The organism is Ruegeria sp. G12 (assembly GCF_056533565.1).
Map to the genome: position 1 here is coordinate 55,260 of NZ_JBQFOO010000005.1, position 54,880 is coordinate 110,139.

The 54,880-nt window shown below is 61.9% G+C and carries 59 protein-coding genes (2 of these 59 only partly in view); 34 read left to right on the forward strand and 25 right to left on the reverse strand.

Features of this window, described 5'->3' with window-relative positions; all coding sequences use genetic code 11:
- Both ACR0JN_RS12725 and ACR0JN_RS12730 read right to left on the reverse strand, forming a co-directional pair.
- Positions 1-64 carry the 5' portion of an aromatic ring-hydroxylating oxygenase subunit alpha gene (locus ACR0JN_RS12725; RefSeq protein ID WP_480886046.1) on the reverse strand. It extends 1,028 nt beyond the left edge of the window, so only the first 64 of its 1,092 coding nucleotides appear in the window; the start codon lies at positions 62-64; the stop codon falls past the left edge of the window.
- Complete coding sequence (locus tag ACR0JN_RS12730) at positions 61-948, reverse strand: MurR/RpiR family transcriptional regulator (RefSeq protein WP_480886047.1); 888 nt, start codon at positions 946-948, stop codon at positions 61-63. The genes ACR0JN_RS12725 and ACR0JN_RS12730 overlap by 4 nt, the downstream gene beginning before the upstream one ends.
- 68 nt (positions 949-1,016) lie before the next feature.
- Between ACR0JN_RS12730 and ACR0JN_RS12735 the strand changes: the two genes are divergently transcribed.
- The 7 genes from ACR0JN_RS12735 to ACR0JN_RS12765 all read left to right on the forward strand — a co-directional run bounded on the left by ACR0JN_RS12735 (position 1,017) and on the right by ACR0JN_RS12765 (position 9,825).
- Positions 1,017-3,470 (forward strand): FAD-dependent oxidoreductase, encoded by a 2,454-nt coding sequence (locus tag ACR0JN_RS12735; protein ID WP_480886049.1) that lies wholly within the window; start codon positions 1,017-1,019, stop codon positions 3,468-3,470.
- Positions 3,470-4,552: an alcohol dehydrogenase family protein gene (locus ACR0JN_RS12740; protein WP_480886051.1), complete on the forward strand. Its 1,083-nt coding sequence runs from the start codon at positions 3,470-3,472 to the stop codon at positions 4,550-4,552. The genes ACR0JN_RS12735 and ACR0JN_RS12740 overlap by 1 nt, the downstream gene beginning before the upstream one ends.
- Positions 4,549-5,124, forward strand: a complete 576-nt coding sequence (locus ACR0JN_RS12745; protein ID WP_480886053.1) for a dimethylsulfonioproprionate lyase family protein — start codon at positions 4,549-4,551, stop codon at positions 5,122-5,124. Before ACR0JN_RS12740 ends, ACR0JN_RS12745 begins: the two co-directional genes overlap by 4 nt.
- Positions 5,121-6,227, forward strand: a complete 1,107-nt coding sequence (locus ACR0JN_RS12750; protein WP_480817754.1) for a mandelate racemase/muconate lactonizing enzyme family protein — start codon at positions 5,121-5,123, stop codon at positions 6,225-6,227. The genes ACR0JN_RS12745 and ACR0JN_RS12750 overlap by 4 nt, the downstream gene beginning before the upstream one ends.
- On the forward strand, positions 6,224-7,339 hold the full coding sequence (locus ACR0JN_RS12755; protein WP_480817753.1) for a mandelate racemase/muconate lactonizing enzyme family protein: 1,116 nt from the start codon (positions 6,224-6,226) through the stop codon (positions 7,337-7,339). The genes ACR0JN_RS12750 and ACR0JN_RS12755 overlap by 4 nt, the downstream gene beginning before the upstream one ends.
- Before the next feature lie 109 nt (positions 7,340-7,448).
- Entirely contained in the window at positions 7,449-8,552 is a 1,104-nt protein-coding gene (locus tag ACR0JN_RS12760; protein WP_480817752.1) for a mandelate racemase/muconate lactonizing enzyme family protein, read from the forward strand.
- 1 nt (position 8,553) lies between these two features.
- Complete coding sequence (locus ACR0JN_RS12765) at positions 8,554-9,825, forward strand: aspartate aminotransferase family protein (RefSeq protein WP_480886055.1); 1,272 nt, start codon at positions 8,554-8,556, stop codon at positions 9,823-9,825.
- Between the two features lie 223 nt (positions 9,826-10,048).
- On the opposite strand, the gene hemC is transcribed toward ACR0JN_RS12765, so the two are convergent.
- A complete protein-coding gene (gene hemC, locus ACR0JN_RS12770) occupies positions 10,049-11,008 on the reverse strand; it encodes a hydroxymethylbilane synthase (RefSeq protein WP_480886057.1) in 960 nt (319 codons plus the stop codon).
- Positions 11,009-11,114: 106 nt separating this feature from the next.
- Between hemC and hemE the strand changes: the two genes are divergently transcribed.
- On the forward strand, positions 11,115-12,149 hold the full coding sequence (hemE, locus tag ACR0JN_RS12775; protein WP_480886059.1) for a uroporphyrinogen decarboxylase: 1,035 nt from the start codon (positions 11,115-11,117) through the stop codon (positions 12,147-12,149).
- Positions 12,150-12,230: 81 nt separating this feature from the next.
- On the opposite strand, the gene ACR0JN_RS12780 is transcribed toward hemE, so the two are convergent.
- Positions 12,231-13,319 carry a CaiB/BaiF CoA transferase family protein gene (locus tag ACR0JN_RS12780; protein ID WP_480886060.1) on the reverse strand — a complete coding sequence of 363 codons (1,089 nt, stop codon included), beginning with the start codon at positions 13,317-13,319 and terminating at the stop codon, positions 12,231-12,233.
- Positions 13,320-13,517: 198 nt separating this feature from the next.
- Between ACR0JN_RS12780 and ACR0JN_RS12785 the strand changes: the two genes are divergently transcribed.
- The 7 genes from ACR0JN_RS12785 (at position 13,518) to uvrC (ending at position 20,214) form a co-directional block, all read left to right on the forward strand.
- Positions 13,518-14,447, forward strand: coding sequence for an ABC transporter ATP-binding protein (locus ACR0JN_RS12785; protein ID WP_480886062.1), 930 nt, complete (start codon positions 13,518-13,520; stop codon positions 14,445-14,447).
- Positions 14,444-15,205, forward strand: coding sequence for an ABC transporter permease (locus ACR0JN_RS12790; protein ID WP_480886064.1), 762 nt, complete (start codon positions 14,444-14,446; stop codon positions 15,203-15,205). The genes ACR0JN_RS12785 and ACR0JN_RS12790 overlap by 4 nt, the downstream gene beginning before the upstream one ends.
- A gap of 114 nt (positions 15,206-15,319) precedes the next feature.
- Positions 15,320-16,117 (forward strand): S49 family peptidase, encoded by a 798-nt coding sequence (locus ACR0JN_RS12795; RefSeq protein WP_480886066.1) that lies wholly within the window; start codon positions 15,320-15,322, stop codon positions 16,115-16,117.
- 1 nt (position 16,118) lies between these two features.
- Entirely contained in the window at positions 16,119-16,289 is a 171-nt protein-coding gene (locus ACR0JN_RS12800; protein ID WP_480886067.1) for a hypothetical protein, read from the forward strand.
- Entirely contained in the window at positions 16,286-17,248 is a 963-nt protein-coding gene (locus tag ACR0JN_RS12805) for a calcium/sodium antiporter (protein WP_480886069.1), read from the forward strand. The genes ACR0JN_RS12800 and ACR0JN_RS12805 overlap by 4 nt, the downstream gene beginning before the upstream one ends.
- 21 nt (positions 17,249-17,269) lie before the next feature.
- Positions 17,270-18,049, forward strand: a complete 780-nt coding sequence (locus ACR0JN_RS12810; protein WP_480817742.1) for an SDR family oxidoreductase — start codon at positions 17,270-17,272, stop codon at positions 18,047-18,049.
- Positions 18,050-18,339: 290 nt separating this feature from the next.
- Positions 18,340-20,214: an excinuclease ABC subunit UvrC gene (gene uvrC / locus ACR0JN_RS12815; protein ID WP_480886070.1), complete on the forward strand. Its 1,875-nt coding sequence runs from the start codon at positions 18,340-18,342 to the stop codon at positions 20,212-20,214.
- Here the strand turns inward: uvrC and ACR0JN_RS12820 are convergent.
- Positions 20,211-21,095 (reverse strand): DMT family transporter, encoded by an 885-nt coding sequence (locus tag ACR0JN_RS12820; RefSeq protein ID WP_480886071.1) that lies wholly within the window; start codon positions 21,093-21,095, stop codon positions 20,211-20,213. The two genes, uvrC and ACR0JN_RS12820, sit on opposite strands and share 4 nt — an antisense overlap.
- Before the next feature lie 147 nt (positions 21,096-21,242).
- Between ACR0JN_RS12820 and pgsA the strand changes: the two genes are divergently transcribed.
- Genes pgsA through ACR0JN_RS12835 form a run of 3 tightly spaced genes read left to right on the forward strand, consistent with a single transcriptional unit; the run spans position 21,243 to position 22,605 of the window.
- Entirely contained in the window at positions 21,243-21,911 is a 669-nt protein-coding gene (gene pgsA, locus ACR0JN_RS12825) for a CDP-diacylglycerol--glycerol-3-phosphate 3-phosphatidyltransferase (RefSeq protein WP_480817739.1), read from the forward strand.
- Positions 21,912-21,914: 3 nt separating this feature from the next.
- Positions 21,915-22,160, forward strand: a complete 246-nt coding sequence (moaD, locus tag ACR0JN_RS12830; RefSeq protein ID WP_480886073.1) for a molybdopterin converting factor subunit 1 — start codon at positions 21,915-21,917, stop codon at positions 22,158-22,160.
- Position 22,161: 1 nt separating this feature from the next.
- Positions 22,162-22,605, forward strand: a complete 444-nt coding sequence (locus ACR0JN_RS12835) for a molybdenum cofactor biosynthesis protein MoaE (RefSeq protein ID WP_480886075.1) — start codon at positions 22,162-22,164, stop codon at positions 22,603-22,605.
- A gap of 6 nt (positions 22,606-22,611) precedes the next feature.
- On the opposite strand, the gene ACR0JN_RS12840 is transcribed toward ACR0JN_RS12835, so the two are convergent.
- The 4 genes from ACR0JN_RS12840 to ubiA form a co-directional block, all read right to left on the reverse strand.
- Positions 22,612-23,445, reverse strand: coding sequence for an isocitrate lyase/PEP mutase family protein (locus ACR0JN_RS12840; RefSeq protein ID WP_480886077.1), 834 nt, complete (start codon positions 23,443-23,445; stop codon positions 22,612-22,614).
- 91 nt (positions 23,446-23,536) lie between these two features.
- On the reverse strand, positions 23,537-23,857 hold the full coding sequence (locus tag ACR0JN_RS12845; RefSeq protein ID WP_170674840.1) for a hypothetical protein: 321 nt from the start codon (positions 23,855-23,857) through the stop codon (positions 23,537-23,539).
- Between the two features lies 1 nt (position 23,858).
- Positions 23,859-25,772 (reverse strand): OmpA family protein, encoded by a 1,914-nt coding sequence (locus tag ACR0JN_RS12850; protein ID WP_480886079.1) that lies wholly within the window; start codon positions 25,770-25,772, stop codon positions 23,859-23,861.
- 64 nt (positions 25,773-25,836) lie between these two features.
- The gene (gene ubiA / locus ACR0JN_RS12855; protein ID WP_480886081.1) at positions 25,837-26,799 is read right to left on the reverse strand and encodes a 4-hydroxybenzoate octaprenyltransferase; all 963 of its coding nucleotides are present in this window, start codon (positions 26,797-26,799) and stop codon (positions 25,837-25,839) included.
- Positions 26,800-26,811: 12 nt separating this feature from the next.
- Between ubiA and ACR0JN_RS12860 the strand changes: the two genes are divergently transcribed.
- The 10 genes from ACR0JN_RS12860 to ACR0JN_RS12905 all read left to right on the forward strand — a co-directional run bounded on the left by ACR0JN_RS12860 (position 26,812) and on the right by ACR0JN_RS12905 (position 37,150).
- Positions 26,812-27,537, forward strand: a complete 726-nt coding sequence (locus ACR0JN_RS12860; RefSeq protein WP_480886083.1) for a 16S rRNA (uracil(1498)-N(3))-methyltransferase — start codon at positions 26,812-26,814, stop codon at positions 27,535-27,537.
- The gene (locus ACR0JN_RS12865) at positions 27,534-28,382 is read left to right on the forward strand and encodes a GNAT family N-acetyltransferase (protein ID WP_480886085.1); all 849 of its coding nucleotides are present in this window, start codon (positions 27,534-27,536) and stop codon (positions 28,380-28,382) included. Before ACR0JN_RS12860 ends, ACR0JN_RS12865 begins: the two co-directional genes overlap by 4 nt.
- Positions 28,379-28,906 carry a hypothetical protein gene (locus tag ACR0JN_RS12870; protein WP_480886087.1) on the forward strand — a complete coding sequence of 176 codons (528 nt, stop codon included), beginning with the start codon at positions 28,379-28,381 and terminating at the stop codon, positions 28,904-28,906. The genes ACR0JN_RS12865 and ACR0JN_RS12870 overlap by 4 nt, the downstream gene beginning before the upstream one ends.
- Positions 28,907-28,970: 64 nt before the next feature.
- Positions 28,971-30,341, forward strand: coding sequence for a glutamate--cysteine ligase (locus ACR0JN_RS12875; RefSeq protein ID WP_480886089.1), 1,371 nt, complete (start codon positions 28,971-28,973; stop codon positions 30,339-30,341).
- Positions 30,342-30,444: 103 nt separating this feature from the next.
- Entirely contained in the window at positions 30,445-31,512 is a 1,068-nt protein-coding gene (locus ACR0JN_RS12880; RefSeq protein WP_480886091.1) for a Hint domain-containing protein, read from the forward strand.
- An 85-nt stretch (positions 31,513-31,597) separates the two neighbouring features.
- A complete protein-coding gene (gene pheS, locus ACR0JN_RS12885) occupies positions 31,598-32,671 on the forward strand; it encodes a phenylalanine--tRNA ligase subunit alpha (RefSeq protein WP_480817728.1) in 1,074 nt (357 codons plus the stop codon).
- Positions 32,668-33,294, forward strand: a complete 627-nt coding sequence (locus ACR0JN_RS12890) for a hypothetical protein (RefSeq protein ID WP_480817727.1) — start codon at positions 32,668-32,670, stop codon at positions 33,292-33,294. Before pheS ends, ACR0JN_RS12890 begins: the two co-directional genes overlap by 4 nt.
- Before the next feature lie 58 nt (positions 33,295-33,352).
- Positions 33,353-34,147 carry a CE1 family esterase gene (locus ACR0JN_RS12895; protein WP_480886093.1) on the forward strand — a complete coding sequence of 265 codons (795 nt, stop codon included), beginning with the start codon at positions 33,353-33,355 and terminating at the stop codon, positions 34,145-34,147.
- Between the two features lie 78 nt (positions 34,148-34,225).
- A complete protein-coding gene (gene pheT, locus ACR0JN_RS12900) occupies positions 34,226-36,622 on the forward strand; it encodes a phenylalanine--tRNA ligase subunit beta (RefSeq protein WP_480886094.1) in 2,397 nt (798 codons plus the stop codon).
- Between the two features lie 81 nt (positions 36,623-36,703).
- Positions 36,704-37,150 carry a YtoQ family protein gene (locus ACR0JN_RS12905; protein ID WP_480817724.1) on the forward strand — a complete coding sequence of 149 codons (447 nt, stop codon included), beginning with the start codon at positions 36,704-36,706 and terminating at the stop codon, positions 37,148-37,150.
- 42 nt (positions 37,151-37,192) lie between these two features.
- Here ACR0JN_RS12905 and ACR0JN_RS12910 read toward each other — a convergent pair whose 3' ends face one another.
- The gene (locus ACR0JN_RS12910) at positions 37,193-37,891 is read right to left on the reverse strand and encodes a glutathione S-transferase family protein (RefSeq protein WP_480886096.1); all 699 of its coding nucleotides are present in this window, start codon (positions 37,889-37,891) and stop codon (positions 37,193-37,195) included.
- A gap of 211 nt (positions 37,892-38,102) precedes the next feature.
- On the opposite strand from ACR0JN_RS12910, the gene ACR0JN_RS12915 reads away from it, so the two are divergent.
- Positions 38,103-38,915, forward strand: coding sequence for a mechanosensitive ion channel family protein (locus tag ACR0JN_RS12915; RefSeq protein WP_480886098.1), 813 nt, complete (start codon positions 38,103-38,105; stop codon positions 38,913-38,915).
- 102 nt (positions 38,916-39,017) lie between these two features.
- On the opposite strand, the gene ald is transcribed toward ACR0JN_RS12915, so the two are convergent.
- Positions 39,018-40,136 carry an alanine dehydrogenase gene (gene ald, locus ACR0JN_RS12920; protein ID WP_480886100.1) on the reverse strand — a complete coding sequence of 373 codons (1,119 nt, stop codon included), beginning with the start codon at positions 40,134-40,136 and terminating at the stop codon, positions 39,018-39,020.
- A gap of 135 nt (positions 40,137-40,271) precedes the next feature.
- On the opposite strand from ald, the gene ACR0JN_RS12925 reads away from it, so the two are divergent.
- A complete protein-coding gene (locus ACR0JN_RS12925) occupies positions 40,272-40,730 on the forward strand; it encodes an Lrp/AsnC family transcriptional regulator (RefSeq protein ID WP_480817721.1) in 459 nt (152 codons plus the stop codon).
- Positions 40,731-40,733: 3 nt separating this feature from the next.
- Here ACR0JN_RS12925 and ACR0JN_RS12930 read toward each other — a convergent pair whose 3' ends face one another.
- Entirely contained in the window at positions 40,734-41,573 is an 840-nt protein-coding gene (locus ACR0JN_RS12930) for a CPBP family intramembrane glutamic endopeptidase (RefSeq protein WP_480886102.1), read from the reverse strand.
- 296 nt (positions 41,574-41,869) lie between these two features.
- Between ACR0JN_RS12930 and ppk2 the strand changes: the two genes are divergently transcribed.
- Entirely contained in the window at positions 41,870-42,787 is a 918-nt protein-coding gene (gene ppk2 / locus ACR0JN_RS12935; protein WP_480817719.1) for a polyphosphate kinase 2, read from the forward strand.
- Between the two features lie 46 nt (positions 42,788-42,833).
- Here ppk2 and ACR0JN_RS12940 read toward each other — a convergent pair whose 3' ends face one another.
- Positions 42,834-43,970 carry a CAP domain-containing protein gene (locus ACR0JN_RS12940; protein WP_480886103.1) on the reverse strand — a complete coding sequence of 379 codons (1,137 nt, stop codon included), beginning with the start codon at positions 43,968-43,970 and terminating at the stop codon, positions 42,834-42,836.
- 296 nt (positions 43,971-44,266) lie between these two features.
- Entirely contained in the window at positions 44,267-44,473 is a 207-nt protein-coding gene (rpsU, locus tag ACR0JN_RS12945; RefSeq protein WP_005614280.1) for a 30S ribosomal protein S21, read from the reverse strand.
- Between the two features lie 111 nt (positions 44,474-44,584).
- Here rpsU and ACR0JN_RS12950 point away from each other — a divergent pair, with 111 nt between their 5' ends.
- Both ACR0JN_RS12950 and ACR0JN_RS12955 read left to right on the forward strand, forming a co-directional pair.
- On the forward strand, positions 44,585-45,277 hold the full coding sequence (locus ACR0JN_RS12950) for a COQ9 family protein (protein WP_480886105.1): 693 nt from the start codon (positions 44,585-44,587) through the stop codon (positions 45,275-45,277).
- Positions 45,278-45,332: 55 nt separating this feature from the next.
- Entirely contained in the window at positions 45,333-46,322 is a 990-nt protein-coding gene (locus ACR0JN_RS12955; RefSeq protein ID WP_480886107.1) for an NAD(P)H-quinone oxidoreductase, read from the forward strand.
- A 9-nt stretch (positions 46,323-46,331) separates the two neighbouring features.
- Here the strand turns inward: ACR0JN_RS12955 and ACR0JN_RS12960 are convergent, their stop codons facing one another.
- Positions 46,332-47,189 carry a DUF2189 domain-containing protein gene (locus ACR0JN_RS12960; protein WP_480886109.1) on the reverse strand — a complete coding sequence of 286 codons (858 nt, stop codon included), beginning with the start codon at positions 47,187-47,189 and terminating at the stop codon, positions 46,332-46,334.
- A 193-nt stretch (positions 47,190-47,382) separates the two neighbouring features.
- Here ACR0JN_RS12960 and ACR0JN_RS12965 point away from each other — a divergent pair, with 193 nt between their 5' ends.
- The gene (locus ACR0JN_RS12965; protein WP_480886111.1) at positions 47,383-48,366 is read left to right on the forward strand and encodes a quinone oxidoreductase family protein; all 984 of its coding nucleotides are present in this window, start codon (positions 47,383-47,385) and stop codon (positions 48,364-48,366) included.
- A gap of 51 nt (positions 48,367-48,417) precedes the next feature.
- Here ACR0JN_RS12965 and ACR0JN_RS12970 read toward each other — a convergent pair whose 3' ends face one another.
- The 10 genes from ACR0JN_RS12970 to ACR0JN_RS13015 all read right to left on the reverse strand — a co-directional run.
- On the reverse strand, positions 48,418-48,951 hold the full coding sequence (locus ACR0JN_RS12970; protein WP_480886112.1) for an outer membrane protein: 534 nt from the start codon (positions 48,949-48,951) through the stop codon (positions 48,418-48,420).
- 267 nt (positions 48,952-49,218) lie between these two features.
- Positions 49,219-49,695, reverse strand: coding sequence for a YHS domain-containing (seleno)protein (locus ACR0JN_RS12975; protein ID WP_480817712.1), 477 nt, complete (start codon positions 49,693-49,695; stop codon positions 49,219-49,221).
- Between the two features lie 191 nt (positions 49,696-49,886).
- Positions 49,887-50,111, reverse strand: coding sequence for a hypothetical protein (locus ACR0JN_RS12980; RefSeq protein ID WP_480886113.1), 225 nt, complete (start codon positions 50,109-50,111; stop codon positions 49,887-49,889).
- Positions 50,112-50,152: 41 nt separating this feature from the next.
- Positions 50,153-50,758: a glycerol-3-phosphate 1-O-acyltransferase PlsY gene (gene plsY, locus ACR0JN_RS12985; protein ID WP_480886115.1), complete on the reverse strand. Its 606-nt coding sequence runs from the start codon at positions 50,756-50,758 to the stop codon at positions 50,153-50,155.
- Entirely contained in the window at positions 50,758-52,038 is a 1,281-nt protein-coding gene (pyrC, locus tag ACR0JN_RS12990) for a dihydroorotase (protein ID WP_480886117.1), read from the reverse strand. The genes plsY and pyrC overlap by 1 nt, the downstream gene beginning before the upstream one ends.
- On the reverse strand, positions 52,035-52,487 hold the full coding sequence (locus ACR0JN_RS12995) for a hypothetical protein (RefSeq protein ID WP_480886118.1): 453 nt from the start codon (positions 52,485-52,487) through the stop codon (positions 52,035-52,037). The genes pyrC and ACR0JN_RS12995 overlap by 4 nt, the downstream gene beginning before the upstream one ends.
- Positions 52,484-52,870, reverse strand: coding sequence for a hypothetical protein (locus ACR0JN_RS13000; protein WP_480886120.1), 387 nt, complete (start codon positions 52,868-52,870; stop codon positions 52,484-52,486). The genes ACR0JN_RS12995 and ACR0JN_RS13000 overlap by 4 nt, the downstream gene beginning before the upstream one ends.
- A complete protein-coding gene (locus tag ACR0JN_RS13005) occupies positions 52,855-53,373 on the reverse strand; it encodes a hypothetical protein (protein ID WP_480886121.1) in 519 nt (172 codons plus the stop codon). Before ACR0JN_RS13005 ends, ACR0JN_RS13000 begins: the two co-directional genes overlap by 16 nt.
- A complete protein-coding gene (locus ACR0JN_RS13010) occupies positions 53,370-54,305 on the reverse strand; it encodes an aspartate carbamoyltransferase catalytic subunit (protein ID WP_480817705.1) in 936 nt (311 codons plus the stop codon). Before ACR0JN_RS13010 ends, ACR0JN_RS13005 begins: the two co-directional genes overlap by 4 nt.
- 74 nt (positions 54,306-54,379) lie before the next feature.
- Positions 54,380-54,880: the 3' portion of a scavenger receptor class F, member 2 gene (locus ACR0JN_RS13015; RefSeq protein ID WP_480886123.1), read on the reverse strand. 132 nt of this gene lie beyond the right edge of the window; 501 of the gene's 633 nt are visible here — the last part of the coding sequence; its start codon lies beyond the right edge, outside the window; its stop codon occupies positions 54,380-54,382.

Consider the following 54,880-nt stretch of genomic DNA (forward strand, 5'->3'; position numbering starts at 1 on the left):
GCGCGAATATTGCCGGGTCGGTATAATAGCGCGCGTCCAAGGAGTGCGTCAGCGGTGCGTTCATTCGGGCTCCTCCGCGTAGAGGCCAAGTTGGTGTCTGCGTTGGTGAAACCGCTCCACCCGCTCGACGATCTCATCGCTGGACACGGCAATCACGAAGGACAGCAGCGTTTCCAGCAAGGCGATAGTCGAGACGGAGGAGGGGAAGAATTGCGGCGTATCGGCGGCCACGACAAAGCCGTGCTGCGCGTTCAGGATGACCGGGCTGGCCGGGCTGTCGGACAGGCCAATCACGGTCAGTCCCTGAAGGCGGGCCAGCTTGATCGCGTCAATCACCTCGGTCCGGTAGGGGTGGCAGGTGATGGCGATCAGTACGTCCTGTTCATCGGCCCAGGCCAGATCATCCACCGGGGTTGAGCCGGGGCGGGGAATGGCGTGGAACTGCTTCATCCCCGTTGAGGCCAGATAGGTGAAGTTGCGCGCGTTCGCGTTGTTGACGCCAACGCCCAGCGTGAAGATCTGGCGGCAGTTCCAGATATCCTCTGCCGCTGTTTTCAGACTGGCGGCGTCAATCCCGGCGAAGGTATCCTCGATATTGCGGATCGCGGCGCCGACCATATCGGCATAGAGCCCGCCCAACTCCCCGGACTTGCCGATGTCTTGCAGCCACCGGGCGCGGTCCGGGAAGGACACGCCGCCGCGCCGAATCGCATCACGGAAGGGCGCGCGGAAATCCTCATACCCTTCGAACCCTACTTGGCGGGCCATGCGAACGAAGGTGTTGGGCTTGACCTTCGCGGCCTCGGCAATCTCGCGTACGGTCGAAACCCCAACATCCGTTGGGTTTTCCAGCACATAACGCGCGGCTTTCTGGGCCTCGGGCGTCAGGGCCTCCCATTCGGCGCTCAGGCGGTCGAGAACGATTGATGATACATTTGTGTCATTCATGATTGACGATGGTACAAATGTGGAATTAGCCTGTCGAGCAGAAAAGCGACTCGGGAAGAGGAAATGTCATGTCCGAGAAGAAATTGCCCACCCATGCGCGCGTGGTCATCGTCGGAGGCGGCGTCATGGGGGTCGGTCTGGCCTATCATCTGGCGCATGAAGGCTGGGGCGACGATACCGTCCTGCTGGAAAAGGCCGAGTTAACCAGCGGCAGCACCTGGCACGCGGCGGGGCAGATCACTCATTCGACATCAAGCTTTGGGCTGGGCAAATGTGTGGACTACAACATCGGTCTCTATTCCGGTGCGTTGGAGGCTGAAACGGGGCAGCCGGTGACATGGCACGGCTGCGGATCGTTCCGTCTGGCCTATACCGAGGATGAGATGGACTGGCTGCGCCACACCCTGTCGGTGGGTCGGTCGCTGGGGTTCAACATCGAGCTGGTCGGGCCCGAGAAGGTCGCCGAACTGCACCCGTTCTACAATCTAGACGGCGTGTTGGGCGCGCTGCACACGCCGGATGACGGCCATGTGGACCCGACCAACGTGACCATGGCGATGGCTGCGGGTGCGCGGCAGAAGGGCGTGCGTATCTTCCGCAACTGCCGCGCCACCAACATCACGCAGGCCGACAATGGCGAATGGATGGTCGAGACCGAGATGGGCACCATCACCTGTGAGCATGTGGTGAACGCGGGTGGCACCTATGCGCGCCAGATGGGCGAGTGGTCAGGGCTGCAACTGCCGATGACTTCGATGACGCACCATTATTTCGTGACCGAGCCGGTGCCTGAATTCCAGAATCTGGACACCGAACTGCCGGTGATCCGCGATGACCGCAAGGTCTCAGGCTATATCCGGATGGAGCAGCAGCGCGGGTTGATCGGGATTTACGAGAAAGAGAACCCGAACTCGGTCTGGCATGACCATTGCCCGTGGGAATACGAGAACTGGCTGTTCGACGCGGATTACGACCGGGTGATGCCGTGGCTTGAGGAAAGCCTGAACCGGATGCCGATCTTTGCCGAGCTGGGCATACAGCGGGATGTGCACGGAGCGATCTCGCATCCACCGGACGGCAACCCTCTGATCGGGCCCGCGCCGGGCGTGCGGAATTACTGGTGCTGCTGCGGTACGCAGATCGGCATCGGCTGGGGGCCGGGCCTGACCCGCGAACTGGCGCGTTGGATGGTGCATGGGGCGGCAGATATCTCGATGCGCGAATTCGATCCGCGCCGGTTCGGCAGCTATGCCACCAAGGATTGGCAGGTGATCAAGGCCGAGGAAGATTACTGCCTGCGCCACGAAATCCCCTTCCCGCATTTCAACCGACTGGAAGGCCGCCCGATCAAGCCATCGCCTCTGTATGAATTGCTGAATTCCAAAGGCGCGGTGCATGAAGAGGTGTATGGCTTCGAACGCCCCCGCTGGTTCGCCCGCGACGGGGTCGAGCAGCGCGATCACTATTCCTTCCGACGCACACCTGCCGACGACATGGTTGCGACCGAGGTCAAAGCGGTGCGCGAACGTGTCGGCATCATGGATGTCACCGCCTTTACCAAGGTCGAGGTCTCGGGTCCGGACGCCTATGCTCTGCTGGATCGGCTGACCGCCAACCGGATGCCGCAACAGGTAGGCTCGATCACGCTGACCCATATGCTGAACCGTCGGGGTCGGATCGAGTTGGAGACGACGATTGTGCGCATGGCCGAAGATCGCTTCTATCTGGTCTGCGCCGCCTTCTTCGAACAGCGCCTGCTGGATCATCTGGCGCAGCAACGCGCGGGAGAGAATGTGCAGATCACCGCTCTGTCCGCTGATTGGTCGGCCCTGTCGCTGAACGGTCCCCGGTCTCGCGACGTGCTGGCGCGCTGCACCGATGCTGACCTGACCAATGCCGGGTTCCGCTGGCTGTCAGCGCAGGAAATCACCATCGCGGGCCACAAGGTCTGGGCCTTCCGCATGTCCTATGCCGGCGAGTTGGGATGGGAGCTGCACATGCCCAACGCCGCCTGTTTGGATGTCTACACCGCGCTTTGGGCAGCAGGAGAGCCGCACGGCATCGCCGACTATGGCAGCTTTGCCATGAACGTGATGCGGATGGAGAAGGGCTTCAAAGGCGCGGGCGAGCTGACCAATGAGGTCACGCTGGCCGAGGCGGACGTGCTGCGCTTTGCCCGCACCGACAAGGAGTATCTGGGCAAGGACAAGACCCTGAACTCTGACCTGCCCTGGGTCTGCACCTATCTGGAAATCGAACCCGATGGTGAAATCGACGGTCATGGCGGCGAGGCCGTTATGCTGGACGGGCGCGTCGTAGGCTCCACAGCGTCGGTGGCCTACGGGCACACGGTCGGCAAGATCCTCGCCTTTGCCTATATCAAACCCGAGGCCGCCAAGCCGGGAACGGACCTGCAGGTCGTGATCCATGGCACCCCCCGCGCGGCACGTGTGCTGGGCGAGCCGGCCTATGATCCGCAAAGCCTGTTGCCCCGCACCGACGCCGTATTGGAGACCGCGTGATGAGCCTGCCCGAAACCATGAAAGCCATGGTCACGATGGGCCATGGCGACCTGGACCAGATGGTGCTGCACACCGACTGGCCCCGCCCCAACCCCGCGTCCGGAGAGGTGCTGATCAAGGTCGCCGCCTGCGGCCTGAACAACACCGACGTCAACACGCGCTCGGGTTGGTACTCCAAGACCGTCACCGACGCGACCACCGGCGGCGCGTTCGAAGAGGTCGGCAAGGAAGACCCCACATGGGGCGGTGCCCCGATCACCTTCCCGCGCATTCAGGGGGCTGATATCTGCGGCGAAATCGTCGCCGTGGGCGACGGCGTGGACCCGGCCCGGATCGGCCAGCGGGTCATCACCGACGGCTGGCTGCGCGATCCGGCGGATCCCGACAACATGGACAAGACGGGCTATTTCGGCTCGGAACGGGACGGCGGGTTTGCCGAATACGCGACAACGCTGGCCGTGAACGCGGTGCCGATCGCCTCGGACCTTTCCGATGCAGAACTGGCGACCTTTTCCTGTTCCTACTCCACCGCCGAAGGCATGCTGATCCGCGCCAATGTCACCGACAGGGATACCGTTCTGGTGCCCGGAGCCTCGGGCGGTGTCGGTGGCGCGCTGGTGCAACTGGCCAAGCGTCGCGGCGCGCGGGTGATTGCGCTGGCGTCCGAGGCGAAACATGCCGACGTGGCCGAACTGGGACCAGACAGAATCCTGCCGCGCGCGCCGGAAAACCTGCGCGCCGCGCTGGGCAGCGAAAAGATCACCGTGGTCGCGGATGTGGTCGGCGGCCCCTATTGGCCGAACCTGATCGACTGTCTGGAACGCGGCGGGCGCTATACCTGTTCCGGCGCCATTGCAGGACCGATGGTCGAGTTCGACCTGCGCACCTTCTACCTGCGCGACCTGACCTTTACTGGCTCGACCGTGATCGACCCGCAGGTCATGCGAAATCTCGTCAAGTATATCGAAGCAGGTGAGATCAAACCCGCCCTCGCCGCGACCTATCCGCTGGAGGAGTTGCGCGAGGCCCAGGCGGCTTTCATCGCCAAACAGCACACGGGCAATATCGTGGTGGTGCCATGACACTGCGGGACGTCCTCGAAGCCGCCCGGCAAGTGCATCAGGCCCATCCCGACCTGTCAGCTTTCGGCGCGTGGCCCGATGATCTTATCCCAACCGAATTGCCCCCAAACGCGATTCCAGCTGTTCGTTTGGTGCACGAGGTCGAGACGGATAACACACCAACAAAGCCGCTGGCCGAGGCGATCCGCGCGAGTGCACATCTAGCGCATTGGAAACAGACCTATACTAAGGAAGAGGTCGGGGCCGACTTCCTGAACCGCTACGGATACTACGAGTTGTTCGGCCCGACCGGCCATTTCCACTCGACCCAACTGCGCGGCTATGTGGCCTATTGGGGCGCTGGCCTGAACTACGACTGGCACAGTCATCAGGCCGAGGAAATCTATCTGACCCTGACAGGTGGCGCCCTGTTCAGGATCGACGGAGCCGAGGCCTATGTCGGCCCCAATCAGACCCGCCAACATGCCAGTTGGCAAAGCCACGCCATGATCACGACCGACGAACCCATCCTGACCTTTGTACTGTGGCGCGGCGCAGGCATGGGCGATCTGCCCCGAATGGACGCCGCATGAAGATCACCCGCATCCGCATCTACCAGACCGCACTGCCCTATGTGGGCGGGGCTTACGTCTGGGGCGCGGGCAACGCGATTGAAGTGGCGACGGCTTCGGTCGTGGTTATCGACACGGATGCGGGGCTGCAGGGCTGCGGCGAATTCACCCCCTGCGGCGAAAACTACATGGTCGCGCATTCTGAGGGTGTCGCGGCGCTGGCTCGTCTGGTGGCCCCGCATTTGCTGGGTGAGGACCCGCGGCAGGTGGCCCGGATCGAGCAACTCATGGATCATCTGGTGCAGGGGCACGGATACGCCAAGGCTCCGGTCGATGCCGCCTGCTGGGACATTCTGGGGCAGGCCTGCGATCAGCCGGTCTGGATGCTGCTGGGCGGCAAGCTGACCGACGGCGCGCCGATGTACCGGGTCGCGCCGCAGAAACCGGTGGATGAGACGGTGGCCGAGATGAACCGATACCGCGATCAGGGCTATCGCCAGTTTCAGATCAAGGTAGGCGGAGACTGGGCCGGTGATATCGACCGTATCCGCGCAACTGTGCCTCTGCTTCAAGCGGGGGAAAAGGCGATGGCCGACGCCAACCAAGGCTGGCGCGTGGACAATGCGATCCGGGTGGCACGGGCGACACACGATCTGGACTACATCCTCGAACAACCCTGCCGCAGTTATGAAGAATGTCAGCAGGTCCGCCGCGTCGCCGAGCAGCCAATGAAGCTGGACGAATGCCTGACCGGCATGCATATGGCCCAGCGGATCGTCGCGGATCGCGGCGCTGAAATCTGCTGCCTGAAACTCTCGAACCTAGGTGGGCTCAGCAAGGCCCGGCGGGTGCGCGACTACCTGATCGAAAACCGCATCCCCGTGGTCAGCGAAGATACATGGGGCGGCGAGATCACGACCTCGGTTGTCGCGCATTTCGCCGCCTCAACGCCCGAGGATTACCTGCAAAACACCACCGACCTGATGAATTATAACACCCGTTCCACCGGACTCGGCGGCCCGGTGTCGCGGGATGGCAAGCTTTACGCCCCGGACACGCCAGGGTTGGGCGTAACCCCGGATTTCGAAAGCCTCGGCGCGCCCGTGGCGGAGTATACCTTATGAAGATCACAATCATCACTGTCTACCAGATCGACCTGCCTCTGGAGCACCCGTACTGGTTGTCCGGCGGGCGGCTGAAGTTCGAAACCCTCGACGCGACGCTGGTGAAGGTCGAAACCGACACCGGCCTGACCGGTTGGGGCGAGGGCACGCCCTGGGGCCACACCTATGTCCCGGCCCACGGCCCAGGCATCCGCGCCGGGATCGAAACCATGGCCCCGTTCCTCCTCGGTCTCGACCCGCGTCAGGTGCTGGAGGTGGAACGGGCGATGGATACCGCCTTGCCCGGCCACCTCTATGCCAAAAGCCCGATCGATATGGCCTGCTGGGATATCGCCGGACAGTCGGCGGGCCTGCCGATTGCCGACCTGATGGGCGGAGGGTCCCGCACCCCGCGCCCGATCGCCTCGTCTGTCGGCGCAAAAACCATCGAAGAAACCCGCGAGGTGATGGACCGCTACCGCAACCGGGGCTACGTTGCCCATTCGGTCAAGATCGGCGGAGATGTCGAACGCGATATCGCCCGCGTCCGCGATGTGGAAAGCATCCGCCGCCCGGGCGAGATCATTCTCTACGATGTGAACCGGGGCTGGACCCGGCAGCAAGCCTTGCGCGTGATGACATCCTGCGAAGACCTGAACGTGATGTTCGAACAACCCTGCGAATCCCTGGACGATATCGCCGCTATCGCCCCCCGCCACGGCTCGCCCGTGTCGGTAGACGAAAGCCTCGTCACCCTGCAGGACGCAGCCCGCATCGCCCGCGACGGGCTGGCCGAGGTGTTCGGGATCAAGCTCAACCGCGTCGGCGGTCTGACCAAAGCTGCTCGCATACGTGACATCGCGTTGGCCCACGGGATCGACATGTTTGTGATGGCCACCGGTGGCTCGGTCCTGGCCGATACCGAAGCGCTGCATCTGGCCGCCACCATCCCCGACGACAACTGCCACGCGGTCTGGGCCTGTCAGGACATGATCACCGTTGACATCGCCGGTGGACGCGGCCCCCGCAACATCGACGGCCACCTGCACCTGCCGGAAACCCCGGGCCTCGGCGTCCACCCCGACCTAGACGCCCTTGGCCCCCCAATCGCCACCTACGAGGCTCCGCGATGATCCGCTCCTTCATCTGTCCAAAAATATCCCGGGGCGTGAATTGGCCGCAGGCCAAGAGAGGGGCTGGCCCCTCTGACGGCGCCACGCCCAAACCCACAGGACGGCCCGAATGAAGATCACCAAACTCACCCTCTGGTCCGTCAACCTGACCAGCCATGAGACCTACCACATGGCCGAAGGCAAAAGCTGCGCCACGGTCAAAGCTCATGTCCTGTGTCTTGAAACCGACACCGGCCTGAGGGGCTGGGGTGAGGTCTGCCCCATCCCCCACTACCTGCCCGCCTATGCCGATGGCGTCCCCGCCGCGATCACCGAGATGGGCCCAGAAATCCTCGGCATCGCCCCTTTCGGAGTCGACGCACCGATGCGCAAGCTCGACGGGGTTCTGCAAGGCCACGCCTACGCCAAATCCATCGTCGATATCGCGCTGTGGGACCTGTTTGGGCAGGCCACGGGCCAGCCGCTCTATGCCCTGTTAGGTGGGCGCACGCGCAAGGACATGCCGCTCTACCATTCGATCACTTGCGTCGCCCCGGATGAGATGGCGCGGATCGCCAAGACGGCCTATCAGACTGGTATCCGCCAGTTTCAGGTCAAACTGGGGGTCGAGGCCGACTGGCAGGCCGATGCCGAACGCCTGACCAAAGTGCGCGAGGCCGTGGGGCCGGGGCCTATCGTCTATGGTGACTGGAACTGCGGCGCGTCGCGCCTGCAGGCCACGCGCACGGGCCGCGCCGTGGCGCATCTGGACGTGATGCTGGAACAGCCCTGCAAAACGCTAGAAGACTGCGCCGCTGTTCGTCAGGCCACCGGTCTGCCAATGAAGATCGACGAAAACGCCCATGATCTGGCCTCATTGCTGCGCGCGCACGAACTGGGTTGCATGGATGCTGTGGCGCTGAAACTGTCGAAATTCGGCGGGCTGTCGGCCATGCGCCGCGCGCGGGATCTGACCGTGCATCTGGGGGCCGAGATCTGCGCCGAATGCACATGGGGCTCGGATATCGTCACCGCCGCCTCGCTGCATTTCGCGGCCTCGACCCCGCACGGGTCGCTCCTCAATACCTGCGATTTGTCCTCCTATGTTGCCCCGCGCCTCTGCCCCGATGCACCCAACCGTGAAAACGGCAGGATTGCTCCGCCCGACGGTCCGGGCTTAGGTGTAACCCCCGACCCCGAAATCCTTGGTTCCCCGATACTGGAGATCGCCTGAGATGCTGAAGATCAACACTCAATCCGAATGGATCGCCCGCGCCAACGAGGTTCTGCCCGCCGGAGGGTTTGGCAATTTCGACCCCGGTATCCTGATCGCCCGCGGTCAGGGCAGCCGCGTCTGGGATGAAGACGGCAATGAATATATCGACTATCTGATCGGCTCGGGCCCGATGCTGCTGGGCCACGGCCACCCCGAGGTGATGGAGGCCGTGCTGGAACAACTGCCCAAAGGCATGACCTTCTTCGCCAATAACAGCAAAGGAGTCGAACTGGCCGAGGCCATTACCGACGCCGTGCCCTGCTGCGAACAAATCCGCTTTGTCGCCTCGGGCGGTGAGGCGGATATGTATGCGCTCCGCTTGGCCCGCGCCTATACGGGCCGTGACAAAATTCTGAAATTCGAAGGCGGCTATCACGGGATGAGCGCCGAGGCGCAGATGAGCCTGGCCCCCAGCCGCGAGGTCAATTTCCCGCAACCCGTACCCGACAGTGCCGGTATCCCGCAGGGCGTGGCCGACCAGATGCTGATCGCGCCCTTCAACGATCTTGAGGCGGTCGCCACCCTGCTGGCCGAGCATGACGATATCGCCGCGATCATGGTCGAACCGTTGCAGCGGATCATTCCGCCGCAGCCCGGCTACCTGCAGGGGCTGCGCGATCTGTGCGACAAACACAACGTCCTTCTGATCTTCGATGAGATCGTCACCGGATTCCGTCTGGCCTATGGCGGTGCGCAGGAACGATATGGCGTGACCCCCGATATCTGCACGCTGGGCAAGATCACCGGCGGCGGGTTCCCTCTGGCCGCGCTGGGCGCAAGTATCGAGATCATGAAGCATTTCGACAAGGCTCAAGTAGGCGAGGACGGCTGGCTGATGCAGTTGGGCACCTTGTCCGGCAACCCGGTGGCCTCGGTCGCGGGTCTGAAAACGATGGAAATCCTGCGCCGTGACGGGGCCTATGACCATCTGCGCCAGATAGGTAAGCGCCTGCAGGACATGCAGTCCGACGCGCTGACCAAAGCAGGTATCCCGCACCGCATCTGCGGGGATGAGACGCTGTTCGACATCTATTTCACCGAAAACGCCTGCTGCGATTACCGCAGCGCCAAACATGACGACCCGCAACGCAATGTTGTCTACAACGCCACGCTCAGGGCCAATGGTGTGTTCAAGGCCCCCGGCAAGCTCTATCCGTCGACGGCTGTGACCGAGGCAGACCTTGAACAGACCCAACACGCCGTTCAGCGCGCGGTCGAGATGATTTGTTAGGGCAGGGCGCAAATCAAACGGGCCGCTGTTGCAAACAACAGCGACCCGCTACCTATTGAAGTCGGGGGTCAGCCTCGCCCCCTCGAATACTGAAATAACCACCAACAATCTGAAACTTTTCGATACTTTCGAGGCTGACCCGACTTGACAACGGGTATGACCTATTACTGCCACAGGCCTGACCGGGCGACAGTGAAGCAGTTCACACTTGTTAAACTTTTTATCAATTTTTCCAGTCGAAGAATCCCGGACCGGCCTGTTTCAGCAGGTTTTCCGCCATGGCACGGCCCATATCCGCGCCATCGCTGATCGTGCCGGTGGTGTCGTCGGCAATCGCCTCGGCCCCGTTGGGGCGCAGCACTTCGCCGCGCAGGCGCAGCTGGCCGCCCTGCAGCTCGGCCAATCCGGCGATGGGCGTTTCGCAGGACCCGTCCAGCGCCTGCAAAAGCGCGCGTTCGGCGGCCAGACGCTGGCTGGTCTCGGTATGGTGAATCGCCTCGAGCATTTCGGCGGCGCGGCTGTCTTCGCTGCGGCGTTCGATGCCGATGGTGCCTTGCGCGATGGCGGGCAGCATGTCGTCGGTCGAAATGGCGGTGGCCGGAACTTCGGCCATGTTCAGGCGGCGGATGCCTGCCATGGCCAGAAAGGTGCAATCTGCCACGCCATCAGCCAGCTTTTTCAGCCGGGTCTGCACGTTGCCGCGAAACTCGACCACCTGCAGGTCAGGCCGCCGGTTCAGCAGTTGCGCCCGGCGGCGCAGGGATGAGGTGCCAACCACGGCCCCCTCGGGCAGATCGTGAATAGACTTCAGGTGAGGCGAGATGAAGGCATCGCGCACATCCTCGCGCGGCAGGAAGGTGTCCAGCACCAGACCCTCGGGCTGTTCGACGGGCATGTCCTTGGTGGAATGCACGGCGATGTCGATGTCGCCTTTCAGCATCGCCTCTTCGATTTCCTTGGTAAAGAGACCCTTGTTGCCGATCTCTTTCAGCGGACGGTCGGCGTCGATCATGGCGCGGTTGTCGCCGGTGGTCTTGATCACCACGATCTCGAAGGCGTCTTCCGGCAGGTCGAACGCGTCGCGCAGCCTTTGGCGCGTCTCATGGGCCTGGGCCAGAGCCAGCGGGGAACCACGGGTGCCGATTTTCAGCGGCGATGCGGGGGAGGGCAGGGTCAAAGTCATGGGCCCAGCTTTAATCGCGTCACATTGCCCTGACAATGGGGGCAAAGCTTGACAAATTGCCACTGAGGCACGACCGGTGGCGCAAACCGATGATTGGGGGGCAGAGATGGCCGAGACAAAGAAACTGCTGCGGGCGCTGGCGGGTGAGGTGCAGGACGTGCCGCCGATCTGGATGATGCGGCAGGCCGGGCGGTATCTGCCCGAGTACCGCGCCACCCGCGCGCAGGCCGGGGATTTCCTGTCGCTGTGCTACAACCCCGAACTGGCCGCCGAGGTCACCTTGCAGCCGATCCGCCGCTACGGGTTCGACGCGGCGATTCTGTTCGCCGATATCCTGCTGGTGCCGCAGGCGCTGGGTGCGGATCTGTGGTTTGTCACCGGCGAAGGCCCGCGCCTGTCGACCATCACGCAGCAGGCGGATTTCGATGCGCTGAAACCGGTTGAGGAGATTCACGAGACCCTGTCACCGGTATACGAGACGGTCCGCATCCTGTCGCGGGAACTGCCGTCCGAGACCACGCTGATCGGTTTTGCGGGCGCTCCCTGGACGGTGGCGACCTACATGATCGCCGGGCGGGGCACGCCGGATCAGGGTCCGGCGCATGCGCTGCGCGAAGGGAATGTGGCGTTGTTCGAGGCGCTGCTGGACCGGATTACGTTGGCGACGATTGAGTATCTCTCGGCCCAGATCGAGGCCGGGGCTGAGGTGGTCAAGATCTTCGACAGCTGGGCGGGCTCGCTGAGGGGCGAGGCGTTTCGGAAGTACGCGGTTGAGCCCTGCCGGGTGATCACGCAGGCCATAAAGGCACGGCATCCGGGTATTCCGGTGATCGGCTTCCCGCGCGAAGCGGGTGAGGGCTATGTCGGCTTCGCCAGGGCGACGGGTGTGGATTGCGTGGCGCTGGACAACTCGGTATCGCCGGACTGGGCGGCCGCGCATGTGCAGGTGGATGGATGTGTGCAGGGCAATCTGGCCTCGTCTCATATGGTGACGGGCGGGCAGGCGCTGGTGGATGAGACGCGTGCGATTGTCGAGGCGTTTTCGAAGGGGCCGCATATCTTCAATCTGGGGCATGGGATTACGCCGGATGCCGATCCCGAGAACGTGCAGGTGATGATCGACACGGTGCGCGGGCGGTAAGCGGGTCGAAGGGGGCCTGCCCCCTTCTTGGCCTGCGGCCAATTCATCCCCCGGGATATTTTTGGACAGATGAAGGGCGGATCAGTCGCTTTTGGAGAGGTCTGTGAGGATTTCCTGGGTGTGTTCGCCGCGGGTTGGGCTGGGTGTTGGGTGCCAGCTGTAGGTTGAGAAACGGGGGGCGGCGGCTGCTTGAAGGGCTCCGTCAGCCTCGGTCCATGTGTTTCGGGCTGCGTTCATTGGGTGCGCCATTGCCTGTTCGGGGCTGAGGACCGGGGCGACGCAGGCGTCTGATCCATCGAAGCGGTCTTCCCAGTGGGCGCGCGGGTGGCGGGCGAAGATGTCCGTCAGTCGCTGGGTCAGGATTGGCCAGCGGGTGCGGTCGTATTGCTGCTGGAAGTCAGGGTCATCGGACAGGCCCATGATCTGCAGGAATTCGCTGTAGAATTTGGGTTCCAGGCATTGGATGGTGATGAATTCTCCATCGGCGCAAGCGTAGGTGCGGCTCCAGTGTGGGCCGTCGAGCAGGCTTTGGCCGCGTGTGTCGCTCAGGTTGCCTGTCTGGCGCAGGCTCATCAGCAGGTTCATCATATGGGCGGAGCCGTCATAGATGGCGGCGTCGACGATGGTGCCCTGACCGGTTCGTTGGGCGTTGAGCAGCCCGGCCAAAAGACCCGCGACCAGATACATCGCGCCGCCGCCGATATCGCCCACCAGCGTGGCGGGCGTTTGTGGCGGTTCGCCGGGGGGTGAGCAGTACCACAGCGCGCCGGACAGGGCGATGTAGTTCAGGTCATGCCCGGCGGTGTCGGACAGCGGGCTGTTCTGCCCCCAGCCGGTCATTCGGCCATAGACCAGCTTTGGGTTCAGCGCATGACAGGTCTCGGGGCCGAGACCCAGTTTTTCCATCACGCCGGGGCGGAACCCTTCGATCAGCGCATCCCCGGTTGCGATCAGGCGTTTGGCGGTGGTCAGGTCACTTGTGTCTTTAAGGTCCAACGCGATGGAGCGTTTGCCGCGATCCAGAACGGAGCGTTCGGGAGTGACGGGCGCAGCGGCTCCGCCTTTGCGGTGGATGGTGATCACATCCGCGCCCAGATCGGCCAGCAGCATCGCGGCAAACGGGCCGGGGCCGAGGGCTTCGATTTCGATGATGCGCAATCCGTTCAGCATGGGGTCCTCCGTCATTCATAACCTTTCGGGCGAGAGGGCGGATTGCAAGCGCCGCGCGTTCGGGGTGATGGCATCTGGTGGTTCAGCGGCCATGTCCGAATTGATCCGGCGCTAAAAATGCGCAGGTCCTTGTGCGGAATTGCCCTGTTCCGTCGGCAAGCGGCGCGATAGGGTCCGTGGCCAGAACGGGGAACGTGCATGACCACCATTTTGTCCATCAAGGACCTGCGCAAATCATATGCGGACGGATTTGAGGCGCTGAAAGGCGTGTCGCTGGATATTGAAGAAGGCGAGATCCTCGCGCTTTTGGGGCCAAACGGCGCGGGCAAGACCACCCTGATCTCGACCATCTGCGGCATCACCACGCCGACCTCGGGAACGGTGACTGTCGGCGGCTACGATATCCAGACCGAATTCCGCGCCGCGCGCCGGATGATCGGGCTGGTGCCGCAGGAGATTGCGCTGGAGCCGTTCGAGAAGGTGTGGAACACGGTGCGGCTGTCGCGCGGGCTGTTCGGCTATGGCCGGGATGATGCGCGGATCGAAGAGATTCTGCGCAAACTGTCCCTGTGGGACAAACGCAAGAACGCCATCAAAGAGTTGTCGGGCGGCATGAAGCGCCGGGTGCTGATTGCCAAGGCGTTGGCACATGAGCCGCGCGTTTTGTTTCTGGACGAACCCACCGCCGGGGTCGACGTGGAACTGCGCAAGGATATGTGGGAGATCGTGGCCGAACTGAAACGCTCGGGCGTCACCATCATTCTGACCACGCACTATATCGAAGAGGCCGAAGCCATCGCTGACCGTGTTGGCGTCATCGACAAGGGTGAGTTGCTGCTGGTGCAGGACAAGGACACCCTGATGGCGCAGATGGGCCAGAAGCAGATCGAGGTTATGCTGACCGAACCCATCGCGGAAATTCCCGACGCTTTGGCGGTACACAACCTGGCTCTGAACGGCGATGGCGATGCGCTGGTCTACACTTATGACACTCATGCGGATCGCACTGGCATCACCACTTTGCTGAACGATGTCGCCAAGGCCGGGTTGGTGCTGCGCGACGTGCAGACGCGGCAATCCAGCCTTGAAGAGATTTTTGTCACTCTGGTTTCGGGAGAGGCCGCATGAACTGGGCTGCCGTCGCCGCCATCTACCGGTTCGAGATGGCCCGGTTCTTCCGCACGCTGGCGCAGAGCTTCCTGTCGCCGGTCCTTTCGACCTCTCTTTATTTCGTGGTGTTCGGCACAGCCATCGGCAGCCGCATACAAGAGGTTGAAGGGGTCAGCTACGGCGCATTCATCGTACCCGGTCTGATCATGTTGTCGGTCGTGATGCTGTCGATCTCGAACGCCTCATTCGCGATCTACTTTCCCAAGTTTCTGGGCACGATCTACGAGTTGCTCTCGGCCCCGGTGGATTTCATCGAGATTGTGGTCGGCTATGTGGGGGCTGCGGCGACGAAATCGCTGTTTGTCGGTCTGGTAATCCTGATCACCGCCACCTTCTTTGTGGACATCCAGATCGCGCACCCCTTTGCGATGGCGGCGTTTCTGATCCTGTCCTGCCTCAGCTTTTCGCTGCTGGGGTTTATCATCGGCATCTGGGCCAGCAATTTCGAACAGATGTCGCTGGTGCCGCAGCTTGTGGTGACGCCACTGATCTTTCTGGGGGGCACGTTCTATTCGATCTCGATGCTGCCGCCGCTGTGGCAGACCATCACCTTGTTCAACCCGGTGGTCTATCTGATTTCGGGGTTCAGGTGGTCGTTCTACGGGCTGGCGGACGTGCCGATTGCGCTCAGCCTGCTGGCCATTCTGGCCTTTACCGGGCTGTGTCTGGGGATGATCTGGTGGATCTTCAAAACCGGCTGGCGCATTCGTAACTAAAGGCTCCGGCGGCGTTGCATTTTTGCCGATCAGCATCGGGAAATTGGGTCACGTCGGGTTTAACGGTTCGCGGATATCTTGTTTACCGGTTGGGCGCACTCTACATGGGCATCCATGAAACTCAGCCTGCCGTTTGTCAAAAAGCAACCCGTTGTGGCCGTCGTGCGCCTGTCCGGTGCCATCGGTATGTCTGGCCGCGGGTCGCTGAACAACCTTGCGCTGACCCCCGTTTTGGAAAAGGCCTTTCGCAAGGGCAAGCCTGTGGCTGTCGCGCTTGAGGTCAACTCGCCCGGCGGCTCGCCGGTGCAAAGTTCGCTGATCGGTGCGCGCATCCGGCGTCTGTCCGAGGAACTGGATATTCCTGTTGTCGCCTTTGTCGAAGACGTCGCGGCCTCGGGTGGATACTGGCTGGCGGCTGCGGCGGATGAGATTTTCGCCGACGAAAGTTCGGTTCTGGGTTCGATCGGCGTGATCTCGGCCGGGTTCGGTGCGCATATCTTTCTGGCGCGACAGGGGATCGAACGACGAGTGCATACGGCCGGTAAATCGAAATCCATGCTCGACCCGTTTTCGCCGGAAAAGGAAGAGGATGTCGCGCGCCTCCAGGGCCTGTTGGGCGATATTCACGAGAATTTTATCACCCATGTCAAAGCCCGGCGCGGCGACAAGCTGGATCAGAGCGCGGACCTGTTCACCGGTGAAATCTGGCTTGCCCGGCGTGCGCAGGAACTGGGCCTGATCGACGGCATCGCGCATCTGAAGCCCCAGATGCAGGAACGGTTCGGCGACAAGGTCAAATTCCGCCGCTACGGGCTGCGCAAACCCTTCTGGTCGCGGCTTGGGGCCTCGGTGGCGCAGGACGCCATTGCGGGGCTAGAGGAGCGGGCGGCCTACGCGCGTTTCGGTTTGTGACGTGATCATCAAGGCCGTCACCCTGTTTCTGATTGCCATGGGCGTTCTGGCCATGTTCGGCAAGTTGCGCTTTCCGGGACAAAAGAAGCTGAGCTCGGCCAAATGCCCCCGCTGCGGACGGTTCCGCATCGGCAAAGGCCCCTGCGCCTGCGAAAAAGGGGGCCGGACATGACCGCGTGGCTGTTATCCGGTCTGGGGCTGGTGATCCTGCTGCTGGCAGGTGACGCGCTGGTGCGCGGCGCGGTGAACCTGAGCCTGCGGCTGGGCGTGCCGGCGCTGATCGTCAGCCTGACCATCGTGGCCTTTGGCACCTCGGCCCCCGAGCTTTTGATCGCTATCAGCGCGCTCAAGGAAAACGCGCCGGGCATTGCGCTGGGCAACGTGGTCGGGTCGAACACGGCCAACATCCTGCTGGTGCTGGGCCTGCCCGCGCTTTTGGCGACGCTGCACACCAGCGAATGTGACAGCCGCAAGAACTATGTGTTCATGCTGTTGGCGACGGTCCTGTTCATTGGTCTGGCCTTTTGCGGGGTTTTCAACCTGATCAGCGGGGCCATCCTGCTGGCGGCGCTGGCGCTGGTGCTGGGCAACGCCTTTCGCGAGGCGAAACGCCACCGCGCCGCCTGTGGTCCGGCCTGCGAGGACGATGAAGAACTGGACGGTCTGGAAGAGGCCGACCCCAACATGCCCTACTGGAAAGTGTCGATCTACCTGATCCTGGGGCTGGTCGGTTTGCCGATGGGCGCGCATCTGCTGGTGGACAACGCCACCATCATCGCGCGGACCTATGGGGTCAGTGAAACGGTGATCGGTCTGACCTTGATCGCGGTGGGGACCTCTCTGCCCGAGCTTGCAACCACGATGATGGCCGCGCTGCGCCGGCAGGCCGATGTGGCGCTGGGCAATGTGATCGGGTCGAACATGTTCAACCTGCTGGCCATCGTCGGCATCGCCACATGGTTCGGCAACATCCCGGTCGATCCCGAGTTCCTGTATTTCGACTTGTGGGTAATGCTGGGGGCCTCGTTGCTTTTGATCCCCTTCGTGTTTTTCAAACAGGATATCACCCGCGGCTGGGGTCTGGCATTGACTTTCCTTTATGCGCTTTATGTCACCACCCTGCTGGTGTGATCTGACGGAAAGAGGTGATCCATGACCCGAGCTTTAGTGACCGGTGCCGGAATTCGTCTGGGTCGGGCCATGGCCGAGTATCTGGCGGGTCGCGGCTATGATGTCGCCGTGCACTACGCGACCTCGGAACAACCGGCGCAGGACACCGTATCAGATATTCGCGCGCTGGGCCGTCAGGCTGTCGCGCTGCAGGCCGATCTGCTGGACGAGGCACAGGTGACATCCCTGCTGCCCCGCGCCGCCGAGGCGTTGGGCGGGCCGATCACCTGTCTGGTGAACAATGCCTCGATCTTTGAATACGACACGATCCAAACGGCCACCCGCGAAAGCTGGGACCGCCATCTGGACAGCAACCTGCGCGCGCCCTTTGTGCTGACTCAGGCCATGGCCGCGCAGGGTCTGCAGCCCGACACCGATGCCAATGGCGAGCCGGTCGCCACCGGCCTGATCGTCAACATGGTCGACATGCGGGTGCGCAAACTGACGCCCGAGTTCATGACCTACACCATCGCCAAGATGGGCCTGTGGGCGCTGACCCGCACAGCGGCGCAGGCGCTGACCCCGGCCATTCGCGTCAACGCCATCGGGCCGGGCCCGACCATGCAGGGCCACCGCCAAAGCGCCGAGCACTTTAACGCGCAACGGGCAAACACGGTTCTGGAACGCGGTGCAAACCCGTCTGATATCACCGCCGCGCTGGGGTATTTTCTGGACGCAGACGCCGTCACCGGGCAGTTGTTATGCGTTGACGGAGGTCAGCATCTGGGGTGGCAGACACCGGACGTTCTGGGCGTAGAATAGACATATTCGCCGCAAGTTTTGCACCGCTCTCATTTCCGTTACATGCGCGTTACAAAATTGTATTGTTTTTCATATACTTGTCTTGTGAGTAAATTTTTTATCAAATAAATCAATTGGTTACAATATTGCCTGTTTTTTGGGCAACTCAAGGAAAAGGTAAGAAAACAAGGAAGATTCCCGGGCCCGGAAAACTTATCTTCATACTTATCCACATAATCCGTGGATTTGTTTCCCCTTGATCCGAAGCGCTCAAGATTGCAGCCAGTGGCAGAGAATCATATCTCTGGGTCATGACCACCCAGAACGACTCGCCTTCGGACACTCAGCCCACCGGTTATGCCTGCATCCAGCGCTATGTGAAGACGCTGGACAGCTCGCCCGGTGTTTATCGGATGTTGGATGCAGACAGCCGGGTTCTGTACGTGGGCAAGGCGCGGAATCTCAAAGCGCGGGTGTCGAACTACACCCGTCCGGGCCATTCGGGGCGGATCGAGAAAATGATCGCCGCAACCGCCTCGATGATGTTCCTGACTACGCGCACCGAGACCGAGGCGCTGCTGCTGGAACAAAACCTGATCAAGCAGCTCAAGCCCAAGTACAACGTGCTGCTGCGCGACGACAAAAGCTTTCCGAACATACTGGTGGCCAAGGATCACGCCTTTCCGCAGATCAAGAAACATCGCGGCGCGAAGAAGGAAAAAGGTGCCTATTTCGGCCCCTTCGCCAGCGCAGGTGCGGTGAACCGGACGCTGAACCAGCTGCAAAAGGCCTTCCTGCTGCGCAATTGCTCGGATTCCATGTTCGACAGTCGCACCCGGCCCTGCTTGCTCTATCAGATCAAGCGGTGTTCAGGGCCGTGCGTGGATCTGATTTCCGAAGCAGACTACCGCGAAAGCGTCAAGGATGCCGAACGCTTCCTGTCTGGCCGGTCGACCAAGGTGCAAGAGGATTTGGCCGAACAGATGATGGCCGCCTCCGAGGCGATGGAGTTCGAACGCGCCGCTGGCCTGCGCGACCGTATCCGGGCGCTGACGCAGGTACAGACATCCCAAGGCATCAACCCGCGCGGCGTGGCCGAGGCGGATGTGATCGGCCTCTATATGGACAGCGGTCAGGCCTGTGTGCAGGTCTTCTTTATTCGGGCCAACCAGAACTGGGGGAACAAGGACTTCTACCCTCGGGTCGGGGCCGATGTGTCGCCTGCCGAGGTGATGGAGGCCTTTCTGGGCCAGTTCTACGACAACAAGGAACCGCCGCGTCAGTTGATCCTGTCCGACGCCATCGAAAACGCCGATCTGATGCTGCAGGCCTTGTCCGAAAAGGCAGGCCGAAAGGTCGACATCCTCGTGCCCCAACGCGGCGAGAAACAGGAACTGGTCGCCGGAGCACTGCGCAACGCGCGCGAATCCCTGGCCCGCCGCATGTCGGAAAGCGCGACGCAGGCCAAGCTGCTGCGCGGTGTGGCTGAGGCGTTCGATCTGGACGCGCCTCCCCAGCGGATCGAGGTCTACGACAACTCTCACATTCAAGGCACCAATGCAGTGGGCGGCATGATCGTGGCAGGCCCCGAGGGGTTCATGAAAAACGCCTATCGCAAGTTCAACATCCGGGGCGACGATCTGACCCCCGGCGATGATTTCGGCATGATGAAAGAGGTTCTGACTCGCCGTTTCACCCGCCTGCAGAAAGAGGACCCCGACCGCGACAAAGGCCACTGGCCGGACCTGCTGCTGATCGATGGCGGCGCAGGGCAGGTCAGCGCGGTGCATGAGATCATGGTTGAGCACGCGGTCGAAGACATCCCTATGGTCGGCGTCGCCAAAGGTATCGACCGCGATCACGGCAAGGAAGAATTCCACCGCATCGGCCAGCGCCCCTTTGCCCTGAAACGCAATGATCCCGTGCTCTATTTCATCCAACGCCTGCGGGATGAAGCGCATCGCTTCGCCATCGGCACCCACCGCGCCAAACGCGCCAAGGCAGTGGGTGCAACGCCACTGGACGAAATCCCCGGCGTCGGTGCCGCCCGCAAACGCGCCCTGCTGACCCATTTCGGCAGCGCCAAGGCGGTCAGTCGTGCCAATCTGGCGGATCTGAAAGCGGTCGAGGGGATATCAGCCGGGTTGGCGCAGAAGGTATACGATTTCTTCCACGACAAGGGCTAGCCCCGCCGCCCGCGCCACAGGATGTAAAGCCCCGAAGCCACGATCAGCGCGCTGCCGATCCACATGGTCTGGTCCAGCCTCTCGCCAAAGAACACCACCCCCAGCGCAACCCCGAACAGCAGCCGGGAATAGCGGAAGGGAGTGACCGCCGAAACCTCGCCCGTCCGCATCGCTTTCATCAGCGCGGCATAGGCGGCGGTGCCCATCAGGAAGGCCCCCGTTACGTGCAGGCCTGTGTGCAGCGAAACCGGCACAAGCGGCGCGCCCTCCCAAAACCGGTAGAGCAGCCCGGCGACAATGACGCAGAGAAAGCCATAAAAGCCCAGAACCTCGGTGCCCAGCGAGGCGGGTGCGGCGCGGCTGGCCAGATCGCGCCCGGCAAAGCCCAGCATGCCCAGCACCGCGAGTACGGACAGGGCCGAGAAGCTTTCCCCGGTCGGTTGAATGATCACCACCACGCCGAGCAGGCCGACGACAATGGCGCTCCACCGCCGCCAGCCGACGGTTTCACCAAAAAACAGCGCCGCACCTGCCACTACAACCAAAGGCGTTGCCTGCAGGATCACCGTGGCCGCCGACAGGGGCGTCAGCGTGATCGCCAGCACATAAAACAGCCGCCCGAAAATCTCGAAACCCACCCGTACCTTCATCGGGCGCGACAGCACATCAGGGTGAAACAAGTTGGTGCCGCGCATCAGGGCGACACAGGCAAAGATCACCGACCCGCCAATGCCGAACAGGATCAGAATCTGCCAGATCGGCAGGGCGGCGGAGGCACCCTTCAACAGCGCGTCCTCGAGCGCGAACAGCGCCATGCCCGCGATCATCCACGCGCTGCCGATCAGGTTTGACCTTGGGTCGGTTCGGATATGGGTGGTCATGGGCCTTTGCCTTTGGTCTGTCGCGCAATCTGACGCCAAACAGGCCAAAGACCAAGGGCTGCGGTAGATTGACCAACTGCCTGTGATTGGGGATGTTTTTCGCCGCCCTGTCTTTTCTGTCCCGAAACCGCGATGTAGTGTCGGATCATGAAGTGGAACCTGCCCAATATCCTGACCGTGCTGCGCCTGTTGGCCGCACCCGGTCTGGCCGTTATGTTTCTGTATTTCACCCGGCCTTATGCGGATTGGTTCGCGCTGATCCTGTTCCTGTCGGCGGCCATTACCGACTGGTTCGATGGTTACCTGGCACGGGCGTGGAAGCAAGAGACCAAGATCGGCGCGATGCTGGATCCGATTGCAGACAAGGCGATGGTGGTGATCGCGCTGATGATCCTTGTGGGTTACTCGACCGAGCATTGGACCCCGTGGCTGGTGCTGCCCGCCACCGTTATTCTGTTCCGCGAAGTCTTCGTCTCGGGCCTGCGCGAATATCTGGGCGATGTGGCCGGAACGCTGAAAGTCACCAAGCTGGCCAAGTGGAAGACGACGGCGCAGATGGTGGCCATTGCCATTCTGTTTTCGCAAGGAATCTTCGAGCACTACTTTGTGATGGGATCGTTCGGCATGGACCCGGTGACCATTGATCAGGTGCTCAGCGGGCAAGTGGAAGATGTGAATGGTTTGCGCTGGCATCTGCAAGGGATGTTCTGGTCGGGCCGCATCGGGCTGTGGCTGCTGTGGATCGCGGCGACGCTGACATTGATCACGGGCTATGACTACCTACGTAAAGCCATGCCTCATCTGAAGGAGAGTTAGGGGATGAATGTGCTGTATTTCGCCTGGGTGCGCGAACGGATCGGCCTGCCAAGCGAGCGGGTCGAGACACAAGCCGCCACGGTCAACGACCTTGTGGCCGAACTCAGCGCGCGGGAAGCCCGGTATGCCGCCGCGTTTGCGGATACCTCGGCCCTGCGCGTGGCGCTGGACCAGGAACTGTCGGATTTCGATGCGTCACTGGCCGGTGTGCGCGAGGTGGCCTTCTTTCCCCCCATGACCGGCGGCTGACATGCGTATTGTAGTACAGGAACGGGCGTTCGATCTGGGGGCCGAGGCCAACGCGTTCGCCGACGGCGATGCCGCCAACGGGGCCATCGTGACCTTCACCGGCGTGGTGCGCGATCTGGCCTCGGGCGATCTGGATGTGATGGAGATCGAGCATTATCCGGGCATGACCGAACGTGCTCTGACCAAGATTGCGGAAGAGGCAAAAACGCGCTGGTCTCTGGGCGATGTGCTGGTGATCCACCGGCACGGACGGCTGGCGCCGGGGGATCGGATCATGATGGTCGCCACCGCCGCGCCGCATCGCAAGGATGCGTTCGAGGCGGCGGAGTATCTGATGGATTACCTCAAGTCCCGCGCCCCGTTCTGGAAGAAAGAGCTTACCACGTCCGGGGCCGAATGGGTCGCCGCCAAGGATGAGGACGAAGACGCACTGACGCGCTGGTAGATGGGGTCAGTCCGACTGCTTTAAGGCCAGAAGCCCGGCCATTTCGGCATCGGGGATCGCATCGCCGGCGTAGCTGAACGTCCCTTTCGATTTCACTTCCTCCGCCGCCCGCTTCAACGCGCCAAACGCCGCGCGTGCGAAAGAGCCGCCAACGCTGATGCGCCGAACGCCTGCCACAGACAGATCGGACACAGAAAAATTCGGGCCGCTCAGCCCCATCACGACATTCACCGGTTTGTCGACCTCGCGGCACAGGGTTCTGATCGCGTCCATATCCGGCAGGCCGGGGGCATAGAGGACATCCGCGCCCGCCTCGGAGAACAGTTGCAACCGCCGGATCGTGTCGCCCAGGTCCGGGCGACCCCAAAGGTAGTTTTCGGCTCGTGCAGTGAGAAGGAACGGCAAATCCCTGGCAGCCTCGGCAGAGGCCCGAATACGGTCAACGGCTTCGTTCAGATCGTAGATCGGGGCATCGGGATCGCCTGTCGTATCCTCGATCGACCCGCCGACCAGACCGGTCTCTGCCGCCAGCCGAATGGTATCGGCACAGGTTTCGGGCGCGCGGCCAAACCCGCCTTCCAGATCAGCCGACACGGGCAGGGAGACGGCTCCCACAATGTCACGCGCGTTGGCCAGCACCTCATCCCGACCAAGTTCCGAGCAGGAATCGCGCTTGCCCTTGGAAAAGGCAAACCCGGCGCTGGTCGTTGCCAGGGCCTCAAAACCGATATTTGTCAGCAACCGGGCCGAGCCCGCGTCCCAAGGGTTGGGAATGACAAAGGCTTCGGGCCTGAAATGCAGGCTTTTGAACTGTTCGAACTTTTCTTGTTGAGTCGGCATTGGCTCTCCTCATACGCGCGCGGAGCATAGCGTAAGGATGCCGACCTTCGAGCAAAAACTTCTGATCTCAGCCCCGCGGACCAAGCCCCGTTCAATCCGCGTTGTTGATCCGTCCGCGCAGTTCCTCGGCCTCTTGCCGGGCGGCGCGCAGGCCGTCCATGGCGGCTGACAGTTCGGCCTCGGTCTGGGTTAGCTGGTTAGTCAGTTCCGCCTCGCGCTGCTGCAGATAGGTGATGGCCTGATCGCGTGTTTCTTCGGCCTCGTGCAACTCCTGGCTCATGCGGTCCAGATCGGCCACGTCGCTTTGGCGCACGCGGGACAGGCGATGGGCCAGCCAGTTGGCGAACCAGCCCATGCAGAAGGCGGCAAACAAGATGATGGCGGTGGCGATGATGAATTCAGTTCGGTTCAACTTACTGGTCCCCTGCATCCGCGTCTGAGGCGGAATTGTCCGTCTGGTCGGCCCCGGTGGCGTCGTCTTCCATCGCTTCCAGCCCGGTTTCGCTGTTCTCAATCGGCTCGGGCCGGATCAGGCGGAACTCGATCCGGCGGTTTTCCTCGCGGCCTTCTTCGCTGTCATTGTCGGCGATGGGCTGGGTTTCCCCATAGCCCACGGCGGTGAAGCTCGAGGTCGGAACCCGCCGCCCGCGCAGCTCGTTCAGGATGGATTGCGCCCGCGCCTGGCTGAGTTGCTGGTTCATCTCTTCCCGGCCCTGGCTGTCGGTATGGCCCTGAATCTCCATCCGGATCGGGCCGCAATCGCGCAGAATGTCGGCGATACGGTTCACCGTATCGCGCGAGTCCGAGGCGATGGTGGCTGATCCCGGTTCAAACGCGATCTTGCTCAGCGCCTGCGCCTCGGCGATCTTTTCCTCGCAAATCTCGGGATCGGGCAGCGCGTCTTCGGGTTCGGGCGGCGGCTGATAGGTGATCGTCAGGGTGAAATCCTGCGCCTCACCCAGCTTCTCGGACAATTGCCCGGCGATACGGGCCTTGGCCTCTTCATCGTGGCTGAGACCGGTCAGATCGACCGAGTCCGGCGTCACCGTCAGCGCGCCGTTATGCAGTTGAGACAAGGCTTCGAGCCCGGCCAGAACGCGCACCGGCCAGTCGCCGGGCAGATCGGGGGCGACGCGGGTGGCGGTGTAGACCTGTTCCGAGCCAAAGGCCGCCCGCGCGTAGCTGTCGATCATGTCGCGCAAGGTCTCATCCCCCAGCCGCCCACGCAACTGGACCAGCCCTTCGGGGCTGCGGGTCGCCGAGAACTCAATCGGGCCGGATTGTTCTTCGACCTCGGGTTCCAGCAGGACCGCGTGCAGGGCAAAAACGCCGGGCAGGGCATTTTCCAACTCACCCACGACCCGGTCGAACAACACGGGGTCGCTGCCCTGCGCGGCGATCAGGGTGATATCGGCGTCGGACATCGTGACCGAACCCTGCCCGATCTCGGCCAGCGCGCCGATGGTCAAAGCCGCCGCCTCGGGCCAGCGGGGCGAGGGCACGCCCAGACCGATGGTGCAGGTGTAGGGGACGGTCAGGCCCGCGTTTTCGGCGGCTGTGACAATCGCTTCGCGCGCCTCTTCATCCTGTGCGGAACAGGCGTCAAACCTGCCGCCGTCTGCGTCGATCAGATAGCGCAGGGTAAAGGGCGTGATTACCGGCCTTGGGGCCGAGATCGACAGGCCGATGCGCAGGCTGGGCGGCGCGGCGCGGGTCAGATCCTGTTCCAAACGTTCCTTTTCCTGTTGGCTATCAGCAATCGCTGTGATCTTCACCAGACCGGGGCTGGCCGAGATTTTGGCACGTGGCAGGCGGGACAGGGATTCGACGGCGTAGGATATGGCCTCGTCCCAGCCTTTGGGTTTCGGGTAGTCGGCGGTTTCCAACAGGTCCGACACCGCATGGGCGCTGTCCAGATCATCCAGCCGCGCGATCAGATCGTCCCGATCATGGCTGGCCGGGATCAGCCCGATCACCGAAATGCCGCTGTCATTGCGCAGTATCTCGGCTGAAAATCTTGGCGCGGCCAGATCAGACGTTGCCGTGACCTCCATCTCGTCGATGACCCGAGAGGTATCGACCTCGGTCCCCGCAACGGTCAGGGCGTTGAAGCGATTGGCCTCATCCGGGGCGGTGCCGGTCAGCACCACGCGCAGCCCGTCGGATTCGACCTCGGCCCAGTCATGGCCGTTCAGGTCCAGCGCACGCCGCACGGCGAATTCCGAGGTTTCTTCGATCTTTGTCACCGCATAGCTGGCCGCCAGCAAGGACAGCCCGACGGAGACAAGAAAAATCAGGGAAACGGCAAAAACATAGGGCAGACGCATGTGCGGCGTTGAGACTCCTCGGGCAGGTGGGCGGACTCTTACAGACCCCGAACGGCAGGTGCAATCAAAGCAACAATGCGACGCAGAGGAAGATCAGCGGAATAAGGCCGGTGTCGCGGTTCGAGCGGAACAGCATCAGCAGCCTGCTATTGTCTTCAATGTCCAGACCGCGCAATTGCCACGTCATGTGCCACCCCATCGCCCAGGGCCCGCCAAGCGCCACGATCACCGCAAAGGCCGATGCATCCGGCACCCCGGCATCGACAATGGCCAGCCCCATCAGGGCAACGGTTGCGATAAGAAAATACTTCAGCCATTTCGCCGTATCGGTGCCGAACAGCCGGGCGGTGGATTTGATGCCGATCATCTCATCATCTTCGGCATCCTGATGCGCGTAGATCGTATCGTAGAACAGCGTCCAGGCGATCCCCGACAGATACAGGGTGATGGCGGGCCAGCCGATGCCACCAGTATGCGCGGCCCAGGCCAACAGCGCGCCCCAGTTGAAGGCCAGCCCCAGAAACACCTGCGGCCACCATGTGAAGCGTTTGGCAAACGGGTAGATGGCGACCGGCAGCAGCGACAGCACGCCCATCGCGATGGCCGCCTGATTAAACGTCAGCAGAATCCCCAGCGCCAGCAGGCTCTGCAGGCCCATCCAGATGACCGCCTGCCGCACACTGACCTGACCCGAGGGGATTGGGCGTGACCTTGTGCGTTCCACCTGCCCGTCGAAATTCCGGTCGGTGATGTCGTTCCACGTACACCCCGCGCCGCGCATCAGAAAGGCCCCGATGGCGCAGCCGATGGCGATCCACAGGTCCTCCCACCTTGGGCTGCCGTCGCTCAGGATCGCCAGTGCCAGACCCCACCAGCAGGGAATCAGCAGCAGCCATGTGCCGATGGGCCGGTCCGCACGGGACAGGCGCAGATAGGGGCGGGCAAAGGCGGGCGCGTGGGTATCGACCCAGTTGCCGGAAACGGCATCGGCGACTTGTCCGTCTGGTGTTGGGGCATTGCCTTGCATATGTAAGGTCTCATGACTGCGAAGATCAGATTGTATGTAGAGCAGCCCTTGGGTCCGGGGCAATCGGTTGATTTGACGCGTGATCAGGCGCATTACTTGTTCGGTGTCATGCGGCTGGCCGTAGGCGGGCAGGTCGCTCTGTTCAACGGGCAGGACGGAGAGTGGTTGTCCGAGGTCTCTGAGGCCGGAAAACGCGGCGGTGTCTTGGCCTGTGTTGAACAGACCAAGCCCCTGCAACTGCCGCCCGACCTGTGGTTCCTCTTCGCACCGATCAAAAAGGCGCGCACCGATTTCATCGTTGAAAAGGCAGCAGAAATGGGGGCCGCGCGGATCATGCCGGTGCAGACCGAGTTTACCAATTCCGAACGCATCCGTCAGGACCGTCTGCAGGCCCATGCGGTTGAGGCAGCCGAGCAATGTGGCGGGACATATGTGCCCGAGGTGCTTGACCTGCAGCGTTTGGACCGGGTGCTGGATGCATGGCCGGAAGATCGACAGCTGATGTTTTGCAATGAGGCCGAGGTCGGCTCGGCCTTGCGTCTGGCTGCCAACGAGAAGGGCCAGCCCTGGGCCATTCTGATCGGTCCCGAAGGCGGATTTTCCGACCGTGAACGCGCGCGGCTGACGGCGTTGCCCTATGCGCATGTGGTCAGCCTTGGGCCTCGTATCTTGCGGGCGGATACGGCAGCGGTGGCGGCGCTGACCATGTGGCAGCAGGCGCTGGGGGATTGGTCGTGAACTGGCGATTGGCGCAGGAGGCGGACGTTGCACAGATCGACCGCTTTCTGATACGGCACACCCAGACCTCGATGTTTCCACTGGCCAATCTGCGCGACCATGGCTTGCGGGGGTCTGACCCCCGTTCGGTGACTGTCTGGATGCTGGGCGACCCCCTGCGCGCTATGTTTGCCATCACGAACGAAGGCATGGTTCTGCCGCAATGCCCGGACTGCACCGATGACGAATTGACTGCCGCAATCGACCTGATCCGGGGTCGGCCTCTGTTTGGCCTTGCCGCAGACGCGACACAGGCCCGCCGGATTATGCGGCTGGCAGGGTGGGAGGACCGGCCCGCCACGCTCAACAGTGATGAGCCGGGGTTCTCGCTGGACCTGAGCCAGCTTGTCATGCCGGATGCCAACGGGGCCGAACTGGTGCGGCTGGGCGATCTGGACCGCGACGTTACCGAAGGATGGCGCTCCGATTATCTGATCGAAGCGATGGATTTCGAACCCGAACGGGCGCGGCTTCAGGCGGGCAAGGACTGGGCCACTTACACGGCGCGCGATTCTCATCGGGTTCTGTTGATGGACGGCACGCCCGTGGCGATGACCGGATTCAACGCGCGCGTGCCCGAAGCGGTTCAGATTGGCGGTGTCTACACTCCGCCCGAGCTACGCGGTCGCGGCTATGCAAGGCTGGCGGTTGCATTGCACCTGCAAGAGGCGCGAAATGCCGGAGCAACCCGCGCCGGTCTGTTCTCCGCTTCCGATTCCGCCTCGCGCGCCTATATCGCTATAGGTTTCCAACCGGCGGGGCAGTTCTCGCTGATCCTGTTCAAGACTCCAGAGGACCCGGCATGAGTTTCATTCGACCCGAAGCCAAACGAACCCTGTGGCGCTGGCGCGAGGTGCTGGTTGCGGTTGTGATCCTGCTGGTCGGCCTTAGCTGGTACAGCGGTCCGGGCGGATTGCTGGGCTGGCTCGGGCTGGTTCTGGTCGCGGTGGCCTTCGCGCTGGCGGTGATCGGATTTCAGCGCGCACGGTTCCGCGGTGGAGCAGGCGGCCCCGGCGTCGTGTCGGTTGACGAGGGACAGATCACCTATCTCGGCCCGTTCGACGGCGGTATGGTCGCCACGCGCGAGATCGAGAGGCTGGCGCTCGACCCGACCTCGGACCCGGCCCATTGGGTGCTGGACCAGCCAGGACAGCCTACGCTTCACATTCCGGTGAACGCCGAAGGGGCCGAGGAGCTGTTCGATGTGTTCTCGACCCTGCCGGGCCTGAAAACCGAGCAGATGCTATCGGAATTGAACGGCGGTGCGGTGCATCCCGTGGTGATCTGGGAACGCAGCCCGATGCGCCCTTCCCACGTTCGGCTGCATTGACACTGGCCCGGTTTGCGCCCACCACTGACCCAAAGACAGACACATCAGGATCGGAGAGCGGTTCATGTCCATCCCCCAGTCCGGCGGCGGGCCGATCGAACGCCATCAGCAACTGGCCGAATATCTGGAATCGGGCTGCAAGCCCAAAGCCGACTGGCGCATCGGCACCGAGCACGAAAAATTCGGATACTGCAAGGACACGCTGAAACCGCTGCCGTTCGAAGGCACTCGCTCTATCGTCGCTGTGCTTGAGGGCCTGCGCGACCGCCACGGCTGGGCCGAGGTGCGCGAGGCCGACAAGCTGATCGGGCTGGAAAAGGACGGGGCCAATGTCAGCCTTGAACCGGGCGGCGCGCTGGAACTGTCGGGTGCCCCGCTGGAGACCATCCACGAGACTTGCGACGAGGTGAACACCCACCTGCGGGAAGTGAAAGACATCGCTGACGAAATCGGCGTGGGCTTCATCGGTCTGGGTGCGGCTCCGATCTGGACCCATGATGAGATGCCGTTGATGCCCAAAGGCCGATATCGGCTGATGAACGACTACATGGAAAAAGTCGGCACCATGGGCCGCGCCATGATGCGACGCACCTGCACGGTTCAGGTCAATATCGACTTCGGGTCCGAGGCTGACATGGTGCAGAAACTGCGCGTCGCGTTGGCCCTGCAGCCGGTAGCGACGGCGCTGTTTGCGAACTCGCCGTTCTTTGAGGGCAAGGTGAACGGCCAGAAAAGCTGGCGCAGCTATATCTGGCGGCATCTGGATGATGCGCGCACCGGTATGCTGCCGTTCGTGTTCGAGGGCGGTTTTGGCTTTGAGCGCTACGTGCAGTATGCGCTCGATGTGCCGATGTATTTCGTCTATCGCGATGGTGAATATATCAATGCGCTGGGCATGTCCTTCCGCGATTTCCTGCAAGGCAAACTGCCCGCGCTGCCCGGTGAGACGCCGACGCTGTCCGACTGGGCCGATCACCTGACAACCGCCTTCCCCGAGGCGCGCATCAAGAAATACATGGAGATGCGCGGTGCCGATGGCGGCCCATGGCGGCGGCTCTGCGCGCTGCCCGCCTTCTGGGTCGGTTTGACTTATGACCAGACCGCGCTGGATGCGGCTTGGGATCTGGTCAAGGGCTGGGACGCGGAAACCCGTGAGGCGCTGCGCATTGAGGCCGCCAAAGACGGGTTGCAGGCGCAGGTCGGCAACATCAACATGCACGATCTGGCGCGCGAGGTTGTCGCGATTTCTGAGACCGGTCTGAAGTCCCGCGCCTTCCCCGGAGCGGGCGGGCTGGTACCGGATGAAACGCATTTCCTCAACGCGCTGAAGGACAGTATCGAAACGGGCAAAGTTCCGGCGGATGAGTTGCTGGATCACTACACTGGCGACTGGAACGGCGACCTGACCCGGGTTTTCCCCGAATACAGCTATTGATCCAGTGACGGGCACCTGCGAAAAACCTCGCAGGCCCAAAACATTCGGCACCGGTGCGGAATGAAGGCCTATGTGAACCGAATTCTCTGCAGGCGCTAGGATTATGGCCCGTATCAGCGAACTCCACTACTCGAACGCATACGCGGCGCAGACGGGTGTGTCCGAGTTTCTCGAAGTCTCGCTGAACGCGTCCGAGGATCCGGCGAATTTCACCGTGTCCTTCTATCAGGCCAACGGCACGGTCGGGGTCGAAATCCCGCTGAACGATCCTTCGGTGCAGGTCACCGTTGACCCGGACAATAATGAACTGGTCTTTGTTATTTCGGCGGATGATTTCCCGATCCTGCTGACCGACCCGAATGGCGGCGGCCCGAACAATTTCGAAGCTTTCGCACTGACCAACACCGCGACCGGGACCGTGATTGATTTCTACGATATCGGTGGCGGCACGCAGAATATCGTGGCCGTGGATGGGCTGGCGGCGGGTCAGACCTCGGTCAACCTGCCGGTTGTGACCAATCCCGGTCAAACCACGACCTCGATCCAGTTCAACCAGCCCGACCCGAACACGCAGGTCAATGCGCCACTTTCCCCCGGTGACAGCGGCGCACCCTGTTTTGTCGCGGGCACCCTTGTCGACACGCCAGATGGCCCGCGCCGGGTCGAGGCGTTGCGCCCCGGCGATCTGGTCCTGACCGTCGATGATGGTGCCTGCCCCGTGCAATGGGTCGGCGGGCGCACCGTCCGGGGCATGGGTCGTTTTGCGCCGGTTCGGATTCAGGCCGGGGTGCTGGGCGCGCAGCGCGATATCTGCGTGTCGCCGCAGCACCGGGTGCTGATATCCGGCTGGCAGGCGCAGCTTCTGTATGGCGAGGATGAGGTGCTGATCCCGGCCGGGTCCCTGAGCAACGGCACCACCATCACCTCTGCGCCCTGCGATCTTGTGCGCTATGTGCATATGTTTTTCGACCGCCATCAGTTGCTTTCAACCTCGGGCCTGATCTCGGAAAGCTTTTTTCCGGGGGCCGAGGGGATCGATGGGCTTGCAGCCGACGCAGCGGACGAACTCTTGGCGCTGTTCCCCGAATTGCGTGACCACCCCGGCCAGTATGGCCCGACCTCAAGGCCGGTGCGGACCCGGGCCGAGGCATTGGCGCTTCGGACGCTCTGAAAGCGCCGCCGCCCCCTCTTGCTTTCGCGGGCGGCTGTGATAGCAGGTCCCCAACAGTATTCAGGGGCCCGGTACGGGAAGCGTCATGGACGATCTTAAGGCAAAATATCTGGGGCAAATCGCCGAGGCGGGCGACGAAAACGCGCTTGAGGCGATCCGCGTGGCGGCTGTCGGCAAAAAGGGCGAGGTCGCGCTGAAGATGCGCGAGCTGGGCAAGATGACCCCCGAGGAACGTCAAATCGCAGGCCCCGCGCTGAACGCCCTGAAGGATGAGATCAATTCCGCTTTGACGGCCAAGAAAGCCGCTCTGGCCGATGCCGCGCTGGATGAGCGTCTGCGCACCGAATGGCTGGACGTCACCCTGCCGACCCGCGCCCGCCGTCAGGGCTCGATCCACCCGATCAGCCAGGCGACCGAGGAACTGACCGCAATCTTTGCCGAGCTGGGTTTTTCGGTGGCCGAAGGGCCGCGTATCGAGGACGACTGGTATAATTTCGACGCGTTGAACATCCCCGGCCACCACCCCGCGCGGGCCGAAATGGACACGTTCTACATGCACCGCGCCGAAGGCGACGACCGCCCGCCGCATGTGCTGCGCACCCATACGTCTCCGGTGCAGATCCGCTCGATGGAGAAACAGGGCGCGCCGATCCGCGTCATCTGTCCGGGCGGCGTCTACCGCGCCGACTATGACCAGACCCACACGCCGATGTTCCATCAGGTCGAGGGGCTGGCCATCGACAAAGACATCTCGATGGCGAACCTGAAATGGGTTCTGGAAGAGTTCGTGAAGGCGTTCTTCGAGGTCGACGACGTCGAACTGCGCTTCCGCGCCTCACACTTCCCCTTCACCGAGCCCTCGGCCGAGGTCGATATCCGCTGTTCCTGGGACAACGGTCAGCTGAAGATCGGCGAAGGCGACGATTGGATGGAGATTCTGGGCTCGGGCATGGTCCACCCCAAGGTCATCGCCGCCGGTGGCATTGACCCCGAGGTCTATCAGGGCTTTGCGTTCGGCATCGGGATCGACCGTCTGGCGATGCTGAAATACGGCATTCCGGATTTGCGGGCGTTCTTTGATTCCGACCTGCGCTGGTTGCGGCATTATGGGTTTGCCGCGCTGGATATGCCGAACCTGCATGGTGGTTTGTCGCGGTGAGCCAAGTAGAAGTTATCACGGCGTGTGAGAATTTGTGCCGTGACTGGAATTGGCTTGCTCCGACGGCTTCAGTTCTTGCTGATATTGGGACGTTTCTTGTCGGGATTGGCGTAGTCGCAGCGTTTCGTCAGGTGAATCTCTGGAGGGTGGAAGCCAAATCGCGCTCTAAAGCTGAAGCTGCCCAGATGGTTTTGGTTGCCGCGGCTAATGTTGATGATGCATTGCAACAAATCAGAAACCCATTCGACAGAATCCCAAGTGATGAGGTGGGGAATAGGGCGAAGCACTACGAGAGGCGGTATCAACGAATTGTCGACAAGAATGATGCGTTCAACAATCTAAGGGATGCTCAAATTCAACAAGATGCGTTGATTGGGAAAGAAATGGTGTCTAAGGCGATCGACGAATTGTTTGATGTTCGGAGAAAAGTTGCCCTAGCAATTGAGTTCTTGACTGACTCCGAAGATGAAAATGACTCAGAAACACGAAGTTTAAAAGTCAAATGGCGGCGTCAGATGAGCGGTTCGTATGATGAAAAAGATGAACTAGGACTTCAGCAAACGCATGCAATCGAACAGATCAGAAGTTCTCTCCTCCCAATCGCGAGATACGACGTACACTAAGCTCCAAAACACAAGATTTTGACGTGACAGTGGTCTAGGGCTCGCTAGGGTCGGGCCTATGATCTACCGACTGCTATGCCTTCTGCTGCTGACCGCGACCCCCGCATTGGCCGTGGACACCTGCCACGGCGATACGCCGTGCGAGGTCGGCGACCGCTCATATCACGTGCTGGAGCCCGAGGGGTGGGATGGCGAAACGCCTCTGCCCGTGTTGTTGCATTTCCACGGCTGGGCGCGGCAGGGGACTGTCGTCGTCAATCATGAACGTATCGCGGGGGCGACCAAGCTGCGCGGTGTGTTGCTGGTAGCCCCGAACGGGCTGGGCAAAAGCTGGGATTTCTGGCGCTCAGAAACCGGTGACGTGCCGTTTGCCGATGCAGTGCTAAAGGACGTGGCTAAGCGCTATCCGATTGATCCCGAACGCATCTATGTCTCGGGCTATTCCTTCGGTGGCGCGATGGCGTGGCGCTATGTGTGCCAGTCCGGCAATGACATCGCCGCCCTGCTGGCGGTCGCTGGCAGCATCCGTCAGACCGAGGATTGCCCCGAAGCCCCGCGTGAGGCGCGGCATGTGCATGGCCTCAGCGATACGGTGATGGATTTTCCCTATGGCGAGAATGGCGACACGACTTATCCGGTGTCGCTCTGGCGGCAGGCCTACGATTGCCACGATGCCACCCCGCGCGGGGATTGGAGCGTTGTGCCGATCCTGACCCTCAGTCGCGTGGAGTGGACCGATTGCGCGCAGGGGCAGGTCACGCTGGACACGCATCCGGGCGGGCATTTCATCCCCCATGGTTGGATCGGGCGGCAGTTGGACGAACTTTTGGGCCGCACCCCCACCTATCCGTAAGCCGCAGCGCTTGCACCTTGGCGCAATCTTTGCCATTGCCTGTGCCGACTGGATGTTTGCCAAAAAAGGCCCCGAGCAATGAAATTCACTCTGTCCTGGCTGAAAGACCACCTGGATACCGACGCGTCGGTTGATGAGATCGCCGAGGCGCTGACCGACCTTGGCCTTGAGGTCGAAGAGATCGTGAACCCGGCGGATCGGCTGGCGGGCTTTACGCTGGGCCATGTGAAACATGCGGAAAAGCATCCTGACGCGGACAAGCTGCGCGTCTGCACGGTGGAAACCGACGAGGGCGATCTGCAGATCATCTGCGGCGCGCCCAACGCGCGCGAAGGCATCACGGTCGTGGTCTGCAAGCCGGGCATGTATATCCCCGGTCTGGATATCACCATCAGCGTCGGCAAGATCCGCGGTGTCGAAAGCTTTGGCATGATGGCATCCGAGCGCGAGCTGGATTTGTCGGACGAGCATGACGGCATCATCGAGCTGCCCTCGGGCGCGGTCGGTGACCGGTTCGTGGATTGGCTGGCCGAGAATGAGCCCTCGAAAGTCGATCCGATGATCGAGATTGCGATCACGCCGAACCGCCCCGATGCGCTGGGCGTGGCGGGCATTGCGCGTGATCTGGCGGCGCGGGGTGTGGGGACGCTGAAACAGCGGGATTATGCGCCGGTGCCGGGGGATTTCGAGAGCCCGATCAAGGTGACCATTGATGACGACACGCTGGACGGCGCGCCGCATTTCACCGGGCGCCTGATCAAGGGCGTCAAGAACGGCCCCAGCCCGCAGTGGTTGCAGGATCAGTTGAAGGCGATCGGGTTGCGGCCCATTTCAGCGCTGGTGGATATCACCAACTATATGACCTTCGACCAGAACCGCCCGCTGCATGTGTTCGACGCCGACAAGGTTCAGGGCAACCTGCGGGTGCACCGCGCCGAGGGTGGCGAGACGCTGGTGGCGCTGGATGAGAAGGACTACACCCTGCAACCCGGCATGATGGTGATCTCCGACGACAAAGGCCCGGAATCGATTGCGGGCATCATGGGCGGCGAGGAAACCGGCTGCACTGCCGAGACGGTCAATGTCTTCCTTGAAAGTGCGTTCTGGGATCATGTGCAGATCGCGCTGACCGGTCGGGCGTTGAAGATCAACTCGGACGCGCGCTATCGTTTCGAACGTGGCGTTGATCCGGACTACACCCGCGAGGGACTGGAGCAGGCGACGCAAATGATCCTTGATATCTGCGGGGGTGAGGTGTCCTCGGTTGTTGAGGCCGGGAAAGCGCCGAACCATGCACGGGCCTTCAAGCTGGACTCTGCCCGCGTTCAGTCGCTGGTCGGCATGGACATTCCTGAGGCCGAGCAGCGCCAGACCCTGACCCGTCTGGGCTTCCGTCTGGAGGGCGAGATGGCCCATGTGCCCAGCTGGCGCCCCGATATCATGGGTGAGGCCGATCTGGTGGAAGAGGTCGCGCGGATTGCGTCCCTGACCAAGCTGCAGGGCAAACCCCTGCCGCGGGTGACCGATGGGATCCCCAAGGCGGTGATGACCCCAACCCAGCGCCGTCAGTCGATGGCGCGGCGCACCTGCGCGGCGCTGGGGTATAATGAATGCGTGTCTTATACGTTCATTGATCAGGCCTCGGCGGCGCTGTTCGGGGGTGGGGATGACGCGACCCGGCTGGAAAACCCGATCTCCTCGGAAATGAGCCATATGCGCCCTGACCTGCTGCCCGGCCTGCTGCAGGCCGCCGCCCGCAATCAGGCGCGCGGCTATGCGGATGTGGCCCTGTTCGAGGTCGGTCCGGTGTTCCATGATGGGGAACCCGGCGATCAGAAGACCCAGATTGCCGGTCTGCTGGTTGGTCGCGATGGACCGAAGGATGTGCACGGTGCCTCTCGCCCGGTCGATCTGTTCGACGCAAAGGCGGATGCCGAGGCGGTGCTGGCGGCCATCGGCGCGCCTGCCAAGGTGCAGATCCTGCGCGACGGGGATGCCTGGTGGCATCCGGGGCGTCACGGCAAGATTTGTCTGGGTCCGAAGAAAGTGCTGGGTGTGTTTGGCGAACTGCACCCCCGCGTCCTGCAGGCGATGGACATCAAGGGCCCGGCGATGGCCTTCACAATCTGGCCCGACGAGGTGCCGCTGCCGCGCAAATCCGGCGCCACCCGTGCCGCACTTGAGCTGCGGGACCTGCAGGCGGTGGAACGGGACTTTGCCTTTGTCGTCGACGAGGGGGTCGAGGCGCTGACGCTGGTCAATGCCGCCGCCGGGGCGGACAAGGCGTTGATCGAGGATGTGCGGGTCTTTGACGAATTCATCGGCGGCAGTCTGGGCGAGGGCAAGAAATCTCTGGCCATTACCGTGCGGCTGCAGCCGTCGGACGCGACGCTGAAAGAGAAAGACATCGAAGCCGTCAGTGCCAAGATCGTTGAGAAGGTGGCGAAAGCCACCGGCGGTGTATTGCGCGGCTGAGGTTGCATCCGCCTCCGGCGGCCGTATTTTGAACGAGAAGAAGGGGCGGGGTGCGCCCCTTTTTTGTGGGAGGAGAAACAGATGTTGAAAGTTTATCTGTCCGGTGAGATTCACACGGATTGGCGCGAGCAGATCGTGGCGGGGGCCGAGGGGCTGGATGTTGTGTTCAGCAGCCCGGTGACGGATCACGGGGCCTCGGACGATTGTGGGGTTGCGATTCTGGGGGCGGAGCCGAACAAGTATTGGCACGACCATAAGGGCGCGATGGTGAATGCGATCCGGACCCGCAAGGGGATATCGGACGCGGATGTTGTCGTTGTGCGCTTTGGCGACAAGTACAAGCAGTGGAATGCGGCGTTTGACGCGGGCTATGCGGCGGCTTTAGGCAAGTCGATCATCGTGCTGCATGGCCCGGACCATCAGCATGCATTGAAAGAGGTGGACGCGGCCGCGCTGGCGGTAGCGGAAGAGCCCGCGCAGGTGGTTGAGATTCTGCGCTATGTCCTGACGGGCGTGTTGCCCGGTTGAAACGAAGGCAGGGCGCGCGGGCGCCGCTGCCCGGTTTCTTGTTCAGTCCCGCGCGGGGATGAGCAGGCCTTTCTGAACCGCCGGTCGTTCGAGGAACCGGTCGAGATAGGTGGTGACGTTGGTGTAACCGTCCCAACCAAGCAGTTCTTTGACGCCGTAAAAGTCGAGGCCGCGCAGCCAGGGTGCGATGGCGATATCGGCGATTGAGTAGTCTCCGGCGATCCAGTCCTGCCCCTCCAGTTGTCCGTCCAGAACGTTCAGCAGGCGCTTGGCCTCGGCCACGTAGCGTTCGCGGGGGCGGGGATCTTCGATCTCGCTGCCGGCGAATTTGTGGAAATAACCCAACTGGCCAAACATCGGCCCCAGCCCGCCCATCTGGAACATCAGCCACTGCGTGACCCGGTGTTTGTCGCCTTGGGTCTGGCCAATGAACTGGCCGCTTTTCTCGGCCAAATACAGCAGGATCGCGCCGCTTTCGAACAGGGCCAGCGGCTCGCCATCCGGGCCGTTCGGGTCGATCAGGGCGGGGATCTTGTTGTTTGGGTTCAGCGATAGGAACTCGGGGCTTTTGACATCGGCATCGGCCAGCGTGACCTTGTGCACCTCATAGGGCAGGCCGGTTTCCTCGAGCATGATCGAGGCTTTGACGCCATTGGGCGTGGGATAGGAATAGAGTTGGATCTTTTCAGGGAACTGCGCAGGCCAGCGGGCCATGATCGGGTGGGATTTTGCGTCCAGCATTTGGGGGCTCCTGTTGGGATTGCTCATGAAAGGTAGGTCGCGATGCCTGTTCTTGTAAGGCCCAAATGATGTGCAATCCCGGTCAATCGGTGTTTGCCGGTGAACAACGGGGAAAACCGGAACGTCCTGCACCTAGACCAAGCGGGGATTTTCGCTCAGAATTTGGCGAATCCTGCGTGTTCTGCGCGGGTTTTGTGGTGTCAAAAAGGAGATGCGCGTGGATGAGGTCGTAACACAGGTAGGCGCGTTCGCCCCGCTGATCATGAGCGCGGTCAAGGCTCTGGTCGTTCTTATTCTGGGTTGGATCGTGGCAAGCGCGATCGGTGGCATGGTGCGCCGCCGGATCAACGCGACCCCGCAGATTGACCCGACGCTGGGCAATTTCATGGCCAGCCTAGTCAAATGGGCCATACTGGCCATGGTGCTGGTGGCCGTTCTGGGCATTTTCGGCATCGAGGCTACAAGCATCGTTGCCATCCTGGGTGCCGCGTCGCTGGCCATTGGTCTGGCGCTGCAGGGCACGCTCAGCGATTTGGCCGCCGGTGTGATGCTGGTGGTGTTCCGGCCTTACAAGCTGGGCCAGTATGTGGATATCGGCGGCACGGCGGGGACGGTGAAGGACCTGAACCTGTTCACGACCGAACTGGTGACGCCCGACAACGTGCAGATCATTGTTCCAAACGGGCAGGCCTGGGGCACTGTCATCACCAACTACTCGGCCCATGACACGCGCCGGGTCGATCTGGTGTTCGGGATTGATTATGGCGACAGCGCCGACAAGGCGATGCAGATCATTCTGGATATCGCCAAGGCGGATGCCCGCATTCACAGCGATCCCGAACCCTGGGTGCGGGTGACCAATCTGGGCGACAGTTCAGTGGACCTGACCGCGCGCCTGTGGTGTGCGGCGGCGGATTACTGGGATGTGAAGTTCGAATTGACCAAGGCGGTCAAAGAGGCCTTTGACGATAACGGTGTTTCGATCCCCTATCCGCATTCGGTGGAAATCCAGAAACAGGGCTAAGGCTGCTTGCCTGAGCGCAACCGCGCCGCGCCATTTGGCGCGGCGCTACGCCCAACGCTGTAAAGCGGCCCCTTCAGGGGCCGTTTTCAGGGGCGGGAGGGGTTATGATTTGACCACGATATTGGGCGAGACCACGTCGATCCCCAACGCCTTGCCAACCGCGTAATATGTCAATTGACCGGCATGGACGTTCAGACCTTCCATCAGATGCGGGTCGTCCTGACAGGCCTGCCGCCAGCCTTTGTCGGCCAGCGCCAGCATGAACGGCATCGTCGCGTTGCCCAGAGCGATGGTCGAGGTGCGCGCAACCGCCCCCGGCATGTTGGCGACACAGTAATGCATGATGCCATCGACGTTATAGATCGGATCGGCATGGGTGGTGGCCTTCGAGGTCTCGAAACAGCCGCCCTGATCAATGGCCACATCCACCAGCACCGCACCCGGTTTCATGGTTGAAAGCTGGTCGCGTGTGATCAGCTTGGGCGCGGCGGCACCGGGGATCAGAACTGCGCCGATCACCATGTCGGCATCCTGGATCAGTTCGGCGGTGGCCCCTGCGGTGGAATACTGGTTCTTGAACTGGCGGCCATATACATCGTCCAGATAGCGCAGGCGGGGCAGAGACCGGTCCAGAACCGTCACATCCGCGCCCATGCCTGCAGCGATCTTGGCGGCGTGGGTGCCGACAACACCGCCGCCGATCACCACGACCTTGGCCGGGCCAACACCAGGAACGCCGCCCATCAGCACTCCGCGCCCGCCATTGGCTTTTTGCAGCGTCCATGACCCGACCTGAGGGGCCAGGCGGCCTGCAACTTCGGACATCGGGGCCAGCAGCGGCAAGCCGCCATTGGAATCGGTGACGGTTTCATAGGCAATCGCGGTACAACCCGATGCCAACAGGTCATGGGTCTGGTCCGGGTCCGGGGCAAGGTGCAGATAGGTAAACAGCAACTGCCCTTCGCGCAGCATCTTGCGCTCGACCGCCTGCGGTTCCTTGACCTTGACGATCATGTCGGCGGTGGCAAAGACCTCTTCCGCGGTGTCGACGATACGGGCACCAGCGGCCACATAAGCGTCGTTGTCAAAGCCCGAGCCCATCCCGGCCCCAGCTTCAATGATCACCTCGTGACCGCGCGCCACCGCTTCCTGCGCGGCGTTGGGGGTCATGCCGACGCGGAACTCCTGCGGTTTGATTTCCTTGGGGCAGCCGATTTTCATGAGAGACTCCATTCATAAACTGCCTAAATTATGAGCATTCCTCGGTGCAATTTCTGTGAAACATTGCGTGCGCGTGGGCTTTTCCCAGGAAGAATTTCCTGTAAAATGGCATTCTCTTGCAAAGGATGTGTGTGAATGAGCCTTGATACGACGGATCGTAAGATTCTGGCAGCCCTGCAGCGAAATGGCAGAATGTCAAATGCCGAGCTTTCCGAACAGGCGAATCTGTCGCCCTCGGCCTGTCATCGCCGCGTGCAACGATTGGAGGCCGAGGGGTACATCCGCAACTACGTTGCCCTGCTGGATGCCCGCAAGATGAACGTACCGACAACCGTGTTTGTCGAGATCACCTTGCAGGGGCAGGCTGAAGAGGTGCTGGATGCCTTCGAAAAGGCCGTTGCGCGCATTCCGGACGTGCTGGAATGCCATCTGATGGCCGGAACCGCAGATTACATCCTGAAAGTCGTCGCCGAAAACACCGAGGATTTTGCCCGCATCCATCGGCAGTATCTGTCCCGCCTGCCCGGGGTTGCGCAGATGCAAAGCTCGTTTGCGTTGCGCACCGTGTTCAAGACCACGGCCCTTCCGGTCTGAGGGTCAGGCCGGGGCCGGGTAGGTGAAGAAGACCAGATGCGCGAAGTTGAAGGCGAAGTGCATCGCGACCGGCACCCAAAGCCGCCCGGTTGCATAGTAGCCCAATCCGCAGGCCAGACCCAGAATCGAAGCGAAGATCACCAGCGCGGGGCCGCCGCCGAAATGGGCCAGACCGAACGCGACGCTTGCAAGCAGCAGTCCGCCCACTGCGCCCAGTCGGGACGACAGTACGGATTGCAGGTAGCCGCGAAAGAAGGCCTCTTCCGTCAGGCATGTCAGAAACAGGTTTGAGAGTGCGAAGATCAGCCACCAGGGCGGCAGGGTGAACTCGGGCAGGACGGCTTCTGCCGCCAGCCCAATCGCGAACAGGACGGGCAGCACGGCGATGCCGAGCAGCAGGAGCGGAAGGTTTACCATCCGCCCGGTGTTTCGCATCGCAGGCCACGCCAATAGGACAGCGAAGAACACCATCAGCTTGTCCACGTTCAGATGCATGGTGAAGGCCGCACTTTCGGGTCCGGAAAGAACCTGATCCAGAATCCGAAGGTTGTAGAACCCCGGAACCAGATGCGCGCCCAGCGCCACGCACCAGACAATCAGCGCCAGATGCCCCAGCGCGGCCTGCCATCCCGACAGGCGGGGCAGGAACGACGCGCCAAATACTCCTAAAGCGGTGACCGCAAGCGCCAGGGGCGTCATCAGCCCGATGCTCAGCGCGACGCTGCCAAACAGCACCAGAACCGACAGGCCAATGGCAGTTCTGCCCGCAAGCGCCAGGACCTGCGCCGCGATCAGGATTAGCCAGGGCCAGATGACCGGAAGTTGAGACAGAAAGAGGGTCACGTCGCTTCCACAGTTCTACTGACCGCAGTGTTGCCGCGAAAAGGCGCGCCAATGCAAGATGCCAGTCCGGCCCAAGCGTCAACCTGTTGGCATTGCGGCAATTCTGCCGGTTGTATCTGCCGCCCGTCCGGGCCACATTGAGGGCAAAGACCGCCCGGCTGCACGAGCCGCGCCTGTTTCCCCTAACAGGACCCCGCACAGCCGGTGAAACTCGATGGCATCAATTTTTCCGATGACATCGGGCAGTTACACATACCCGTTACGGTCCCAACCCGTTGACTGAGAAGGAGCTGATTTTGGCTTACGAAAACAATGACGCGCCCAAAGACTGGCTGGAAGCCGAACTGGAAGACACGCTGGACGAGGACTTTGAGATCGAGTTCAGCGAGCCCATGCTCTCGATGGAAGTCCGCAAGATTTACAAGGACCAGCACCCGGATATGCTGGACCGCAAGGTCTATTTCCGCAACCTGCTGCGCCTGCAGGCCGAACTGATCAGAGTGCAGGATTGGGTGCAGCACACCGGCGCCAAGGTCTGTATCCTGTTCGAAGGCCGGGACAGCGCCGGCAAGGGAGGCGTGATCAAGCGCATCACCCAACGTCTGAACCCGCGTGTGGCCCGCGTGGTGGCCTTACCCGCACCCAGCCGCCGGGAACAAAGCCAGTGGTATTTCCAGCGATATGTGCCCCATTTGCCTGCGGCGGGCGAAATCGTTCTGTTCGACCGCTCCTGGTACAACCGCGCAGGCGTCGAGCGGGTGATGGGGTTCGCCGACGAAGATCAGGTCGAGCAGTTTTTTCAGGACGTTCCCGAATTCGAACGGATGCTGGTGCGCTCGGGTATCATTCTGCTGAAATACTGGTTCTCGATCACGGATGAGGAACAGCAATTGCGATTCCTCATGCGTATTCACGACCCGATGAAACAGTGGAAACTGTCGCCGATGGATCTGGAATCCCGCATCCGGTGGGAGGCGTATACCAAAGCCAAGGAAGACATGTTCTTCCGCACCAACATCCCCGAGGCCCCGTGGTACATCGTCGAAGGCAATGACAAGAAGCGCGAGCGCCTGAACTGTATCGAGCACCTGCTGACCAAAATCCCCTATACGGACGTGCCGCAGGAAAAGGTCAACCTGCCCGACCGGCGCTACAATCCCGAATACGAACGCCGCATTCTGCCGGATGAGCTGTATGTGCCGAAGATCTACTGATCCGGTCGTGCGAGGCAGAAGGCCTGCCTCGCACCGGACGGGCCGGTCAGGCGGCGTCCATCATGCAGTCGAAGGTGTAGAAGTTGAACTGGAAGACATCGGCCGCGTCATCGCATGTAACATCTGACATCGGCGTGTCTTCTTCGACCGGCTCAAATTCATCCATCACCAGATCGAACGCATCGGTCGAGTCCGACGGGTCCATCCCGCTGTCATCCCACGCGAACTGATCCAGACGCGATTGCAAAGCCTCGATAAACGCCTCGATCTCGGCAAGGAAGGCGGCCACGTCGAAGCATCCGTCATTCGGGTCGCCGTCGTCTGTAACCTCGGTTTCAGGTGTGTCCGGCGCGGCGTCGTCGTTTTCTACGACGTCCGTGTCGGGTGTTTCTGGTTCGTCGGTATCGGGCGTTTCAGAGGCCGGGTCGTCCGTCTCGGTGACATCCGTGTCGGGGGTCTCTGATTCCGGATCTTCCGTTTCTGTGATGTCTGTATCGGGCGTTTCCGGTGCGGGATCGTCGGTTTCCGTCACATCCACGCCCAGGTCATCCGTCTCGGTCACGTCGGTGTCGGGTGAGTCGGGCGTCGGATCGACTGTTTCAGTGACATCCGTGTCCGGTGTTTCCGGCGCAGGGGCGGGTGTTTCCGTCACATCTGTATCCGGGGTCTCGGCATCTGGCTGGTCGGGCGCTGGCCCCTCGGTCACCGGCGTGGTTGGTGCGCCATTGTCCAGAACCACCATTCCGTCCGTGGTTGCAAAATTCTGCGTGACCATGACGGCGTCAAAGCCCTGCATGTCCCCGGTCTCGATACCGATGCCGATATATTCGAACTCGGGGTTCAGGATATTGGCGCGGTGGCCGGGGCTGTTCATCAGGTTCTGGTGAAGCTGGGCCACGTCATCGCTGATGCCCGGTGCGCCGCGCTCGGACTGCCACGCAATGTTTTCACCGGTGCGCCAGCTTCCCGACAGGTCGAACCCCGCATCGCGCATCCGCTCGGTTGCACTGGAGCCACCGGCACCGGTATGGCTGAACATATCCGTGTTCAGCATCCAGGTGCTGTGATCCTCGGACGCTTCATTCAGGTTGGTTTCCAGTTTCAGCGGGTTCAGCCCGCGGGATGTGCGCTCGGCATTGATAAGCGCCAGCATTTCCTGCTCGATTGTGCTTGCAGTCGACATATTACCTCCGTTTGGTTTGCCGTCTGTTTCGACGGGGCCAGTTACGTCGGGCGTCGCCGCAGGGGATAGGGGGGCTTATCTGTCAGGCGAAATCAGGCAGGCCCGCGCTACTCATACGGGATTCGCTGCGCTGCAAAATGCCGGGCAAAATGTTGCCGGGCCGGAATTGGCAGGTTGCCGCACAGCGCGAGACGCATGTCGGCGAAAAAGAACCGGCCCTGAAAACGACAAACCCCCGGGCGATGCCTCGGGGGTCGTCAAATAGTGTCATCCAAAGCTGGACGAGCGTCAGGTGCTTAGAGCAAACCTTCGCGCTGGGCTTTCTTGCGTGCCAGTTTACGGGCACGGCGGATCGCTTCAGCTTTCTCGCGCGCTTTTTTCTCGGACGGTTTCTCGAAATGTTGCTTCAGCTTCATTTCACGGAACACGCCTTCGCGCTGCAGCTTTTTCTTCAGGGCACGAAGCGCCTGATCGACGTTATTGTCGCGAACACTAACCTGCATGTGGTTGTCACCACCTTTCTAGATAGAGTTGCAAGGAAATTGCAGGAATTGGCCGTATAGCAAAGCGGGCCTATCTTGTCTAGTACTGGGGCTGAAAGCCGGAGAACCGCCATGACCGTGACTTATGAAGACGCCAAACTGCAGCTTTTGGATGCGATGCTGATCCATGTTCCATTCGATGGCTGGTCGGAAGCAAGCTTTCGGGCGGCGATTTCCGATTGCGATATCGATGACGGTCTGGCCCGGGCGATTTGCCCGCGCGGGGCGGTCGATCTGGCGCTGGCCTTTCACGCGCGCGGCGATGCGGCCATGCTGGAGCGAATCAAGTCCGAGGATCTGAGCGGGCTCAAGTTCCGCGACAAGATCGCTGCCGCCGTGCGTTTCCGGCTTGAGGCGGTCGAGGATAAGGAACTGGTGCGCCGCGGCATGACCCTGTTTTCGCTGCCAACCCATGCGGCGGATGGGGCTAAGGCACTGTGGCAGACCTGCGATCTGATCTGGGACGCGCTGGGCGACACCTCGGACGATGTGAACTGGTACACCAAGCGGATGACCCTGTCGGGGGTCTATTCTTCGACCCTGCTGTTCTGGTTGGGGGATGAGACCCCGGATCATCAGCGCACGTGGGAGTTTCTGGACCGGCGCATCGGCGATGTGATGCAGTTCGAAAAGCTCAAGGCGCAGGTGAACGGGAACCCGCTGCTGAAGCCATTTCTGGCGGTGCCGAACTGGCTGGCGGGGCAGGTGCGGGCACCCATGAAGATGCGCGCTGATCTACCCGGGCTTCTGAACCCGCGAAAGTAAGTCTCTGGGCCTTTGGCGGCAGGCCTGCTAGGCATCGGTCAAAGGAGATTTGCCGATGACCCAGATGATGCGCGCTGTTGAGATCACCACCCCCGGCGGTCCGGATGTGTTGCAAGTGACCGAGCGGCCCGTGCCCGAGCCGGGCGTCGGGCAGGTGATCCTGAAAGTGGCCTATGCCGGGGTGAACCGGCCCGACGCCCTGCAACGGGCCGGGGCCTATGATCCGCCTCCGGGGGCCAGCGATCTGCCGGGGCTGGAAGCCTCGGGCGAGGTGGTGGCTGTGGGGTCAGGCGTCGAAGGCCTGTCGGTCGGCGATCAGGTCTGCGCCCTGCTGCCCGGTGGTGGCTATGCCGAATACGTCGCCACGCCTGCTGCGCATTGCCTGACCGTGCCAAGCGGCATGGGAATGAAAGAGGCCGCCTGCCTGCCCGAAACCTTCTTCACCGTCTGGTCCAACGTCTTCACCCGTGGCGGCCTGCAGGCGGGCGAGCGCTTTCTGGTCCATGGCGGCTCCAGCGGAATTGGCACTACGGCGATCCAACTGGCGAACGCCTTCGGTGCGCGCGTCTTTGCCACCGCAGGCTCGGATGAGAAATGCGAAGCTTGCGTCAAGTTGGGGGCAGAGAAAGCGATCAACTACCGCAATGAGGATTTTGTAGGCGTCATGCGGGCCGAAGGCGGCGCGAACCTGATCCTTGATATGGTGGGCGGGGATTACATTCCGCGTAATGTCAAGGCTCTGGCCGAGGACGGGCGGCTGGTGCAGATCGCCTTTTTGCAGGGGCCGGTGGTCGAGCTGAATTTTGCCCTGATGATGGTCAAACGGCTGACCCTGACCGGCAGCACCCTGCGCCCGCAAAGCGATCTGGCTAAGGCCAGGATCGCGCAGGATTTGCGCGAGGCCGTCTGGCCTTTGCTCGAGGCCGGGAAAGTGGCCCCGGTGATGGACTCAGAATTCGATCTGGCCGAGGCCGCCGCCGCCCATGCGCGCATGGAAAGCTCGGGCCATATCGGCAAAATCGTACTGAACGTATCCGGCGGGTAATAGCTCGGGTCAGGCGACCGCGCGTCTGTACAGATGCCAGGTCGCGTGGCCCAGCACCGGCATGACCACGATCAGCCCCAGCAGCATCGGAATCGCCCCCAGCACCAGCAAGGCCGCGACGATGAAGCCCCATGTCAGGATCACACCCGGATTGTGCCGCAGCACGCGAACCGAGGTCACAACCGCGACCGGCACGCCGACCTTGCGGTCCAGCAGCAGCGGGAAGCTGACGACGCTGATGGCCAATGCGCACAGGGCAAAAACAAACCCGACCGCCGTGCCGAGCACGAACATGGTCCAGCCTGCGCTGGTGGTGAACACATCGGTCGCAAATGCGACAAGCGAGGCGGGCGGTTCCGGCCCCAGTGTGCGCTCATAGATGCCCTCGGCCGCCATGAGCCAGACCAGCAATAGCATGACCAGATAGAAGCCAAGCGCCAGAATCGCGCCGAAGGAGGGCGAGCGGAAGACCCCGAACGCGTCCAGCCAATGCACTGCGCCGCCCTGTTCGCGCTTGCGGCTGATCTCATACAACCCAACCGCCGCGACCGGTCCGATCAGGGCAAACCCCGCGACCAGAGGGGCCAGAAGCGGCACCATATTCATGTTCAGCGCAAATCCGAACATCAGCAGACCAGCGATGGGGTATACCAGCGCGATAAATATCGCATCGGCGCGGGTTTCGAGGAAATCGTGATACCCCGCCCGCAAACAGGCGCGGAGGTCCTGAAAGGTCAGCGTTTGCACCATTGGAAGATCGCGGGTTTCCGAACTGCCGATCCGCGAGACGCTTTCCGTGACGTGATCGCTGGTTGCGCCAAGGCTCTGGGCCGCCCAGCTGATCGGATTGCCGATTGTTTTTGCCATCTTGATCCCTTTCCCTGACGAGATGCGTCGCGGGATGGGTCTGGCACACGGTTGCCCGTGGCCGGACCAGCCGGCAACGCCTGTGACAACTATAACACAGTTTCGTATTTCACTGAATCACCGCTGCGAGATCGCACCGATTGCCCTGCCTCACAGTCGTGTTAGCTTGGGCGCTAGCAAGAAGGAGGTCAGCATGCAGCAAACGGCAAAAACGGTTGTCATCCATGAATTCGGCGGGCCCGAGGTTTTGCAGATCGAAGACAGGCCGTTAGGCGACCCCGGACCGGGTGAGGTTCGCATTCGCCATCACGCCTGCGGGTTGAATTTCATTGATGTCTATCAGCGCACCGGACTCTATCCGCTGGACCTGCCCCACGCGCTGGGCATGGAGGCCTCGGGCGTGGTTGAGGCGGTGGGCGAGGGCGTGACCCATCTGGAACCCGGCCAGCGCGCCGCTTATGCCGCCGCGCCCTCGGGGGCCTATTGCGAGGCGCGCGTGATGCCCGCCGCGCAGGTCTGCCCCTTGCCCGACGGTATCGGCTTCGAGGCCGCCGCCGCGATGATGCTGAAGGGGATGACGGTCGAATATCTATTTCACCGCACAACGCCGCTCAGGCGCGGTGATACGGTGTTGTTTCACGCCGCAGCCGGAGGCGTGGGTCTGATCGCCTGCCAATGGGCGAAATCCGAAGGTATCACCATGATCGGCACTGCCGGGACGGATGAGAAATGTTCGCTGGCGCAGTTCAACGGGGCCGCCCATTGTATCAACTACCGGACCGAGAACTTTGCCGAACGCGTGGCCGAGATCACCGGTGGCAAAGGCGTGGATGCGGTGATGGACTCGGTCGGGGCTGACACGTTCGAAGGGTCGCTGGATTGCTTGAAACCGCTGGGGATGATGATCTCGTTCGGCAATGCCTCGGGGCCGGTGCCACCGGTGAACCTTGGGGTTCTGGCGCAGAAAGGCTCGCTCAAGATCACCCGGCCGACACTGTTCACGCATATCGCCGACCATACGGTTTGTCAGGCGATGGCCCGACGTCTGTTCGGTAAGGTCGAAGGTGGCGAGGTCAAAATCCACATTGATCAGCGCTTCCCGCTGGAACAAGTCGCCGATGCCCATCGCGCGCTAGAGGCGCGCCAGACCACTGGCAGCACGATTCTGGACCTTTGAACGGAAAGACCCGGCGGAAAGAGCCGGGTCTGATCGTTCTTGTGGGGTGTCTCAGAACCGATATGTGGCGCGGAACTGCAAGGTGGTGGCGTCCACATCCACGCCGGTCGAGTTGAAATTGTCGAACTCGTGATACAGCAACTCACCGCCAATGCTGACATTGGGGGCCACGATCTGCTCGTACCCTGCGCCGATGAACCAGCCATCGTCGCTGCCCAGATTGTCGGTTCCGGCCTCAGCATAGCCTGCGGTTCCGTAGAACAGGCCCTGCGGGTTCACCTTGTACCCGGCGCGCGCTTTTAGGCGCCAAACGTCTTCAACGGTAGCCGCGCCGGACAGGTCCACATCGGTCCAGTCATAGTCGAAACCGCCGCCGATCACCCAGTCGCCCAGGTCATAATCGTAGCCCAGAACGATACCGCCAATCGCGCCATCGCCGTCTACGCCGGACACATTGGTGTCCACGTCGATATAGCCAAGCTGCAGACCGCCATAAAACCCGGTCCAGTTGCCCGAAGATTGCGCCAAGGCCGATCCTGCCGCCAATGTCGCGACAGCGGTGACGAGTGCCAATTTACCTGTCATCTTTGTTGTCCTTTCGTTCGAAATCACACCCCGCAAGGGCAAAATCCACTGCGGGTGCCTGCTGATTGATACGGCCCGGTCCCAAGACCGGATCAGTGATGTCTATTCCAGCCCGTAGTATCGCACGTCCGCACGGTGGCGCAGACGCAGGTCCATTGAGGTTGGACGTTTATCTCAGGGAACAGATAGGTGTCGAACGTAAGGGTTCAAAACGACATGCGGCGGCGGATACGTTCCGCCGCCGACACGTCTGAAATTTTCAGCGGATTATTGCTGCTGCAGTTCTGCAGGGGTCTTGTCAGCGATGTCTTTCCAGTTGGCGTCTGCGCGCTCGTTAAAGCCCGGGATGTCGCCTTCCCAGCGTTCCTGAATGTCAGCCGACAGGTTCAGGTACAGCTTGTTGTCAACGATTTTCCAGTAGTTCGGGTCGCCGTCAAACTTGAAGCCCATCGCGGTGCCGAAGGCACAGTAGCCGCCATATGCGGGCAGGTACGCTTCGGGGTTTTCCTCGAACGCCACTTTGTTTTCTTCCGATGCAAAGCGGTACAGCGCGTCATTGTGCAGCGCGGTGATCTTGTAGTCGCCCTTGGTGGCTTCGCCCACAGTGAAATAGGCAACCGGGTCGTAACCCTGCAGCGCCAGACCGGTCGAGCTTGCGTTCAGTTCAACGCCAGCGGCCAGCGCCGTGCTTGCAACTGCGACAGACAGGGCGACACCGCCGATGAGGGATTTGATCTTGTTCATGACTTCACCTTTCGTGAAATAGGCCCGCGTTCGAGCACCTTAATTTTGCTCCGGCGAACCGGATTTGTTTTTGCGGCACCTGTAATTGGCTGCCACGAAACCCAATTGGGAACGGCCCTGTTCACGTTCAAAGCAATCAATTGTGATTGTGCGGAGGTGAAGAGTTTCTGTTCAGAAATGCAGGTTTGCGGTCAATCCTCGGGCCGCAATGCGATGACGAATTCGGTGACTTTTCGCGCTGGCATCTCACAAGGTTTTAGCAGCAGACCGCTGTTTCGGGTCTGATAGAGGTTAAGGCTGATATAGTCCTTGCCGCCCAACTGATGCGCGACCAGTTTATGGGCCTTTCCACCCGCCATCACCTGACGTGTCACGACATAGCGCAGACCATCTGCCGTGCCAGTGAAAGTGCCCATTGGCAGATCAAAGAACGCCGATGCAAACGCCTCGGGCGGGGTCACGATTTGCCGATTTTGGGCTCGGTCCCGGCCTTGATGCGTGCGACGTTGGCGCTGTGGCGCCAATAGACCAGCAGGGTCAGCAAGATGCCCAGAATGAAGGTCGAGCCATCTGTCAGCACCACGATCCACGTCGTCGAAAGCGCTGCCGCCGCCAGCGCCCCGACCGAAGACATCCGCCAGATCGCCACCGCAACCAACCAGGACAGGCAACAGGCCACGCCCACGCGCCAGTCCAGCATCAGCCACAGGCCCAGAAAGGTCGCAACGCCCTTGCCGCCCTTGAAGCCCAGCCAGACGGGGAAGCAATGCCCTACAAAAGCGGTCAGAGCAGCGATCTGTGCCGCATCTTCTCCGGCGAAGACCCGGGCCAGCAGGACCGCGACAGCGCCCTTACCGCCGTCAAACAGCACCGTAAGCGCTGCTGCCGTTTTGTTCCCGGTACGCAGCACATTGGTGGCCCCGATATTGCCTGACCCGATCTGGCGCAGATTGCCCAGCCCCATGACATGGGCGAGGATCATGCCAAACGGCACCGATCCCATCAGATACCCAAGCCCTGCCCACAGGATCAGCTGGGCGATTGTGCTGTCGATCAGGGGCATCAGGATCTCCGGTATACTTCTTGGCCTGCGACATAAGTCGCTGTGACCTTACCCTGCATCTTCTGCCCGTCAAACGGTGTGTTCTGGGATTTGGATTTAAGAACAAAGCGATCCAGCACAAATGGCACATCCGGGTCGAACATCACCAGATCGGCAGGCGCACCGGCGGCCAGACGGCCCGAAGCCAGCCCCAGCCGTTTCGCTGGGTTCAGTGCCATCGCGCGAAACAGGGTCGGCAGGTCCAGTTGCTCCGCGTGGTACAGGCGCAGCGCCGCAGGCAGCAGCGTCTCAAGCGCCACCGCGCCCGAGGCTGCCTCTTCAAACGGCAGGCGCTTGCTTTCCTCGTCCTGCGGGGTGTGCATGGAACTGATCGTGTCGATGAGGCCGGTGCGCACCGCTTCGATCACCGCTTGCCGGTCGTCTTCGGACCGCAACGGCGGCTTGACCTTAAAGAAGGTGCGATAGTCGGCCACGTCCAGCTCGTTCAGCGTCAGATGGTGGATCGAGGTCCCGGCGGTGATGTCCAGCCCGTTGCGCTTGGCGCGTTCCAGTGCGGGCAGGGCGCGGGCGGTTGTGATCTGGTCGGCGTGATACGCGGCCCCGGTCATTTCCAGCAGCGCGATATCGCGGTCCAGACCCATGCGCTCGGCCATGGGAGAAACGGCGGGCAAACCGTTCAGGGCGGCGAACTTGCCGCTGGTGGCGGCGGCCCCGGCGCTGAGCCCCGGCTCCTGCGGGTGGGCGATGACCAACGCGCCGCAGGATTTGGCATAGGTCAGCGCGCGGGAAAACACTTTGGTATTGGCAACCACATGGTCGCAATCGGTGAAGGCCACTGCGCCCGCATCCAGCAAAAACCCGATCTCGGTCATCTCGCGCCCGTCGCGGCCCTTGGTCAGCGCCGCCATCGGCAGCACATTGACCGGCGCATCCGCCTGCGCGCGCCGGGTCGCGAATTCCAGCGTTTCCGGGGTATCGACGGCAGGCAACGTATCCGGGCGGGTGACGATGGTGGTCACACCCCCGGCAGCGGCGGCGAGACCTGCGGATTTGTAGCTTTCCTTGTGCCGCTCGCCGGGCTCGCACACCTTGACGCCGATATCAACGATACCGGGTGCAAGGCACTGCCCGCCGCAGTCGATCACCTGCCCGTCCGCAGCGGGCGCGTTCCCCTCGCCCTTGCCTTGAATGAGCCCATCGGCAATGTGCAACCAGCCGAGGCTGTCCGTGCCGGTTTCCGGGTCGATCAGGCGGGCGTTGGTGAAGATCAGGGCAGTCATGTCTGGGCCTCTCGGGCTTGGGTCAGCGCCGCCAATGCGGCCTCCGGGTCGTGTAGGTATTCGAAAACGAGAAATCGCAGGTGGGAAAACACGATGTTTCGACCGTTGCGATAGAATTTGAGCTGGGAGTTTATGGGGAGATGTCGGGGTTTGAATATTTCGCTGATCCACCAGACATTGCGGGTGGTCACGACATACATTCGTCGCCTGCGGATCAAGCGATCCCACCACATGAAAAATGCCAGCAGCAGCGTGCAACTGACCAGCTTCCAATAATCTCGCACGGTGTCCGCAAACAATGGGCTAGCCACCCACGCCAGAACAAGGCAGGCGATCAGAAATCTGTACGCCCAGCCCAGACGGGGTGGGAAATACCCCCGATACGGTTGTCCGGACCACAGGACTTGTTCCGTCTCAGGAATTTGCTTACGCCACCACTCGCCGCTCATTCCATCGCCCTCTCAATCGCGGCTTTGGTGGCGGCGGGGTCGGCCTGATACTTGATCAGGTGCTTGTCGCCGCCTTTGGTGACGATCTGAACGAAGCTGCCCATCGTGTTGACCGCCTCGATCTGGTTCAGCGCCACTTTGCGCGCGCCGGGGCCGGTGAGGGTGGTCTCGGTCATCTCCCACGTGGCGACCAGTTCTTCCGAGGCCAGATACCAGGCGCGGATGCCTATGGCGGCCAGTCCGGCGGGGGCTCCGGTCCAGACATAGGGGTTGCCGATCAGCCACAGAACGATCATCGCGCCCGCCATTGCGATGGCGGCAAGGGTCAGGTTGGTCTGGATATACGCACCCTTATGGGGGGTAAAGATCACAGGATCAGCCACAGGGCACCTCCGATAACCAGCAGGATCACCAGCGCCAGAATGGCCGAGCCCATGCTCCGGGGCCGCGCGTCGTCGGGCGGGGTCTGAGGGGCCGAGAACGGCTTGGCGCTTTCGGTTTCGATCACGCCGCCGGTCCAGTTCGTGGCCTCTTCGGTGTATAGCCCGATCAGATGCAGGCGCGGGTCGGGTTCGATACTGGCTGCGCGCCCGCCGAAGGCGGCGCTGCGCAGGGCCATGACCCAGCCCTCGACAGCCTCCAACTCGGTGCGGTCCAACTGATCCGCCGAGACGCCGCAGCCCTCGTTCAGATAGCCGTAGAGCCCTAGGTCTTCGAGGTCGGAGACCGGGAAAATGTCGATCTGTGCGGGGTCCAGACCGTCAACCCCCAGAACCTGATCGGCAGCGCCGGGTTCGCGCAGGAATTTCGCCTCTTCGGGGCGCATATCCAGCGTGAACAGGCGGATCACGCCGCGTTCATGGGGGGCGACGGTCAGATCACTCATGCGGCCTCGGCCAGGTTTCGGGCCAGCAATTCCATCGCGGCCATGCGCACGGCGACACCCATTTCGACCTGTTCCTGAATGACCGAGCGGTTGATGTCGTCGGCCAGCGTGCCGTCGATCTCGACCCCGCGGTTCATCGGGCCGGGATGCATGACAATGGCGTCCGATTTGGCCTGCGCCAGCTTGGCGGCGTCCAGCCCGTAGCGGTGGTAATATTCGCGTTCCGAGGGGATGAAGCCGCCATCCATTCGCTCTTTCTGAAGGCGCAGCATCATGACGACATCGACATCCTTCAGGCCTTCGTTCATGTCGTCGTAAATCTCGGCCCCGAATTCCGCGAATTGGCTAGGCACCAGCGTCGGCGGGCCGATCAGGCGGATGCGGTTTTCCATCTTGCCCAGCAGGATCAGGTTCGACCGCGCCACGCGAGAATGGGCAACGTCACCGCAGATCGCGATGTTCAGACGGTGCAGGCGGCCCTTGGCGCGGCGGATGGTCAGCGCGTCCAGCAGGGCCTGCGTCGGGTGCTCGTGCCGCCCGTCGCCTGCATTCAGCACGGCGCAGTTCACTTTCTGCGCCAGCAGACCGACCGCGCCGGAATGCGGGTGCCGCACCACCAGCAGGTCGGGATGCATCGCGTTCAGCGTCATCGCGGTGTCGATCAGCGTCTCGCCCTTTTTGATCGAACTGGCCTGCATCGCCATGTTCATCACATCGGCCCCCAGCCGCTTACCCGCCAGTTCGAAACTGGCCTGCGTGCGGGTCGAGTTCTCGAAGAACATGTTGATCTGCGTCAGCCCCGACAACACATCCGAATGCTTGGTCGACTGGCGGTTGAGGTCAACATAGGTCTCGGCCAGATCGAGGATGGCGGTGATATCGGACGGGGACAGATGCTCGATGCCAAGAAGGTGACGATGGGCGAAACGCATGGGCGGGCTCCTGTCTGACAATCGGCCCGCTTATAGGAAGCTGTGCGGGCAGACGCAACACGGGGAACAGGGCCCTAGGGCAATATCGCGCACCCCCCTTCGGGCAGGCATTGTTCGCCCGGTTTGCACCACTTGCCATAGCCGCAATCGATGGCCTTGACGGGCACGCATCCCCGATTGCGCGAGCACTTGAATCCGGGCCTGCATTGCGAGCCGGTTTTCTCGCACAGGAACCAGCCCGGGCGCGAACAACCGCCCTGCGGCAGGCAATATGTACCCGAGACACAGCTGCGCCCGTCGGCGCATTGCGTCGGTAGGTTGAAGCCGGGTGAGGGGGTGGGGTCGAATTCGGGCGAGACCGGTTCGCACTCGCCCCGCCCGTTGCAGAAGCTGCCGCCCGGACAGTCGAGGCGCGAGCGGCATTTGTTCGCACCAATCGGGGCGCAGCGGGTGCCCCCTGCGACGCAGCGTTCGAACGGCCCGCAACTGCGCCCGCCGCCGCAATAGGTGCCGCCCAGCGGGATGCAGTGGTTGTCGAAACTGCACCTCTGCCCGCCGGAACAGCAGCGGCTGCC

Excerpts from the sequence above, each read along its gene's own strand:
- ACR0JN_RS12850 (WP_480886079.1), bottom strand. The coding sequence starts at position 25,772 with ATGCGTCTGCCCTATGTTTTTGCCGTTTCCCTGATTTTTCTTGTCTCC.
- ACR0JN_RS12805 (WP_480886069.1), top strand. The coding sequence starts at position 16,286 with ATGACCGCGTGGCTGTTATCCGGTCTGGGGCTGGTGATCCTGCTGCTG.
- ACR0JN_RS12950 (WP_480886105.1), top strand. The coding sequence starts at position 44,585 with ATGACCGTGACTTATGAAGACGCCAAACTGCAGCTTTTGGATGCGATG.
- ACR0JN_RS12925 (WP_480817721.1), top strand. The coding sequence starts at position 40,272 with ATGAGCCTTGATACGACGGATCGTAAGATTCTGGCAGCCCTGCAGCGA.
- ACR0JN_RS12780 (WP_480886060.1), bottom strand. The coding sequence starts at position 13,319 with ATGCTGAACGGATTGCGCATCATCGAAATCGAAGCCCTCGGCCCCGGC.
- ubiA (WP_480886081.1), bottom strand. The coding sequence starts at position 26,799 with ATGCAAGGCAATGCCCCAACACCAGACGGACAAGTCGCCGATGCCGTT.
- ACR0JN_RS12980 (WP_480886113.1), bottom strand. The coding sequence starts at position 50,111 with ATGGGCACTTTCACTGGCACGGCAGATGGTCTGCGCTATGTCGTGACA.
- moaD (WP_480886073.1), top strand. The coding sequence starts at position 21,915 with ATGAATGTGCTGTATTTCGCCTGGGTGCGCGAACGGATCGGCCTGCCA.
- ACR0JN_RS12745 (WP_480886053.1), top strand. The coding sequence starts at position 4,549 with ATGACACTGCGGGACGTCCTCGAAGCCGCCCGGCAAGTGCATCAGGCC.
- ACR0JN_RS12835 (WP_480886075.1), top strand. The coding sequence starts at position 22,162 with ATGCGTATTGTAGTACAGGAACGGGCGTTCGATCTGGGGGCCGAGGCC.
- ACR0JN_RS12790 (WP_480886064.1), top strand. The coding sequence starts at position 14,444 with ATGAACTGGGCTGCCGTCGCCGCCATCTACCGGTTCGAGATGGCCCGG.
- ACR0JN_RS12970 (WP_480886112.1), bottom strand. The coding sequence starts at position 48,951 with ATGACAGGTAAATTGGCACTCGTCACCGCTGTCGCGACATTGGCGGCA.
- hemC (WP_480886057.1), bottom strand. The coding sequence starts at position 11,008 with ATGACTTTGACCCTGCCCTCCCCCGCATCGCCGCTGAAAATCGGCACC.
- ald (WP_480886100.1), bottom strand. The coding sequence starts at position 40,136 with ATGAAAATCGGCTGCCCCAAGGAAATCAAACCGCAGGAGTTCCGCGTC.
- ACR0JN_RS12820 (WP_480886071.1), bottom strand. The coding sequence starts at position 21,095 with ATGACCACCCATATCCGAACCGACCCAAGGTCAAACCTGATCGGCAGC.
- pheT (WP_480886094.1), top strand. The coding sequence starts at position 34,226 with ATGAAATTCACTCTGTCCTGGCTGAAAGACCACCTGGATACCGACGCG.
- rpsU (WP_005614280.1), bottom strand. The coding sequence starts at position 44,473 with ATGCAGGTTAGTGTTCGCGACAATAACGTCGATCAGGCGCTTCGTGCC.
- ACR0JN_RS12910 (WP_480886096.1), bottom strand. The coding sequence starts at position 37,891 with ATGCTGGACGCAAAATCCCACCCGATCATGGCCCGCTGGCCTGCGCAG.
- ACR0JN_RS12735 (WP_480886049.1), top strand. The coding sequence starts at position 1,017 with ATGTCCGAGAAGAAATTGCCCACCCATGCGCGCGTGGTCATCGTCGGA.
- ACR0JN_RS12860 (WP_480886083.1), top strand. The coding sequence starts at position 26,812 with ATGACTGCGAAGATCAGATTGTATGTAGAGCAGCCCTTGGGTCCGGGG.
- hemE (WP_480886059.1), top strand. The coding sequence starts at position 11,115 with ATGGCCGAGACAAAGAAACTGCTGCGGGCGCTGGCGGGTGAGGTGCAG.
- ACR0JN_RS12755 (WP_480817753.1), top strand. The coding sequence starts at position 6,224 with ATGAAGATCACAATCATCACTGTCTACCAGATCGACCTGCCTCTGGAG.
- ACR0JN_RS12875 (WP_480886089.1), top strand. The coding sequence starts at position 28,971 with ATGTCCATCCCCCAGTCCGGCGGCGGGCCGATCGAACGCCATCAGCAA.
- ACR0JN_RS12915 (WP_480886098.1), top strand. The coding sequence starts at position 38,103 with ATGCGCGTGGATGAGGTCGTAACACAGGTAGGCGCGTTCGCCCCGCTG.
- ACR0JN_RS12750 (WP_480817754.1), top strand. The coding sequence starts at position 5,121 with ATGAAGATCACCCGCATCCGCATCTACCAGACCGCACTGCCCTATGTG.
- ACR0JN_RS12840 (WP_480886077.1), bottom strand. The coding sequence starts at position 23,445 with ATGCCGACTCAACAAGAAAAGTTCGAACAGTTCAAAAGCCTGCATTTC.
- pgsA (WP_480817739.1), top strand. The coding sequence starts at position 21,243 with ATGAAGTGGAACCTGCCCAATATCCTGACCGTGCTGCGCCTGTTGGCC.
- ACR0JN_RS12955 (WP_480886107.1), top strand. The coding sequence starts at position 45,333 with ATGACCCAGATGATGCGCGCTGTTGAGATCACCACCCCCGGCGGTCCG.
- ACR0JN_RS12795 (WP_480886066.1), top strand. The coding sequence starts at position 15,320 with ATGAAACTCAGCCTGCCGTTTGTCAAAAAGCAACCCGTTGTGGCCGTC.
- ACR0JN_RS12895 (WP_480886093.1), top strand. The coding sequence starts at position 33,353 with ATGATCTACCGACTGCTATGCCTTCTGCTGCTGACCGCGACCCCCGCA.
- ACR0JN_RS12960 (WP_480886109.1), bottom strand. The coding sequence starts at position 47,189 with ATGGCAAAAACAATCGGCAATCCGATCAGCTGGGCGGCCCAGAGCCTT.
- ACR0JN_RS12965 (WP_480886111.1), top strand. The coding sequence starts at position 47,383 with ATGCAGCAAACGGCAAAAACGGTTGTCATCCATGAATTCGGCGGGCCC.
- ACR0JN_RS12740 (WP_480886051.1), top strand. The coding sequence starts at position 3,470 with ATGAGCCTGCCCGAAACCATGAAAGCCATGGTCACGATGGGCCATGGC.
- plsY (WP_480886115.1), bottom strand. The coding sequence starts at position 50,758 with ATGCCCCTGATCGACAGCACAATCGCCCAGCTGATCCTGTGGGCAGGG.
- ACR0JN_RS12785 (WP_480886062.1), top strand. The coding sequence starts at position 13,518 with ATGACCACCATTTTGTCCATCAAGGACCTGCGCAAATCATATGCGGAC.
- ACR0JN_RS12765 (WP_480886055.1), top strand. The coding sequence starts at position 8,554 with ATGCTGAAGATCAACACTCAATCCGAATGGATCGCCCGCGCCAACGAG.
- ACR0JN_RS12940 (WP_480886103.1), bottom strand. The coding sequence starts at position 43,970 with ATGTCGACTGCAAGCACAATCGAGCAGGAAATGCTGGCGCTTATCAAT.
- ACR0JN_RS12870 (WP_480886087.1), top strand. The coding sequence starts at position 28,379 with ATGAGTTTCATTCGACCCGAAGCCAAACGAACCCTGTGGCGCTGGCGC.
- ACR0JN_RS12880 (WP_480886091.1), top strand. The coding sequence starts at position 30,445 with ATGGCCCGTATCAGCGAACTCCACTACTCGAACGCATACGCGGCGCAG.
- ACR0JN_RS12995 (WP_480886118.1), bottom strand. The coding sequence starts at position 52,487 with ATGAGCGGCGAGTGGTGGCGTAAGCAAATTCCTGAGACGGAACAAGTC.
- ACR0JN_RS12810 (WP_480817742.1), top strand. The coding sequence starts at position 17,270 with ATGACCCGAGCTTTAGTGACCGGTGCCGGAATTCGTCTGGGTCGGGCC.
- ACR0JN_RS13010 (WP_480817705.1), bottom strand. The coding sequence starts at position 54,305 with ATGCGTTTCGCCCATCGTCACCTTCTTGGCATCGAGCATCTGTCCCCG.
- ACR0JN_RS13005 (WP_480886121.1), bottom strand. The coding sequence starts at position 53,373 with ATGAGTGATCTGACCGTCGCCCCCCATGAACGCGGCGTGATCCGCCTG.
- uvrC (WP_480886070.1), top strand. The coding sequence starts at position 18,340 with ATGACCACCCAGAACGACTCGCCTTCGGACACTCAGCCCACCGGTTAT.
- pyrC (WP_480886117.1), bottom strand. The coding sequence starts at position 52,038 with ATGACTGCCCTGATCTTCACCAACGCCCGCCTGATCGACCCGGAAACC.
- ACR0JN_RS12905 (WP_480817724.1), top strand. The coding sequence starts at position 36,704 with ATGTTGAAAGTTTATCTGTCCGGTGAGATTCACACGGATTGGCGCGAG.
- ACR0JN_RS12760 (WP_480817752.1), top strand. The coding sequence starts at position 7,449 with ATGAAGATCACCAAACTCACCCTCTGGTCCGTCAACCTGACCAGCCAT.
- ACR0JN_RS12975 (WP_480817712.1), bottom strand. The coding sequence starts at position 49,695 with ATGAACAAGATCAAATCCCTCATCGGCGGTGTCGCCCTGTCTGTCGCA.
- pheS (WP_480817728.1), top strand. The coding sequence starts at position 31,598 with ATGGACGATCTTAAGGCAAAATATCTGGGGCAAATCGCCGAGGCGGGC.
- ACR0JN_RS12730 (WP_480886047.1), bottom strand. The coding sequence starts at position 948 with ATGAATGACACAAATGTATCATCAATCGTTCTCGACCGCCTGAGCGCC.